Genomic DNA, 57,005 nt, shown 5'->3' with positions numbered 1-57,005 from the left:
GTAGTCGGCCTCCTCGGAGACGCTCTGGGCGCTGTTGCAGAGCATGACGCCCAGCCCGTCGGCACGCGCGACGCGCTCGGCGCCCATGGCGACGTCCACGAAGAAGGGGTTGGCCATGTCGAGGACGAGCAGGGCGATGATGCGGCTGCGTCCGGCCCGCAGTTGGCGGGCGGACTCGCTGCGCACGTAGCCGAGTTCGTTGATGGCGGCGCGGACCCGGCGGCGGGTCTCCTCGGCGACCATGTCGGGACGGTTGATGACGTTGGAGACCGTGCCCACCGACACACCGGCCCGTCGGGCGACCTCCTTGATCCCGACCGTGTGCGCCATCGTCCCCGTTCCGTTCTCTCGTCGTGCCCCGCCGGTCGCCTTTCGGCGTCCGCCGACGGGACATGGTAGGCGGCCGGGGAGCGGGAGAACACCGGGCTACCCCCGCGTCCGCCCCGGACCCGCGAATGATCGCGAACGGACACCCCTGACCGTTGGAACCCGATCGGAAGGGTTGGTATCGGTTCGTTCGCGTGGCCGCCCGGATCGATCACCGCCGGCCCCGGGCCCCGAATGGTCAGTCCAGGTGGAAGATCTCGGTGAGCGGGCGCATCGCCTCGTCGGGGCCCACCCCGTCGAGGTCCTCGAAGAACCCGGCCATCTCCGCCTGCCAGCGGGCGTTGACCTCCGTGCGGGACATCGCCTCCCGGGCGGCCTCGAAGTCCTCGGTCTCGAGGTAGCCCACCAGCAGGCCGTCCTCGCGCAGGAAGAGGGAGTAGTTGTGCCACCCGGACTCGCCCAACGCCCGGCGCATCTCCGGCCAGACCTCGGCGTGGCGCTCCCGGTACTCCTCCAGCCGGTCCGCGCGGACCTTGAGCAGAAAGCAGATCCGCCGCATGACGCCGCTCCTTCGTGAAAGGTTTCATTCGCCGGGGACGCAAGCTAGCCGGGCCATCACAGCGCGTCAAGATCGGCTGCTCATGAGGGCTCCGCGGATCGCCCTCCATCACTTTCCGACCGATGCCGGCCGTCATCTTGACACGACTCCCCACCCCCTCTTAGCGTCAGCTCAGTGAAACGATTCACAGCGGTGTCCAGCCACCCGGGAGTCCTGATCGCATGACCGCCTCCTCCGCCGTCAAGGCGGCCCTCGCCACCCAGGCCATCGAGACCCCCTCGTGGGCCTATGGAAACTCCGGCACCCGGTTCAAGGTGTTCGCGCAGGAGGGGGTTCCCCGCACCCCCCGGGAGAAGCTGGAGGACGCCGCCCGGGTGCACGAGTTCACCGGTGCGGCCCCCTCGGTGGCCCTGCACATCCCCTGGGACCGGGTCGACGACTACGGCGCGCTGGCGACCTTCGCCAAGGACCTGGGCCTGCGATTGGGAACGATCAACTCCAACGTCTTCCAGGACGACGACTACCGGCTGGGCAGCGTCTGCCACCCCGACCCCCGGGTGCGCCGCAAGGCCCTGGACCACCTGCTCGAGTGCGTGGACATCATGGACGCCACCGGCTCGCGCGACCTGAAGCTGTGGTTCGCCGACGGCACCAACTATCCGGGGCAGGACGACATCCGCGCCCGCCAGGACCGTCTCGCCGAAGCCCTGGCCGCCGTCTACGAGCGTCTGGGCGCCGATCAGCGGATGCTGCTGGAGTACAAGTTCTTCGAGCCCGCCTTCTACGCCACCGACGTGCCGGACTGGGGCACCGCCCATGCCCACTGCCTGCGGCTGGGCGAGCGGGCCCGGGTCGTGGTGGACACCGGGCACCACGCGCCGGGCACCAACATCGAGTTCATCGTCGCGGTCCTGCTGCGCGAGGGCAGGCTCGGCGGCTTCGACTTCAACTCCCGCTTCTACGCCGACGACGACCTGATGGTCGGTGCCGCCGACCCCTTCCAACTGTTCCGCATCATGCACGAGGTCATCGGGGGCGGCGGCTTCGCGCCCGACATCGCCTTCATGCTGGACCAGTGCCACAACATCGAGCCCAAGATCCCCGCGATCATCCGTTCGGTGATGAACGTCCAGGAGGCCACCGCCAAGGCCCTGCTGGTGGACCGGGAGGCGCTGGGCGCCGCCCAGCTCTCCGGTGACGTGCTCGGCGCGAACGCGGTCCTGATGGACGCCTACAACACCGATGTGCGACCGCTGCTGGCCGAACTGCGCGAGGAGCGGGGTATGGACCCCGACCCCATCGCCGCCTACCGGCGCTCCGGATGGGCCGAGCGCATCGTCGCCGATCGGCGGGGCGGCGAGCAGGCGGGCTGGGGCGCCTGACCACACCGGGCCCGCCACGGGCCCGCCCACACGCGTTGGGCGATCGGCCCGGACGCGCCCACGCCCGCACCGCAGTACAGGAAAGCCCAGGAAGCAGGGAGAAGATGACGGACGCCACCCCCCGGCCGGTCGTCGAGCTGTTGGAGCGCTCGCACCGCCTCGGAGCCGACCCCCGCAACACCAACTACGCGGGCGGCAACACCTCCGCCAAGGGCACCGCCGCGGACCCGGTCACCGGGACCGACATCGAGCTGATGTGGGTCAAGGGTTCCGGGGGCGACCTGGGCACCCTCACCGAGGGCGGCCTGGCCGCCCTGCGGTTGGACCGCCTGCGCGCCCTGACCGGGGTCTACCCGGGCGTGGAGCGCGAGGACGAGATGGTCGCCGCCTTCGACTACTGCCTGCACGGCAAGGGGGGCGCCGCCCCCTCCATCGACACCGCCATGCACGGACTGGTGGACGCCGCGCACGTGGATCACCTGCACCCCGACTCCGGCATCGCACTGGCCTGCGCCGCCGATGGGGAGAAGTTGACCGGGGAGTGCTTCGGGGACCGCGTGGTCTGGGTGCCCTGGCGCCGTCCCGGCTTCCGGCTCGGCCTGGACATCGCCGCCGTCAAGGAGGCCAACCCGCAGGCGATCGGCTGCGTGCTGGGCGGTCACGGCATCACCGCCTGGGGTGACACCTCCGAGGAGTGCGAGCGCAACTCCCTGGACATCATCCGCACCGCCGAGCGTTTCATCGCCGAGCGGGGCCGGCCCGAGCCCTTCGGGGCGGTGCGCCCGGGATGGGAGCCGCTGCCGGAGGAGGAGCGGCGCGCCCGCGCCGCGGCGCTGGCCCCCGTGATCCGGGGTCTGGCCTCCACCGACCGTCCCCAACTGGGCCACTTCACCGACAGCGAGACGGTGCTGGACTTCCTCTCCCGCGACGAGCACCCCCGGCTGGCGGCCCTGGGCACCTCGTGCCCCGACCACTTCCTGCGCACCAAGGTCCGCCCCCTGGTGCTCGACCTGCCGGCCGACGCCCCGTTGGAGCGAGCCGTGGAGCGGCTGCGCGAGCTGCACGCGAAGTACCGCGAGGAGTACCGCGCCTACTACGAGCGGCACGCGAACCCCGATTCCCCCGCCATGCGCGGCGCGGACCCGGCCATCGTGCTGGTGCCGGGTATCGGGATGTTCTCCTTCGGCAAGGACAAGCAGACCGCCCGGGTCGCCGGTGAGTTCTACGTCAACGCCGTCAACGTGATGCGCGGGGCCGAGGCGATCTCCCGGTACGCCCCCATCGAGGAGTCCGAGAAGTTCCGGATCGAGTACTGGGAGCTGGAGGAGGCCAAGCTGCGGCGGATGCCGAAGCCCAAGCCGCTGGCGACCCGGGTGGCGCTGGTCACCGGCGCGGCCTCCGGCATCGGCCTGGCCACCGCCCGCCGGCTCGTCGCCGAGGGCGCCTGCGTGGTGGTCGCCGATCTGGACGCCGAGCGCTCCGCGGAGGTGGCGAAGGAGTTGGGCGGCCCGGACCGGGCGGTGGCGGTGGCCGCCGACGTGACCTCCGAGGAGGCGATCGCCGAGGCCTTCGCCGTCGGCGCACTGGCCTTCGGCGGGATCGACCTGGTGGTGAACAACGCCGGGATCTCCATCTCCAAGCCGCTGACCGAGACCACCGCGGCCGACTGGGACCTGCAGCACCGGATCATGGCGCGCGGCTCGTTCCTGGTCTCCCGTGAGGCGGCCCGGATGATGATCGCCCAGGACATGGGCGGCGACATCGTCTACATCGTCTCCAAGAACGGCGTCTTCGCCGGCCCCAACAACATCGCCTACGGCGCAACGAAGGCCGACCAGGCCCACCAGGTGCGGCTGCTGGCCGCCGAACTCGGCGGGCACGGCATCCGGGTCAACGGCGTCAACCCCGACGGCGTGGTGCGCGGTTCCGGGATCTTCGCCGCCGGCTGGGGTGCCAAGCGGGCCGCGGTGTACGGCGTGGAGGAGGAGAAGCTGGGCGAGTTCTACGCGCAGCGGACCCTGCTCAAGCGCGAGGTGCTGCCGGAGCACGTGGCGGCGGCGGTGTACACCCTGACCGCCGGCGACCTGTCGCACACCACCGGTCTGCACATCCCGGTCGACGCGGGTGTCGCCGCGGCCTTCCTGCGATGAGCGGCACGACCGCCGGTTCCCGCCCCGGGGCGTCCCCCCGGGGCGGGGCCTTCGCCGCCGTCGACCTGGGGGCGTCCAGCGGTCGGGTGATGCTCGTGACGGTGGGGCCCGACCGACTCGATCTGCGCGAGGTGCACCGCTTCCCCAACCGACCGGTGCGGATGGGCGACACGCTGTACTGGGACATCCCGGGTCTGTACCGGGGGGTGCTGGACGGCCTGCGCGAGGCCGGACGCGCCGCCGGGGGCCGCCTGGACGGCGTGGGCATCGATTCCTGGGCCGTGGATCACGGCCTGCTGGACGCGGACGGAGTCCTGCTGGGCAACCCGGTGCACTACCGGGACGCCCGGGTGGAGGGCACGGCGGAGAAGGTGGCGGCCCTGTTGCCGCCCGAGCGGCTGTACGCGGCCACCGGCCTGCAGCACCTGCCGTTCAACACGATCTACCAGCTGACGGCGGCGCGCGGGAGCGCGGCGTGGTCGGCGGCCCGACGGGTGCTGCTGATCCCGGATCTGATCTCGTACTGGCTCACCGGCGAGGCCGGCACCGAACTGACCAACGCCTCCACCACCCAGTTGATCGATCCGCGCACCCGGGACTGGTCCCGGGAGGTCGCCGACGCCCTCGACCTCGACCCCGGCCTCTTCCCACCGCTGCGGCGGCCCGGCGACCCGGCCGGGGAACTACTGCCGCACGTCCTGGCGGAGACCGCTCTGGCCGGTCCGGTTCCGGTGATCGCGGTCGGTTCGCACGACACCGCCTCGGCGGTGGTGGGCGTCCCGGCCGCCGGCGACGGGCCGGGCTCGCGGTTCGGCTACATCGCCACCGGCACCTGGTCCCTGGCCGGGCTGGAACTGCCCGGGCCCGTGCTGTCCGAGGAGAGCCGGCTGGCGAACTTCACCAACGAACTGGGGGTCGACGGCACCGTCCGCTACCTGCGCAACATCATGGGGCTGTGGCTGCTCCAGGAGTGTCTGCGCGCCTGGGAGTCCGAGGACGGCGCCGCGCCCGACCTGGCCGGCCTGTTGGCGGACGCCGAGCGCGCCGAGCCGTTGCGCTCGGTGGTGGACGCCGGTGACGAGGGCTTCATCGCCCCCGGTGACATGCCGGCCCGGATCGCGGCGGCCTGCCGGGACACCGGATGGCCGGTGCCCCGGGACCGGGCGGAGACCGTGCGCTGCGTGCTGGACTCGCTCGCCCTGGCCCACCACCGGGCCCTGGCCGAGGCGACCCGGTTGGCGGACCGCCGGATCGAGGTCGTGCACGTGGTCGGTGGCGGCGCCCGGAACGACCTGCTGTGCCGACTGACCGCCGAGGCCTGCGGACTGCCGGTGGTCGCCGGCCCCGCCGAGGCCGCCGCCCTGGGCAACGCCCTGGTGCAGGCGCGGGCCGCCGGCGTGCTGGAGGGCGACCTCGGCGACCTGCGAGCCCTGCTGCGAACCGGGCAACCGTTGCGGCACCATGAGCCGAGGGACGGAACGGAGCCCTGGCGACGGGCGGAGGAGCGACTGCATGGCTGAGCGGATGCGGGTGGGGCTCTTCATCACCTGCGTGAACGACACCCTGTACCCCGACACCGGCCGGGCGGTGGTGACCCTGCTGGAGCGGCTGGGTGTGGAGGTGGAGTTCCCCGAGGCGCAGAGCTGCTGCGGTCAACCCCAGTTCAACACCGGCTACCGACGCGAGACCGAACCACTGGTGCGGCGGTACGCGGAGGCCTTCGCCGGGTGCGACCACATCGTGACCCCCTCGGGGTCCTGCGCGGCGATGGTCCGCGACCACCACCCGGGGTTCGCGGTGCCGGGCGCGGCGGAGGCCGCGCGCCGGACCCTGGAGCTGACGGAGTTCCTGGTGGACGTGCTGGGGGTGACGGACGTGGGGGCGTACTACCCGCACACCGTGACCTACCACCCCACCTGCCACGGCCTGCGGGCCCTGGGGCTGGGCGACCGGCCGCGCCGACTGCTGGAGAAGGTGCGCGGCCTGGAGTTGGTGGAACTCCCCGGGGCCGAGGAGTGCTGCGGTTTCGGCGGTACCTTCGCCATGAAGAACGCGGCGGTCTCCACCGCGATGGGACGGGACAAGGCCCGGGCCGTCGTCGCCACCGGCGCCTCGGCGGTCTGCACGGTGGACAACTCCTGTCTGATGCACATCGGCGGGGTACTGCGGCGCGCCGGCTCCCCGGTCCGTCCGGTGCACCTGGCGGAGATCCTCGCCTCCACCGGGGGGAACGCCGACGCGACGGCGCACGGTTCGGGGACGAGGGGGGCGACGCGGTGAGCGGCACCTTCCTCGGCATGCCCGGCCGCGCGGCCGGTGGCACCCGCCCCGCGACCCCGCGCGATTTCCCCACGGCCGCGGAAGCAGCCGGTCGGAACGCCACGCTGCTCGGCAACCTGCGGCACGCCACCCACACCATCCGCGACAAGCGGGCCCGCGCGGTCGCCGAACTCTCCGATTGGCCGGAGCTGCGCGCCGCCGGCGCCGCGATCAAGGACGACGTGCTGCTGCGGCTGGACAGCCACCTGGAGCGGCTGGAGGAGGCGGTGACGGCGGCCGGCGGCACCGTGCACTGGGCCGCCGACGCCGCGGAGGCCAACCGGATCGTCACCGAGCTGGTGCACGCCACCGGTGAGACCGAGGCGATCAAGGTCAAGTCGATGGCCACCCAGGAGATCGGCCTCAACGAGGCGCTGGCCGACGCCGGCATCACCGCCTACGAGACCGACCTCGCCGAGCTGATCGTGCAGCTGGGCGACGACCTGCCCTCGCACATCCTGGTGCCGGCGATCCACCGCAACCGGGGCGAGATCCGGGACATCTTCCGCGAGCGGATGGCCGACTGGGGTCGGGCGGCCCCCGAGGGGCTCAGCGACCGACCGGCGGAACTCGCCGAGGCCGCGCGCCTGCACCTGCGGGAGAAGTTCCTGCGGGCGAGGGTGGGGATCTCCGGCGCCAACTTCATGGTCGCCGAGACCGGCACCCTGGTGGTCGTGGAGTCCGAGGGCAACGGGCGGATGTGCCTGACCCTGCCGGAGACCCTGATCTCGGTGGTGGGCATCGAGAAGGTGGTGCCGACCTGGCGGGATCTGGAGGTCTTCCTGCAGCTGTTGCCGCGCTCCTCCACCGCCGAGCGGATGAATCCGTACACCACGATGTGGACCGGCACCACCGACGGCGACGGTCCCCGCGAGTTCCATCTGGTGCTGCTGGACAACGGCCGCACCGACGTGTTGGCCGACACCGTGGGCCGTCAGGCGCTGCGCTGCATCCGCTGCTCGGCGTGCCTGAACGTCTGCCCGGTCTACGAGCGGGCCGGCGGCCACGCCTACGGCTCGGCCTATCCCGGGCCGATCGGGGCGATCCTCACCCCCCAGCTGCGGGGCACCGACAGCGCGCTGGACGCCTCACTGCCGTACGCCTCCTCGCTGTGCGGGGCGTGTTACGAGGTCTGTCCGGTGGCCATCGACATCCCCCGGGTCCTGGTGCACCTGCGCGAACGGGTGGTCGAGGGCGGGGAGGTGACGGTGCGCGGCAGCCGGGTGCGGCTGAAACCGGCGCGCGGGCACGCCGCCGAGCGGGCCCTGATGCGCGCCGCCCGCTGGGCGTTGGACCACCCGGGCGTGGTGCGCGCCGGACAGCGGGTGGCCGGACGCACCCGCCGGCTGCACCCGCGCCGGCTGCCCGGGCCGGGGGCGGCGTGGACCGCGAGCCGGGACCTGCCGACGGTGCCCGCCGAGTCCTTCCGGGACTGGTGGCGCCGCACCCGGGAAGCGGACGGCGGGAACGGGAACAGTGACGACCACGGGGTCGGGGACGGATACCGGGAGGAGCGGTCGTGACCGGATGCGCGCGCGGGACGGGGACGGGTCACGGCAGCCGCGAGGTGGTGCTCGGCCGGGTTCGGCGCGCCCTGCGGGGCACCGGGACCGGGCCGGCCGAACCGGCCGGGCCGCGGGCGGTGACGCCGGTGCCCCGGGAGTACCTGGTCTCCCACCTTCCGGAGGCCCCGGATCGACCGGCCGCCCTGACGGACCTGCTGGCGGAGAACCTGGCCGACTACCGGGCGCTGGTGCACCGGGTGGACCCCGACGGCCTGCCGGCGCTGATCGCCCGGCTGCTGACGGAGCGCGGTGCGCGGAGCGTGGTCGCCCCGCCCGGGGTTCCCGACGCCTGGCTGCCGGAGGGCGTCGTCCGGGTCCCGGACGATCCCGCCGGCACCGCCGCCGAACTGGACGCCGTGGACGCGGTGGTCACCGGGTGCGCGCTGGCGATCGCGGAGACCGGCACCATCGTGCTGGACGGCTCCCCCGACCAGGGAAGACGACGGATCACCCTGATCCCGGACCACCACCTGTGCGTGGTTCGGGTCCCCGAGCAGGTGGTGTCATCGGTACCGGAGGCGCTGCCCCGACTGGTGCCGCACCGGCCGCAGACCTGGATCTCGGGACCCTCGGCCACCAGCGACATCGAGCTGGACCGGGTGGAGGGGGTACACGGCCCCCGGGTACTGGAGGTGCTGCTGGTCGGCCCGCTCCCCGGGCCCGCGGCTCCGGACGCCCCGGGGCCGGCGGGGTCCTGAGCCGGAGGGGCGCCGAGGCGTCGGGGCCCCGGGCGGTGGGAGCGGTCCGAGCCTTCCCCTCCCACCGGGAGTGGGGCGGGAAGACGCGGACCGGGGGCGGGATCACTCCAGCAGTTCCGCGCCCATGATCCGATCGATCTCGGCGAGCTCGCCGAAGGTGAGCGGCCCGGACTCGATCGCCGCGAGGTTCTGGTCGAGCTGGGTCACGCTGCCGGCCCCGATCAGCACCGAGACCACCCGCGGGTCCCGCAGCACCCACGCCAGGGCGAGCTGCGCGAGGGTCTGCCCCCGCCCCCGGGCGAAACCGTCGAGCTCGCGCAGCATCTCCAGTCGGCTGTCGGTCAACGCCTCGGGACGCAGGAAGCGGGCCTGCGCCATCCGCGAGTCGGCGGGCACCTCGCCGCCGAGGTAGCGGTCGGTCAGCAGCCCCTGGGCCAACGGGGAGTAGGCGACCAGCGCGGTGCCGGTGTCCCCGACGGCGTCCAGGACCTCGTCCTCCAGCCGACGGTCGATCATGTTGTAGGGCGACTGGTGGACCAGCAGCGGGGTGCCCATCGAGCGCAGGATCTGCACCGCGCGCCGGTGCTGGTCGGCGGGATAGTTGGAGATGCCGACATACAGCGCCTTGCCCTGTCGCACGGCGGTGTCCAGTGCCCCGAGGGTCTCCTCGAGCGGGGTGTCGGGGTCGAAGCGGTGGGAGTAGAAGACGTCCACGTACTCCAGACCCATCCGCTTCAGCGACCGGTCGAGGCTCGCCAGGAGGTACTTCCGCGAGCCCCATTCGCCGTAGGGGCCGGGCCACATGTCGTAACCGGCCTTGGTGGCGATGAACAGTTCGTCGCGGTACGGGCGGAGGTCCTGCGCGAAGAGGGTTCCGAAGTTGGCCTCGGCCGAGCCGTACGGCGGGCCGTAGTTGTTGGCCAGGTCGATGTGGGTGACGCCGCGGTCGAAGGCGCGTCGCAGCACGGCGCGCTGGGTCTCCAGCGGGGTGGCGTCCCCGAAGTTGTGCCACAGCCCCAGGGAGACGGCGGGCAACAGGACACCGCTGCGACCGCACCGGCGGTACTGCATGGTGGAGTAGCGGTCCTCGGCGGCGGTGTATCGGCTCACCCGTGGTCTCCTCGACGTGCGTGCGATGGGGCGCGGAACGGCGGGGCCGGCCCCCGGGCATCGTCTCACGCCGTGCGCCGCCCCTCCCCCGCTCCCGACCCCGGGAGCGGGGTCAGGGCGTGTCGGCGCCGCCGGCCCAGCGCACCCCGCCCAGCACGTGGGCGCGGAAGAGCGGGTCCCGCCAGCACTCCACCGTGTGGCCGAGGGCCGTGTAGAAGGAACGACCGCCGGTGTTCTCGTGGCACCACACCAGGGGGCGGTCCGCGCCGGGGGTGCCGCCGCGGAAGGTGCTCCCGTCGGCGGAGGCGAGCATTCGGACCCGGTCGCGCGGATCGTGGTCGAAGGCGTACCACTCGTCGGTGAACTCCCAGCGGGCCGGGAGGTGGGCGGTGGCCGGGTGGTCGCGGTCCTCCACGACCACCACCCCGGGCTGGAGGTCGGGGTGCTCGGTGAAGCGGGCGCCGACCAACCGTCCGTACCAGGGGCGGCCGTACTCGGTGCAGCTCGCGGCGTGGACGCCGACGAAGCCGCCCCCGGCCTCCTGGTGGGCGCGCAGGGCGGTCGAGGCGGCGTCGGTGAGAACGTCCCCGCTGGTGGAGAGGAAGACCACCACGGGGTGGTGCGGCAGCTCCGCCGCCAACTCCCCGGGGTCCTCGGTGGCGGTGACCGGGAAGCCGTGTTCGGCGCCGAGCTCACGGAGCGCCGCCACGCCGTACGGGATCGACTCGTGCCGGTAGTCGGCGGTGCGGGAGTAGACCAGGACCGGACCGGGGCCGGTGGCTCGGGGAGACATGTCGTCATGCTAGGGCCCGGCCGGCGCCCGGCGCCGGTGGGGCCCGCGGCGTCCCGTGCGCCCGGGGAGCGGATCGGTGACGTGTCGCCGGGACCCGGCTCCGACACCGCGGCGGCCCGCGGGGAGGCGTGTCCGCCCCGAAACCCGACCCCACCGGTCCCGGCATGATCCACTCGGCACGGGGTACGGGGCACGCGACCGATCAAGGGGCGGAACGACGCGACGGAGGCGGGATGAGCGCGGACCAACGGGGCGATTCCCCGGCCACTTTCCGGGACCTCACCCTGGAGGCCCTGAACCACCAACGACTGGCCGAGTGGTGGTGCGATGCCCTGGGGTACCGGCGCCGGGGAACATGGGCGGGCGAGGCGGAGCCGCGCCCGGCGGAGTGGCCGGTGGCCATCCACGACCCGGAGGGCGAGGGCCCCACGATCTGGATCACCCCGGTCGGGGAACGCCGGACGAGCCGCAACCCCGTCCGGCTGGACGTGTGGGGCGACACCGAGCGGCTGCTGGCGATGGGCGCGACCATGGTCACGGAGCGCTCGGGCACCCGGGACTGGGACGTGCTGGCCGATCCGGAGGGCAACGAGTTCCTGGTCTTCCCGCCGCCGGGCGACGAGCCGCCCGTCCACCCGGGTGTGCGCTGAAGGTCCCGCCCGCGCCCGCGCGACCTCCTGTTCGGTCTCACCCGTCGTACCAGATCCGGCGGTCGCGGGCGAGGTCGTACAACTCCTCGACCCGGTCCGGCTTGAGGACCGGGGTGCCCCCGTCCAGCACGGCCGGCGGCACCCCGGCGGGGATGCCGAGCACCAGCAGGTCGGAGGGGCGATGCCCCACCCGGATCCGTGGGGCGACCACGGCGAGGACCGGTCGCACCTCCACCGGCCCGCCGGCCGCCCGACGCAGGACGTGGGCGGCCCGGCTCGCCGCCCTTCGGCAGAGCCTCGGGTGGGGTTCGACGCGGGAGCCGATCCGGATCATGTCCGCGGTTACCCCGATATCCCCCTTCCGTCCGGGGACCCCGAGTACCACCCGTGCGCCGGCCGGATTGACGGTGTGCACCGCGAAGATCCCGCCCGGCCCGATCGTGAGGTGCGCCAGGACGGCGCGCGCCGGCAGCGGCAGGGAGTGCAGGGTGCGACGCCCGGTCGGTTCCAGCCGGTCCAGGGCGGTCCCCACCAGGATCTCGCCGGTGAGACGTCGTTCGAGTTCGTCCAGGTCCGCCCGACGGCCCAGCAGACGGCCCAGCGCACGCCGGGCGACGGATTCGGCGACGGACAGTTCGGGAAGGCCCCGCAGGTACTCGCCGGGACGGTTGGGGGCGAGGTCGTCGTCCGGGTGCAGCCACAGGGGCCCGCGGCGGGACGCGGAGGGGTCGGGCATCGCGGACATCGCTCGCACTCCCGGGGACGGGAAACGTGGCACCGCCTTCCAGCTTCGGCGGGATGTCCCGCCGGGGCAAGGGGGAGCCGGGAGGAGTTGGGCACCGACGCCGGGGCGGTGCCGGGTCGGCGGGTCCCGGCCGGCAGAATCGCCCGGTCGCCGGGCCGGCACGGACCGGTCGGCGGGTTCGGGACACACGGGAACGACGGAGAACGACGGAAGGGACCGGCCGGAATGCGCCTGATCGACACGGTGGCCTGGGTGTGCGTGGAGGAGGGCCGGATTCTGGGGACCCGAAGCCGGGGACGGACGCTGTTCTACATCCCGGGCGGCAAGCGGGAGGCCGGGGAGAACGACCTGGAGACCCTGGTGCGGGAGGTCCGCGAGGAGGTGGGCGTGGAGTTGGTGCCCGACACCGTCGAGCCGGCGGGGGTGTACGAGGCGGAGGCCGACGGCCACGGCGTGGGCGCGGTGGTGCGGATGGCCTGCTACACCGCCCGGCACCGGGGGGTGCCCCGGGCCGGTGGGGAGATCGAGGAACTGGCCTGGTTGCGCTACGCGGACCGGGATCGCACCGCGCCGGTGGATCGGGTGGTCTTCGACGATCTGCGGGACGCCGGCCTGTTGTCCTGACCGGTTCGCGCCGCGCCCCCGCCCGTCCGTCCGTCCGCCGACGGTTCACCGTTTCCCGTCGTGGCGGAGCGGGCGGGATCGGTCGCCGCCCTCCGGGACCCTCGTGCCCGGGGTCGTCCCGCCTCGGGGCCGGGGCTCCGCGCCGTCGACCGCCGCGTGCGCGTCCCGGCGCACCAGGGCGGCGTAACGGCCGCCGAGGGCGAGAAGTTCCTCGTGGGTGCCGCGCTCCACGACGCGCCCCTCGTCCAGGACGACGATCGAATCGGCGTCGCGCACGGTGGAGAGCCGGTGGGCGATGGTGATGGTGGTGCGGGTCGCCGAGAGATCGTCCAGGGCCCGCTGGACGGCACGTTCGGTACGGGTGTCCAGGGCGCTGGTCGCCTCGTCGAGGATGAGGACCGGCGGGTCCCGCAGAATGGTGCGGGCCAGGGCGAGCCGTTGCTTCTCCCCGCCGGAGAAGCGGTGGCCCCGTTCCCCCACCACGGTGTCGTATCCCTCGGGCAGGGCGGCGATGTGGTCGTGGATCTGCGCCGCCCGCGCGGCGGCCTCCAGTTCGGCGTCGTCGGCCCCGGGTCGGGCGAAGCGCAGGTTGTCGGCGATGGAGGCGTGGAAGAGGTAGGTGTCCTGGGAGACCACCCCGATGTTGCGGGCCAGGGAGGCGAAGTCCAGGTCGCGGACGTCCACGCCGTCCAGGGTGACCCGTCCGTCGGTGACGTCGTACAGGCGCGGAATCAGGGAGCCCAGGGTGCTCTTGCCGCTGCCGGTGGCGCCGACCACGGCCAGGGAACCGCCGGGCGGGACGGTGAGGTGGATGTCGCGCAGCGCCGGGGGCGCGTCGGGGGTGTGGGCGAAGGAGACGTGCTCGAACCGGATCTCGCCGCGGGCCCGCTCGATGCGTCGCGGGTTCTCCCGTTCGGTGATGTCCTCGCGCAGGTCGAGGTACTCGAAGATCCGCTGGAAGAGGGCGAGCGAGGCCTGTATGTCCACGCCCGTGGAGATCAGGGACACCGACGGCCGCAGCAGGCCCTGCTGGAGGGTGACGAAGGCGACCAGGGTCCCGATGGAGGGGGGCGTACCGCCGAGTTGGGAGACGGCTCCGGCGGACCAGTAGAGCAGGGGCGGGATGGCGCCCATGATCATGCCGATGGTGGCCATTCGCCACCGACCGGCCATGCCGGCACGGACCTCGAGTTCCACCAGGCTCCGGGATTCGCGCTCGAAGGTGTCGGTGAGGGAGTCGGCCCGCCCCATGGTGCGGCCCAGCAGGATGCCGCTGACCGAGAGGGACTCGGTGACCAGCGCCGCCATGTGGGCGAGTTGGCGCTGCCGGTGGGCGGTGATGCGCTTGCGCTCGCGGCCCACCCGGCGGGCGATCCAGACGAAGAAGGGCAGCAGGACCAGGGAGACGAGGGTCAGGCGCCAGTCGAGGGCGAGCATGGCGACGATCGTGGCCACCACCGAGGTGCCGTTGGAGACCAGTGAGGTCGCGGTGGTGGTGACGGTGGCCTGCATGCCGCCGATGTCGTTGGCGATCCGGGACTGCACCTCGCCGGTGCGGGTGCGGGTGAAGAACGCCAGCGGCATCCGCTGGAGCTTGGTGTAGACGCCGGTGCGCAGGTCGTGCATGACGCGCTGGCCCACCCGGGTGGAGATGAGGGTCTGCAGGACCCCGAAGATGCTGCTGGTCACGGCCGCGACGATCATGCCCAGGGCGAGCAGGGTGAGCAGGCCGCCCCGCTGGTCGGGCAGCGCCGTGTCGATGATCTCGCGGAGCAGGAAGGGCGAGGCCACCGCGACCAGCGAGGAGGCCCCGACCAGGAGCCCCACCACGGCGAGGCGTCCGCGGTAGGGGCGGAAGAGGGCCAGGATGCGGCGCAGCGGTACGGGGGTGGTCGGATGCGGGGACACCGGGTCGACGGCCGGCCGAACGGGTGGCGTCCGCTCGTTGACGTGAGGGCGCATGGGGTCCTTCCGCGGGGTGGGCGCCGGGGCGGCGGCGGACCGGCGCGTGTCCGGGGCCCGGCTCGCACCGATGCGGGGACGCACGCGCACCCGCTTTGATCATTATCACGTTCATCCGCTTCGCCCCCTTCGTCGCCCCGGCGGACGGAGACGGATGGGGCGCGGGTCCGGGTGGGGCGAACCCCCGCGCGCGCCGACCCGGACCGCCCCCTCCACCGTGTCCACCCACGCCCGGTTCCGCGAAACCTCCTGACCTGCGAAGACGCCGGCCGGGCACACCTCGTCGGAATTCACGGGAAAAAGTTCGGCGGAAGCGGCAACCTTCCGAACCCCTGCGGCAACCAAGGAGCAGAACGGAGCGAGACTCCTCGTCGCCCCCCTGAAGGAGCGCTCCTCCGTCGCCCCGGGCGGCACCAGCCCGCCCGGGGCCCCTTTCCGGCAGGAGGCGGGACCCGCCGGAAACGCCCCGGGCGGCTTCGGCCGCCCGGGGCGAAAACTTTGTCGGGATCCTTCCCCGGGGTCTTCCGTGCCGCCGGCGGGGAGGATCCCCCCGGCCACCCGGGGTCGGCACGGATGCGGGGGCTACCCGCGGACCGCCCGGAGGCTGCGGTCAACGGGCGGAGCCGCCGCCGGACGGCAACCGGTCGGACCGACGGAACGGCGGCCCACCGGCGGCTTGGGAGCGCTCCCATCCGACGACGGCTCCCCAATGATGCGGACATGACAGCGGTCCGTCAACCGTCCGCGCGGAGGATGGCCGGGAATCCGCGATCCCCGCGCCCCACACCCGTCGGCACGTTCGTTCACGATCGAGCATGTTCGAATAGGTTCGTCCACCCCCGAAAACCCGTTGCTTCCCGGGGCGGCACTCGGGACCCTGGATCGGTTGCCCACGCACGACACGGCCTCCACCGTGCCCGTCATCGCCGCACGGCCCCTCGCCCACCTCGCCTCCTCACCCCTCGTCCCCTTCCCGAATTCCCACCCGCACGAAATCCCGGGACGTCATGCGCCTTCGCGATCTTCCGCATCCCGACCCCGGGGAACCCGACACCCGGTCGGGTCCCCGCTTCCTCCTCTGGCTCTTCCGTCGACAACTCCGCGGTCAGGCCAAGGCCCTCTCCTGGGGGGTCCTGCACATGGGCGCCGTCGCCTGTCTGCCCGTCGCCGTGGGCGCCGCGGTGCAGGCCGCGGTGGAGGCCTCGGCCGCGGGCCTGGTACGTGCCGGGCTGCTGCTGGCCGGAATCGGCCTGATGATGGCCGTCGCCGACACCATGCTGCACCGCAGTGCGATCACCAACTGGATCACCGCGGCCACCCGGGTACAGCAGGTACTCGCCCGGCGCACCGCCCACCTCGGGGCCGCGCTCACCCGCCGGGTCGCAGCCGGCGAGGTGGTCAAGGTCTCCACCGGGGACGTGGAGAAGATCGGCTGGCTCGTCGAGTCCGCGTCGCGCTTCTCGGCGGCCGTGATCGTGGCCGGCGCCGTGTGCACCGCCCTGGTGCTCCACGAACCACGGCTGGGTCTCATCGTGCTGCTCGGCATCCTCGCGGTGATGCTCACCGTCTTCCCCCTGGTGCCCGCCGCCACCCGCCGCGCCGACCGCGAGCGCGCCCGTTCCGGACACGCCGCCGAACTGGCCTCCGACACCGTCGCCGGCCTGCGCGTCCTGCGCGGCATCGGCGGCGAGGAACTCTTCCTGGACCGCTACCGCCGGGCCTCCGAGGAGGTCCGGGCCGCCTCGGTGCACACCGCCCGCATGTGGTCGCTGATCGACGCCCTCCAGGTCCTCGTCCCCGGCGCGCTGCTGTTGGTCGTCGTGTGGCAGGGGTACCGGCTCGCGGAGACCGGGGCCATCACCCCCGGCGAGTTGGTCACCGTCTACGGGACCGTGCTCTTCCTGCTCTTCCCGCTGCGCCTGTTCCAGGAGGGCGCGATGGCCTGGGCCTTCTCCCGGCCCGCCGCCCGACGCGCCGTGCGGGTGCTGTCCATGCGCCGCGGGGACGCGCCGGCCACCGACACCCCCGCCGGTGACGACGTCGCCGGCCCGGCGGCACCCGCCCTGCACGACCCGCTCACCGGGCTGACCGCCCCCGCCGGCCTGCTCACCGCGGTGGTCTGCGGGGACACCGAGGGAGCCGAGGGCCTGGCCGCCCGGCTGGGTGGCCACCCTCCGGAGGAGGACGACGGGGTACCGACCCCTTCCGTGGAGATCGACGACCGTCCCGCCCGCGGACTGCCCCGGGCCCTGGTCCGCGCCACGGTGTTGGTCCAGGACAAGGATCCGGTGCTGCTGTCGGGCACCCTCGCCGAACTGTTGGACGTTCCCGCCTCCGGTCGGGTGACCCCGGAGGCCGCCCTGACGGCCGCTTCCTGTTCGGACGTGTTGGATTCGCTGGCCCACACCTCCCCCGAGGCCGCGCACGACCCCCTGCTGGGCCGGATCACCGAGCGCGGCCGGTCCCTGTCGGGGGGCCAACGCCAACGACTGGCCCTGGCCCGCTCGCTGCTCACCGACCCGCCCGTGCTGGTGCTGGACGAACCCACCTCCGCGGTGGACGCCCACACCGAGGCCCGGATCGGCGCCGCCCTGCGCGGGCTGCGCGCGGGCCGCACCACGGTGGTGCTGGGCTCCAGTCCGCTGCTGCTGGAACACGCCGACCGGGTGGTGCTGCTGCTCGACGGTCGGGTCGCCGCCGAGGGCACCCACGGCGACCTGTGGGGGAACACCCCGCGGTACCGGGCCGTGGTCGGTCGGGACACCGGACTCGACGCCCCCGTCCGCCCCGATGTCCGCACCGGGCCCCGCACCGGGTCCGTCCACGTCGAGGAGAACGCGTGACCCCCACCATCGGGGTGCGTCCCCCGGAACACGATCCCGGCCGGGACGAGAACCCGACGACCCTGCCGGTCGCCCGCGACGCCACCGTGCGCGCCTATGTGCGCGAACTGCTGATCCGCCACCGCCGGGCCCTGTCGATCCTGGTGGCGGTCAACTCCGTCGCCGTCCTCGCCTCGATGGTCGGCCCCTGGCTGCTGGGCGGGGTGGTGCAGGGCCTGGCCGACGAGGCCCGGGGGGTCGAGCCGGGACGGATCCTGACCGGCTTCGCCCTGGCCGTCATCGTCCAGGCCGTCTTCGTCCGGCTGGTCCGGCTGCGCGGGGCGATGCTCGGCGAGCGGATGCTGGCCGACCTGCGCGAGGACTTCCTGGTCCGCTCGGTGGCCCTGCCGCCGGGGGTGTTGGAACGGGCCGGCACCGGTGACCTGCTCGCCCGGGTCAACACCGACATCGACCGGTTGTCGCAGGCGATGCGGGAGGCGGTACCGCAACTGGCCATCGCGGTGGTGTGGGCCGCCCTGCTGCTGTGCGGCATCGTGGTGGTCGCCCCGCCGCTGGGGCTGGGCATCCTGGTCGCCCTGCCGCTGCTACTGGCGGTCTGTGTGTGGTACTTCCGGCGCGCCCCGGCCGGCTACCGGGCCGAGGCCGCCGGATACGCCGCCGTGGCCGGGGCCCTGGCCGAGACGGTGGACGCGGGCCACACCGTGGAGGCGCACCGGATGGAGCCGCGCCGGATCGCGCTCTCCGAGCGACGGATCGGCACCTGGGTCGGCTGGGAGCGATACACCCTGTGGCTGCGTTCGGTCCTGATCCCGGCGATCAACGTCTACCACGTCGTGGTGCTCGGCGGTGTACTGACGGTCGGCGGGATCTTCGTCCTGCAGGGCTGGTTGCCGGTGGGCCGGGTGGTCACCGGGGCACTGTTGGCCCAGATGCTGGTGGAGCCGGTCGGCATGATCCTGCGTTGGTTCGACGAGTTGCAGATCGCGCGGGTGTCGCTGGCCCGTCTGGTCGGCATCCGGGAGATCGGGCCGGACCGGGCCGGGGCGACCCCCGGGGACGGGGACCGGTGGGAGCCGGACGCCGACCGGCTGATGGACGCCCGGAAGGTGCGGTTCGGCTATACCGAGGGCATCGACGTGCTGCACGACGTCTCGCTGCGGGTACCGCCCGGCACCCGGGTCGCCCTGGTGGGACCCTCGGGTGCGGGGAAGTCCACGCTGGGCCGGCTCCTGGCCGGTATCCACGCCCCCCGGGCCGGATCGATCACCCTCGGCGGGACCTCGCTGGCCGCGATGCCGGCGGAGCGGGTACGCCGGCACGTGGCCCTGGTCAACCAGGAGCACCATGTCTTCGTCGGGCCGTTGCGGGACAACCTGCGGCTGGCCCGCCCGGAGGCGACGGACGAGGAACTGTGGGCGGCACTGCTCGCCGTGGACGCGGAGCGGTGGGCCGCGGGGCTGCCGGACGGCCTGGACACCGGAGTCGGATCGGGGGGCACGGCGGTCCCCCCGGCCCGGGCCCAGCAGATCGCGCTGGCCCGGCTGGTGCTGGCCGACCCGCACACCCTGGTGCTGGACGAGGCGACCTCCCTGCTCGATCCGCGATCGGCCCGGAACCTGGAGCGGTCCCTGTCCAACGTGTTGGAGGGCCGGACGGTGATCGCCATCGCCCACCGCCTGCACACCGCGCACGACGCGGACGTGATCGCCGTGGTCGAGAACGGGCGGATCACGGAGCTGGGCGGGCATCGCGAACTGGTGGCGGCCGACGGTGCCTACGCGGCGCTGTGGCGGTCCTGGCACGGCTGACGCCCCCTCGTGTCGTGATCGGCGCCCCGGTGGGCCCCGACCCGTCGGTCTCAGGCCGCCAGCATCAGGGCCGCGATGCCGCCCGCCGCCGTGGCCACCATGAAGCCGGGCATCAACACGTTGCTCTCCACCCACGCCCCGGCCCGGAAGCGCATGAACCGCGGTGTGCCCAGCGGGTACCAGCGCCGCCCCTTGATCCTCAACGGCCACAGGAAGGGACAGCCGGAGATGGTCAGCGCGTCACCGACGCAGTGCACCATGGCACCCAGCACGATGGGGATGCCGATCCACAGGTAGGGCTGACCGGGGAAGAGCCATTCCGAGCCGTTGCCCGATCTGTTCAGGATGTCGGCGAGTATCCAGGCGGCGGCCGCCCCCAGCAGCCATACCAGGATGTCGCTGGAGATCCGGGCGGCCCGCCACAGCAGGCCCTCCACCGCCAGCACCATGTGGGCGAAGAGGATGGCCAGGACCGCCCACCGTCCCCAGTGGACGGCGGCGGCGGAGAACCCCACGCCCATGAGGAGCGCCCACAGCCAGGTGTGGGTCAGGGTGCGGTGGCCTCCGGTACGACGTCGGTCCGCCGGCCCCCGGGTGGCGTTGTGGACGACGACCGACAGCTTGTCGACCAGTCCCGCGAGCCACTTCGAGGGCGGGCCGAAGGCCCGGGAGATGGTGGCCGACTTCTGGTCCAGGTCGGGGGCGAGCGCCGCTCCCGCGCAGATGAGGGTCCCGGCCACCAGTACCGGCCAGGGCATCGGATGGCCCGCCAGGGCGGTGGCCACCGCGACCCCCACCCAGGCTGCCGCTCCGGACAATGAGTGCGCCGGTCCCATCATGGTGGTGTGGCCCGCCCCTTCTCGCAACGCTCCGCGGTCCCCCGCGGCCCCCGCACCCCTGTGCGGGGGAAACCGCCGATCGGGCCGCTCCGGGCCGTCCCGTCACCGCCCGGCGGGGGACAGCGTAGCCCCTGTCGATCTTCGCTTCCCCGCCGGTTGGGTGGGTGGGCGGGCGACGGGCAAGATGGAGCGGTGACCCTCATCGACCGGCTCCCCGAGTCCAACGACCCCGACGCCCTCTTCGACGCCTTCTCCTCGTGGGCCGAGGAACGGGGGATCACGCTCTACCCGGCCCAGGAGGAGGCGCTGATCGAAGTGGTCTCGGGCGCCAACGTCATTCTGGCGACCCCCACCGGCTCGGGGAAGTCCCTGGTGGCGGCGGGGGCCCACTTCGCCGCGCTCTCCCGGGACGAGGTCACCTTCTACACGGCGCCGATCAAGGCCCTGGTGTCGGAGAAGTTCTTCGAGTTGTGCAAGCTCTTCGGGACCGAGAACGTCGGGATGCTGACCGGGGACGCCTCGGTCAACGCCGACGCCCCGGTGATCTGCTGCACCGCGGAGGTCTTGGCCTCCATCGCGCTGCGGGACGGCGCGGACGCCGACATCGGGCAGGTGGTGATGGACGAGTTCCACTTCTACGCCGAGCCCGACCGGGGTTGGGCCTGGCAGATCCCGTTGCTGGAGCTGCCGCAGGCGCAGTTCGTGCTGATGTCGGCCACGCTGGGCGATGTCGCCCGGTTCGAGGAGGACCTGACCCGGCGCACCGGCAGGTCGACCGCCGTGGTGCGCTCGGCGACCCGCCCGGTGCCGCTGTCCTACGAGTACCGCGTCACCTCCATGACGGAGACCCTGACGGAATTGCTGGAGACCCGACAGGCGCCGGTCTACATCGTGCACTTCACCCAGGCCCAGGCGGTGGAGCGGGCCCAGGCACTGACGAGCATCAACATGTGCACCCGGGCGGAGAAGGACGCGATCGCCGAACTGATCGGCAATTTCCGTTTCGCCACCGGTTTCGGTCGCAATCTCTCGCGCTGGGTGCGGCACGGGATCGGGGTCCACCACGCGGGGATGTTGCCCAAGTACCGGCGGTTGGTGGAGAAGCTGGCCCAGGCCGGGTTGCTGAAGGTGATCTGCGGTACCGACACCCTGGGCGTGGGGGTGAACGTGCCGATCCGCACGGTGCTGTTCACCGCGCTGACCAAGTACGACGGCACCCGGGTGCGGACGCTGCGCGCGCGGGAGTTCCACCAGATCGCCGGCCGGGCCGGCCGGGCCGGGTTCGACACCGCCGGGTTGGTGGTGGCCCAGGCCCCCGAGCACGTGGTCGAGAACGAGAAGTCGCTCGCCAAGGCCGGGGACGACCCGAAGAAGCGCCGCAAGGTGGTCCGCAAGAAGGCGCCGGAGGGCTTCGTCAACTGGAGCGAGGACACCTTCACCAAACTCATCGCCGCCGACCCCGAGCCGCTGACCTCCCGCTTCCGTGTCACCCATGCCATGTTGCTGGCGGTCATCGCGCGCCCGGGCAACGCCTTCGACGCCATGCGTCGACTGCTGGAGGACAACCACGAACCGCGCCGACAGCAGTTGCGGCACATCCGCCGGGCCATCGCCATCCACCGCTCACTGGTGGACGGCGGGATCGTGGAGCGGTTGCCGGAGCCGGACGCGGAGGGCCGGATCGCGCGCCTGACCGTGGACCTGCAGGCCGACTTCGCGCTCAACCAACCACTGTCCACCTTCGCGCTGGCCTCCTTCGAACTGCTGGATCCCGAGTCCGACGGCTACGCGCTGGACATGGTCTCGGTGATCGAGTCGATCCTGGACGATCCCCGGCAGATCCTGGCCGCCCAGCAGAACAAGGCGCGCGGCGAGGCGGTCGCGGCGATGAAGGCGGACGGCATCGAGTACGAGGAGCGGATGGAGCGGCTGTCCGAGGTCACACATCCGCAACCGCTCGCCGAACTGCTGTTCCACGCCTACGGGGTCTACCGCAAGAGCCACCCCTGGGTGGGTGACCATCCGCTGTCCCCCAAGTCGGTGGTGCGGGACATGTACGAGCGGGCGATGACCTTCTCCGAGTTCGTGTCGCACTACGAGCTGACCCGGACCGAGGGCATCGTCCTGCGCTATCTGGCGAGCGCCTACAAGACACTGGAGCACACCGTCCCCGACGACCTGAAGAGCGGGGAACTCCAGGACCTCATCGCCTGGCTGGGCGAGTTGGTGCGGCAGGTGGACTCCAGCCTGCTGGACGAGTGGGAGCAACTGGCCAATCCCGTCGAGGGCGAGACCGTGGAAGAGGCCCGGGACCGGGCCGAGCAGACCCGCCCGGTCACCGCGAACGCCCGGGCCTTCCGGGTGCTGGTGCGCAACGCGATGTTCCGACGGGTGGAGTTGGCGGCCCTGCACCGCATGTCGGACCTGGGGGAGCTGGACCGCGACTCCGGATGGGACGCCGCGGCCTGGGGGCGGGCGATGGAGGGGTACTGGGAGGAGTACGACCGGTTGGGGACCGGCGCGGACGCCCGGGGGCCGGCTCTGCTGGGCATCGAGGAGGTCGCCGGCGAGGGCCTGTGGCGGGTGCGGCAGACCTTCGCCGACCCGGCGGGCGACCGGGACTGGGGCATCTCGGCCGAGGTGGATCTGGCGGCCTCGGACGCGGAGGGTCGCGCGGTGGTGCGGGTGACGGACGTCGGCCGGATGTGACCCCGGCGGGAGGTCCGGGGACGGGAGCACGCCGGATACATCAGGGGCGCGCGGAGAGACCCGTGCGCCCTCGGTGCTTCGGCTTCCCCGGTGGGTGTGCCGGCGGGGAGTGCGACCGGCACGCCCACCGGCGCCGGTCGGTCCGCCGCGTCCCTCCGGGAACGCGGAAGCCCCTCCGGCGGGCATCCGGAGGGGCCTGGTGGTACGGGGTCGTGCGGGCGGTGCGGGCGGTGCGGGTGATGCCCGGATGGTGCGCGGATGTCGCCCCGCGCGCACCCGATCCTTCCCCGGAGGGGGCGCGGGCCCGGGGCGGCGGAACCGGGCTACGCCTCGCGGGCGGCCAGTGCCATGTGCTCGCCGACCTTGTTGACCAGCAGGGTCATCTCGTACCCCACCTGTCCCAGGTCCGCCTCGGGCCCGGTGAGCACGCACAGGCAGCTGCCGTCCCCGGCCGAGGTCACCATCAACACCCCGTCGTCGAACTCGATCATCGTCTGGCGAACCCCGCCGCAGGCGAAGTGGCTTCCCACTCCCCTGGCCAGGCTGTGCAGGCCGGAGGCCACCGCGGCGAGACGCTCCGCGTTACCCCGGTCCAGTGCCCGACTCGTCGAGTTGACGAGACCGTCCCCGGACAACAGCAGGACGTGGCGGACCCTGGGCAGGCGCTCCCCCAGGTCGTCCAGCAGCCAATCGAGTGTGGTGCTCAGTGCCATCCCCAGCTCCCCGTTCTCCGTAGGTGACTGCGGGACCAGCCTTCCCCGGGACGGGGCCGGGGGCAACCATCCGTGCACAGCGCATGGCGTCACGTCCGGGCGCCCCCGGCGCCGGGAGGGGGCTCAGGGGGTTCCGGAGTGGGACGAGGGCGCGTCCGGGGCGGTCAACAGCGCCTCCGGGATCAGCACGGAGACCACGAGCCCCCGATGGGGCGAGGCCTGGAAATCCACCAGGAGGCCGCGTCTGCGGGCCAACCGGCCGACCACGAACAGCCCCAGGCGGTCCCCTGCGGGCGGAAGGTCCTCCCTCGGTGTCCGCGGGCCACGAGCACGCCGGCGGGCCGCCTCGAGGTCGACCGGGGACATGCCGGGACCGGTGTCCTCGATCCGCAGCAGATGTCCCCCCGTGACCGCGCGGTCGGCGATCCGGACCCGGGTGTCCGGAGGGGAGAAGCGGGTGGCGTTCTCCAGCAATTCGGCGAGCAGGTGAACGATGTCCGTCGCCGCGTGACCCACCAGGGACGGTCGGGGCGCCCCGATCAGATCGACCCGTCGATAGTCCTCGATCTCGCCGATCGCCGCCTGCACCACGTCCGCCAGCGGGACGGTTCCGCGCCGGGTACGGATCGGAGCACCGCCCGCGAGGATGATCAGCGACTCGGCCTGTCGGCGCATCCGGGTGGAGAGGTGGTCGAGGACGAAGAGCTCCTCCAACCCCTCGGGGTCGTGGGTGCGACGCTCCATCCCGTCGATGTGGGCCAGCTGGCGGTTGACCAGGTTCCGGCTGCGGCGGGCCACGTTCACCACCGCCCGACGGATGTCCCCGGCGGGGCGGTCGCGTTCGGCGACCGGCGCCGTCCGCCTCGTCTCGGCCAGTGCCTCCCGCACCAGCGCGATCTCCCGGAGCGGGGGCGGCGGCCCCGCCCCCCGGAAAACGGTCGGGAGAGCGGGGAGGGCCGGTCGCCGGCCACCGGCGACCGGGGGCGCCGGGGAGGTGTCGGGGCCCGGCCGACCGGATCCCCCGGGGGCTTCGCCCCCCTCACCACCGAGCGGGCGATCGGCGTTCCCGCCGGTCGTCCCGCGGCCCGGGGCCGGAATGTCCGAGCGCAGATCGGCCAGGCCCCGTTCCAGGGAGGCCAGCAGCCGCCCGGTGCCCATCACGGTGAGCAGGAGCACCGGTGGAACCAGCAGGAGAACGGTCAGGACGGGCACCAGCAGGGGGCCGGGGCCGTCGTCCCGCAGCGCCGCGGGCAGGGCCGCTCCGGCGATCAGCCACAGGAGCAGCAGGGTGGCGGTGGGTGGGCCCACCACGATCAGCAGCCGCGTCCGCACGGTGTCGGGGCGGCGGCGGGCGACCGTACGGGCATGTCGTCGGGCCGCGCCCCGCTCCGGTGGGGGACCGGCCGGAGCGTGCTCCGGTTCGCGTTCGCGCGCGGAGACGTCCGTCCCGGGCTCCGGCGGGGGGAGGGCTCCCCCGGTCGGCCGCGCCGGGGGACCGCCGTGGACCGACCGCGCGGGGTCGCCTCCGGCGACGTCGTGGCACCGGGAAGCGGGCGTGGTCTCACGCGGCGACCTCCCGCCGCGGCCGGTCGTCGTGGCCGCCCGGCCCGGGTCGGGGATCGGTCCCCGGTCGGGGGTGGGCGTGATGGGGGTGGGCCATGGCCGGGAACCGTAGTGCCGTCACGGGCCGGTGGGCGCCGGGTGACATAACCTGCACCAAGGTGTACGAAGCATGCACGGATCCGTCCGGATGGGCGGATCCGTGGATCATCCCTGTTCGCGCCGTGCCCGATCCCGGCCGACCGTCCTCGGGGACGGCAGGGGGTCACGGGAGAGCGCACGGCCCCCGGCGCCCCGGGACCGTCGGACGGTCCGGTGGGGACGGGGGCCGCGGGATCAGCGGCCGAGCTCCTTGCGGGAGGTCCGACGCAGACGTCGGCGCTGGGAGGGGTCCAACAGCAGGTACGCCGCCGCGGGGACACCGAAGATCACCAGCGCGGCGATCCAGAAGTTGGTCAGCCACCACAGGAACAGTCCAGCGACCACTCCCCCGACGGCGATCTTTCCACCCGTTGACATGTCGCTCTCCTTCTCCGGTCGCCCGGGTCCGTGCTCTCGGCGGAACGGCGACGAGCCGACTCCGCCCGGGCCGGTGGGAACGCCGCCCGATACGGGGGACGCGACACCCGGTCGGGGGGTTGCCCCGTTTTCCGAGCGTATCGGGTGACGGCGTACCGCGGGGCGGGCCGCGCCACCGGGCGACGGTGGGACGGCCCGCCCCGCGGGGTGGGGGGACGGCTCAGGAGAGAGCGGCCATGACCGGGTGGTAACCACCCGACTGGCCGGCGGCGGTGGGGTGGTAGGAGTTCTCGATCGGCAGGGTGAGGCTGTGCAGCCAGGAGGCGGACGAGCAGATCTCGTGGCCGGTGAACGCCGGACGGACGTCACCGTAGGTGAAGCCGTGGTCGGCGGCGCGCTTGGAGATGACCTCGCTCAGGTTGTCGGAGGCGCCGTTGATCGCGGCCCGGGACTGCTCGCTGATGCCGACCAGGCAGGTGCCGTTGAGTTGGTACATCCGCGGGTAGCCCAGGACGACGACCCGGGCGTTGGGGGCCCGCTCGCGGATGGCGGTGTACACCGCGTCCAGGCGGGAGGGCAGGGTCTCGGTGATGTAGGCGTTGGCCCGGGCGACACGGGCCACGCAGGAGTTGGTGCCCTGGAGGACACACACGGTCATGGTGTCGGCGAAACCGGCGTCATTGCCCCCGACGGAGATGGTCACCAGGGTGGTCTCGGCGTTCAGGGGACCGAGCTGTCCGGACATCACGTCGGTGGTGCGGGCACCGGAGCAGGCGGTGAAGTGGAAGGAGGCGGGGGCGTTCGCCGCGGCCCAGAGCTCGGGGTAGGCCCTGGTGCTGCGGCGACAGTTGCCGCTGTCGGAACGGTAGCTTCCGGCACCGACGCCGGAGGAGTAGGAATCGCCCAACGCCACATAGCGCACGGGGGTGTCCTGTGCGGCGGCGGAGGCGGGGGCGGCGAGGGAGACGCCGAGCAGGGCGACCGCGGTAACGGCCGCCGACAGCAGACGACGGAGTCTCATGTGTCCTCCCGGGTGGGGGTGTGGGGGGTTACCCCAAGCTTGTTACCAGTGCGTAACGGACTTGAGAAGTGGTCACGCCAAAAACGCCGGCATCAACCCAACGAAACCCCCATGAATGCGTTACCGGTGACGCCCCATCACCACCTGCCGTACAACCGTGCGATGAAGGCGCACCGGGTGCGCTCTCCTCCGCGTCCGCCGTTCCCGGCACCCGGCACCCGGCACCCGGCCGACCCCGCGCCGGAGCACTCCGCCCGGACCACTCGCCGCGGAGCCCCTCAGCTCTCCGCCACCGGCGCGTACTCCGCCGTCTCCACCCCGAAGCTCCAGGCCACCCCCTCCGCGGCGGTGCTGGTGCGCGGGGGCACCCTGAGCCAGTAGACGCGGTGCGAACCGTCCGGCTCGGGGGTGGAGTTGACGACCTCGACCATCAGCACCGGCTCGTCGTCCGGCAGGTCGATGCGCCACAGCGTGCCCCGCTCGTCGCGGTGCACCGGCCGGGCCCCCACCTCCCGCAGGTAACGGTCGTATCCGAAGTGCTCCAGCATCACCCGGCGCAGCTCGGCGTTCTCCTCACCGGCGATCCGATCCGCCGTCAGTCCCTCCAGCCCGGCCAGGAACTCCGCCGGCACCGGCATGCCGCGCCAGGCGTGCAGGGCGAAGCCGTCCGACCAGGCCACGGCCGGGCCGTCGGCACGGTCGGGTCGCCCCGCCTCGTCCCGGTGGAGTTCGACGGGCGGCTCGGTGAGGACCACGGCATCGGTCCGGGGCCACCACCATCCGCAGGAGCCCGCCAACTCGGCGATGCCCGCGAGCTCGAGGTCCGTCCCGGCGGGGTCGAAGGCCGTCAGCCAGGCCGCGTCCCGCTGCACCGGAACCGCCTCCAACAGGACCGTGTGTGCCCGCGCCTCCTCCTCCGACGAGGGATCGGGGCCCACCATCTCCTCGACCACCCCGGCCCGCACCCGGCCCACCAGTGCCGCGGCGACATCCCACAACACCGCACCGGTGGTCCCCCAGTGCTCCGCCCAGCCACGGGGGCCCAGCCGCCTCAGGGCCCGTTCCCGTGCCGCCGCCCACGGTGCGGCGTGCACCCGCCGGAGAACCGGGGGGCCCATCGTGCCGTCGGCCGTTCCGTCCGTCACCATGCGGGCACCCGCCAACGGGGAGGCGGCCCACACCATCCGCGCCGGCGGGGTGAGCCCCGCCGCCCGGTACACCGCCCACACGCCCGCCTCGGCCCGTGCCCGGTCGGCGGGTCCGGTACGGGCGATCGCGGCCCGTCCGGTCCGCACCGCGCCCGGGACCGTTCCCACCTCCGGGCCACCGGCCCGCATCCGCACCGCCATTGCTTCTCCCCTCCATCGGTTCCGGCCGTGCCGGACCGTCGTTCCGTGGTGTCCGGCCGGCCTCCGTTCCCCCTCGGGCCGGTGGGCGGCCGGGCGTCTCCCACCCGTTCCTCGCGGTGTTCCCGCGGTGTCGGTCGGTACGGGACACCGCGCGTCCCCGTCCCTCGTCGGCGCCGACACCGCCCGACCGCACCCGACCGGTCGCATTCCCGGCCGGCCGGGCCCGCCACCTCAGTCGGCGACGATCCGCACCGCTCCCGGCACGTACTCCCGCTGCCGGATCACCCGGTACCAGCCGCGCGGCAGGGAGATGGTCCGGTGCTCCTCGTGCACCAGACGACCCCCCTCGGGCAGGTGCAGCACCGCGGCGTCCTCGGGACGGCTCCCACCGCGCAACGCGCCCGGCCCCAGCACGGCGTGGGCGTGGCCGGTCACCTCGCCCAGCGCGAGCACCATCCGCCCCCGACCGTCCCTCGGCCGGGTCGGCAGCCCCTCCGCCTCCGCGGGCGGCTCCCCCTCGGCGGTTCCCGCCCCGATCGGCACGAGCAGCACATCACCCTGTCGGTACATCCGGTCCATCCCCTCGTCGCGCCCGGGTCCCGCCCGGGCACCGGAACCGGCGGGTCGACCGGGCGGGTCGTCGAGGGGAAACGTAGAGGGGGCCACCGACAATCGGTCCGGGAAGCGCCCGGGAGCCGGGACGGACGCCCCGCCGGGGCCGTCCTGTCGGAGACGCCTGGTAGAAAGTCCTTCCGAAGATCCGGGGGTTCACATCTCCTCCGCATCCGTCGCCCGCCCCGGGGTCCCGGGCGGGCGTCCCGCACCGTTCTCCCGCTGGAGCCCCGATGCCCAACACCGAACACATCCGGTACTTCCACGGCCTGCCGGTCCACGACCACCTCGGCGGGGACGCTCCCCTCCCCGACCCGGCATCGGTCGCCTGGCGGTTGCGCGCGGACGGGAACGACGAGGACACGCCGTTCGACACGATGGTGGGGGCGTGGACGGATTTCGCCTCCCGGGTGGATCTCTCCCGGGTGCGGGCGCTCGTCATCGGCACCTGGGAGGAGTCCTGGGAGGCCGGCCCGGAGGAGGTGATCGCCGCCCTGGTGAAGGCGGCGCCCGGGCTGCCCTCACTGGAGGCGCTCTTCCTGGGGGAGATCCTCCAGGAGGAGAGCGAGCTGTCCTGGATCCAACAAGGTGACGCCACGGAACTCCTGCGGGCCCTCCCCGATCTGCGGGAGCTGCGGGTGCGCGGGGGCGAGGGTCTGGTGTGGGTGCCGGGACGGCACGAGCGGCTGGAGCGGCTCACCATCGAGGCCGCCGGGTTGGCCGGGGAGATCGGTCGGGCCGTCTGCGCCGGCGAGTACCCGGAACTGCGACACCTGGAGCTGTGGCCGGGGGTCGACGAGCGGGGCGGCGACCTCTCCCCGGACGACCTGGGGCCGGTGTTGACCGGGAGTCGCTTCCCCCTCCTGCGCTCCCTGGGGCTTCGCAACGCCGAGGCGCAGGACGAGTTCGCCGCCGCGCTCTCCTCCGCTCCGGTCGTCGCGCAGTTGGAGGAACTGGACCTGTCACTGGGGTTGTTGACCGACGCCGGTGGGCGGGCGCTGCTGGAGGGCCAGCCGCTGACACATCTGAAGCGGCTGAACCTCCACCACCATTTCCTGACCGAGCCGGTGCAGGCGGCGCTGCGCGCCGCACTGGAGCCCGCCGGCGTCGACCTGGACCTCTCCGACCCGCAGGACCCCGAGGACGAGTGGCGCTATGTCTCCATCGGTGAGTGAGGCGGGGAACCGTTCGGCTCCCGGTTCCCCGGACGTGGGAAACCTGGTCGGCTCCCCGGTGACGGCGCCCCGATTCGTCGTGGTGGGCTCGCCCGACAGCCGGCGGACGGTCGGGTTCCGGGCGGCGGCCCTCGCGGCGGGCTGTCCGGCACCCCGGGTGCTCCTTTGGTCCGACGTCCTGCGGGAGGGGAACGTCCGTTTCCTGCCCGGTGAAATCGTGCGGTTGGACTCCCCCGACGGCGACCCGGTGGTCGACCGCCTGCTGCGCGGCCCACTGGAACCGACCCGGGTGGAGGGTACGGCCCGGTGGTATCGGGGGTTGGCGGACGCCGCCAGGGACATCGGGCGGGCCGCGCGGCGCGACGGGGCCCGGATGCTCGACGATCCCGCCGAACTGGCGGTGCTGTTCGACAAGCGACTGTGTCACGGCCGCCTGACGGCGGCCGGGGTCCCGGTGCCCGCGTCACCGACCTCGGGCCCCGACGCGCCGGTCCCCGCCGACTGGGCGGGGGTTCGCGAACTGCTGCGCGACGCCGGGTTGTCGCGGGCCTTCGTCAAACCGGCGCACGGCTCCTCGGCCTCGGGCGTGCTGGCCCTGGAGATCGCGGGGGGCGGACGGGTACAGGCGACCACCTCGGTGGAACTCGCCGCCGACGGCTCGCTCCACAACTCCCTGCGGGTACGGCGCTACCGGACCGAGCGGGAGGTCGCCGCGATCGTGGACGCCCTGGCGCCCGACGGGTTGCACCTGGAGCGGTGGCTCCCCAAGGCGGGCCAGGACGGTCGGACGGCCGACCTGCGGGTGGTCGTGGTGGCCGGTCGGGCCGGACACGCGGTGGTGCGCACCTCGCGCTCGCCGATGACCAACCTCCACCTGGGCGGGGTGCGCGGGGACCTGGCCCGCGCCCTGGCCGGGATCCCCGCCGGCGGCGGGGATCCCGCGGAGCCGTGGGGGATCGCCGAGCGCGCCGCCGGGTGTTTCCCCGGCACCCTCTCGGTGGGGGTGGACGTGCTGCCCGGAACCGGATGGCGGACCTTCCGCGTGGGGGAGGTCAACGCCTTCGGCGATCTGCTGCCGGGTCTGCTCGGCGCCCCGGGCCGCGGGGCGGAGCACTCGAACACCTGGGAGACGCAGGTGGCGGCCGTCCTGGCGGGTTGCCCACCGGTGGGGATCGGTCCGGACCTCCCCGCGCCGGCACCGGTGCCCGGACGCCCGGGAGGGGCGCGATGAACGTCCTCCCCGAACCCCCCTCCGGTGGCCCGACCGACACCGACCCGGACACCGACCCCGGAGTGGAGGCGCTGCTCCCCGCCCCGGACATGAACGAGGTGGTGGGTTCCCGGGACATCCTGCTGATCACCCTCGACACCCTGCGCTGGGACATCGCCCGACGCTGCGCCCGGGAGGGCCGCACACCGCGACTGACCGCCCGGATGCCCGGTGGGCGGTGGGCCCGCCGGCACGCGCCGGGCAGCTTCACCTACGCCTCGCACCAGGCGATGTTCGCCGGTTTCCTCCCCACCCCGGAGGCTCCGGGCCCCCACCCCCGCCTGTTCGCCGCCCGCTTCCCCGGCAGCGGGACCACCGCACCGGGCACCTTCGTGTACGACGCGCCGGATCTGGTCACCGGGCTGGCGGCGCGCGGCTACCGCACGGTCTGCGTGGGCGGCGTGGGGTTCTTCACCGGTCGTGGACCACTGGGTTCGGTGCTGCCCGGACTGTTCGGCGAGAGCCGGTGGGAACCGTCCTTCGGTGTGGCCTCGCCCGACTCCACCCGCGCCCAGGTGGACCACGCCCTGGACGTGCTGGACGACACCCCCGCCGACCGGCGACTGTTCCTCTTCCTCAACGTCTCCGCGCTCCACCAGCCCAATTGGTTCCACCTTCCCGGTGGGACGCCGGGGGACGGGGACGGGCCGGAGAGCCACGCCGCGGCCCTCGCCTACGCCGACGGCCACCTGGGCCGACTGCTGGACGGTTTCGTCCGCCGGGGACGCCCCTGCTTCGCGATCGTCTGCTCCGACCACGGCACCGCCTACGGCGAGGACGGACACGTGGGCCACCGCATCGGCCACCCGGTGGTGTGGACCGTCCCCTACACGCACTTCTTTCTCGACCCACCCGAGGAGCCATGAACCGCCCGTCCCCGTTCCCCCCGCCGGCGTCCCCACCCTCCTCGCCGTCCGCCCCCGCGTCCGCCGCACGGCTCCTCCCGCTCGTCGTCCCGTCACCGGTCGTCCCCGTCCCGGACGGGGAAATGGGCGCCGAGGGGAGTCCCTACCGACAGTACGTCTACGCCTACCCGCACAAAACCGCCTACCGGCCGTTGAATCCTCCCCTGCCGCTGCGCGAGGTGTGGAACGGCGAGGAGGTCGGGGCGCTCTCCTTCTACGCCCACATCCCCTTCTGCGGGGTGCGCTGCGGATTCTGCAACCTCTTCACCCGGGTGGGCGCCCCCGAGGGGCTGACCACCGCCTATCTGGACGCCCTGGCCCGGGAGGCCGACGCGGTCCGGGAGGCCCTGGGCGACGGGGGCCGTTTCGCGACGGCCGCGATCGGTGGCGGGACGCCGACCTTCCTGACCGCCGGCGAGCTCGAGCGGCTGTTCGACATCGTGGAGCTCCGGATGGGGGTGGACACCCGGGCGGTCCCCCTGTCGGTGGAGACCTCACCCGACACCGCGACCACCGACCGGTTGCGGGTGCTCGCGGAGCGGGGCACCGACCGCGTCAGCATCGGGGTGCAGAGCTTCGTGGAGGAGGAGGCCCGGGCGGCGGTGCGCCCCCAGCGACGGGAGGTGGTGGACGCCGCCCTGGACCGGGTGCGATCGATCGGGTTCCCGGTGCTCAACATCGACCTCATCTACGGCATACCCGGCCAGACCACCGACAGTTGGCGTCACTCGCTGCGCACGGCGCTGGGATGGCGGCCCGAGGAGCTGTACCTGTACCCCCTGTACCGGCGCCCCCTGACCGGGTTGGCGCGTCACGACCCGGCGGCGGCCGGTCGGGAGTTCGACACGCACCGGATGGCACGGTACCGGGAGGCGGTGGAGTTCCTGATCGGTGAGGGGTACGAGCAGGTGTCCATGCGGATGTTCCGTCGGATCGACGCCCCGACCGACGGCGCCGGGGACTACTCCTGCCAGGCGGACGGCATGGTGGGGCTGGGATGCGGGGCCCGGTCCTACACCTCGTCGTTGCACTACTCCTTCGACTACGCGGTGGCCGCGCCCCGGGTGCGGGGGTTGATCGACGACTACGTCGCCGGTTCGCGGGCGGACTTCGCGGTGGCCCGGCACGGACGCCGGATGGACACCGACGAGAGTCGGCGCCGGTTCCTGCTGCAGTCGCTGTTGCAGGTGGAGGGGATGGAGTCGGTCGGGTACGCGGCGCGGTTCGGTGCCCCGCCCGGCGAGCACTTCCCCACCGAGATGGCGGTGCTGGGGGCACGGGGATGGTTGTCGCGGGACCCCGCGGGGTCCCGCCTGCGGCTCTCGGCCGAGGGTCTGGCGCACTCCGACGCCGTGGGTCCGCTCTTCTTCTCGCCCGCGGTACGGGCCTCGATGGAGGAGTACCTGCCCCGATGACACCGATGGATCCCGTCGGCGGTCCGGGCCCGGTGCCCGTGACGATCGGCCCGCCACCGACCGCCCCTTCCCCGACCGGCGGGGAGCCCGGCCCGCTGCCGGAGCTGACGATCCTGTACCGGGGACCGCTGGCCTCCTGCGACTACGACTGTCCCTACTGCCCCTTCGCCAAGCGGCGCGACACCCCCGGGACCCTGCGGGCCGATCGCGAGGCGCTGGGACGGTTCGTCTCCTGGGTCGCGGGGCGGACCGGCGACCGCCTCTCGGTGCTGTTCACCCCCTGGGGCGAGGGGCTGGTGCGTTCCTGGTACCGGCGGGCGATCGTGGAGCTGAGCCGGCTGCCGCAGGTGCGGCGGGTGGCGATCCAGACCAACCTGGGCGGACGGACCGGTTGGCTGGCGGAGGCCGATCGGGAGAAGGCCGCCCTGTGGTGCACCTATCACCCCGGGCAGACCGACCGGGACCGGTTCCTGGCCCGGTGCCGCGAGTTGGACGGGCTCGGGATCCGCTACAGCGTCGGCGTGGTGGGATTGCCCGATCACCTGGAGGGGGCACGCCGGCTGCGGGCCGACCTGGCCCCGGAGGTGTACCTGTGGGTGAACGCCGCCGAGGGCCGGGAGTACACCGACGCGGAGGCGGCCCGATGGTCCGCGATCGACCCGTACTTCGAGTGGAGCCGGGCGCCGCACCCCTCCGCCGGCGCGCCGTGCCGCACCGGTGAGAGCGTGATCTCGGTCTCCGGGGACGGCACGGTGCGCCGCTGCCACTTCGTGGACACACCGCTGGGGAACCTCTACGACGGCTCCTTCGCGTCGGCCCTGCGCCCGCGGGGCTGCCCGCGGGCGCTGTGCGACTGCCACATCGGCTACGTCCACCTGCGGACGCTGCCGCTGTACGCGCTCTTCGACGGCGGCGTGCCGGAGCGGATCCCGGCCGGTTGGCCGGGCCCGCCCCCCGGGGGAGCCCCCGGTCAGTTCCGGACGCCGACACCCGCGTAGGAGGCGACCGAGCGCTGCTCGGCGGGCACCTCGCCGGTGGGCCGCCAGAACGGGGTCTGGACCAGACCCGGCTCCTCGGGTTCGAACTCCCCGAAGAGCGGCAGGATCTGCTCGCGGGAGCGCAGCGAGAGCCGCGCGGTGGCCTGCCGGTAGATCGCGGCGCCCTCCTCCGATATGTCGGCACTGTGGAAGTCCGCGGTGGCGTGGCTGATGACCAGACGACTGCCGGGGGCCAGCGGCCCGGTGAGGGCGGCGATGATGCCCGCCGGGTCCGCGTCGTCGTCCACGAAGTGCATCACCGACACCAGCATCAGGGCGACGGGACGGTCGAAGTCGATCAGGTCGCGCAGTTCGGCGTGCTCGATCACGGACTCGGGGTCGCGCAGGTCGCCGAGGAAGAAGCCGGTGTCGGCGGCGTTGGTGAGCTTGGCTCCGGCGTAGACCGACACGATCGGGTCGTTGTCGACATAGGCCACCCGCGCCCCGGGGTTGATCGCCCGGGCGATCTCATGGGTGTTGGGCGAGGTGGGGATGCCGGTGCCGACGTCGATGAACTGGTCCACGCCCGCCTCGGCGAGGGAACGCACCACCCGCTGCAGGAAGGCGCGGTTGGCCCGGGCGCTGATCCGCACGTCCGGGGTGAGGGCCATCATCCGCTCGGCGGCGGCACGGTCCACCTCGTAGTTGTCCTGGCCACCCAGGTAGTAGTCGTACATGCGCGCCGGATGCGGCTTGCTGGTGTCGATCGAGTCCGGGGTGAAGCCCTGGTCGGTCACGGGGGTGTTCCTCCGTAGCGGTGAGTGTGGAACCCGATGGGTACGGCGTCCCGGTCCGGGTACGGGCCGGGACGCCGGGCGGTGGGAGCGCGGTGCCGCGCCGGCCCCGGGCGGCCGCGCCGGACGGGCGGTCCCGGGGAGGGGATCAGACGGTGTGCGGGAGCAGGAAATCGGCCTCGCCGGACTTGACGCCCTCGATGAAGGTCTCGATCTCGTGGCGGGTGTAGATGAGGGCGGGGCCGTCCGGGTCGGTGGACTGGCGCAGGGCCACCCGTCCGTCCCGCAGCCGCAGGGCCTCGACACAGCTGCCGCCGTTGCCCCCGCTCCAGGGCTTGCGCCACCCCTCCACTCCGAGCAGACGGGCGGGCATGCCGTTGTAGATGCGATCCATGGTTCAGATCTCCTTGCGAATGGCGCCGAGGAAGGCCTCGGTGCGGTGCACTGGCGCGGCCTGCGCGCACATCCGGTCCAGCGCTTCCCGAAAGGTCGACACGTCGTCGCGCTGATCGAAGTAGGCGGCGCCCACCAGGCTCTCCGCACAGGCGACGTCGGAGAGTTCGGGGACGGGGAACCGGAACAGATGGAAGGGGCCGTACATGGCCGGGTGCAGCCCGGCGGCGAAGGGCATGACCTGCAGGCGCACCCGGGGGTGGGAGGCCACCTCGAGGAGGTGCCCCACCTGCTCGCGCATGACATTGGGTCGGCCGAGGGGACGGCGCAGCACCGTCTCGTCCATCACGACCCACAGCAGCGGTGGGTCCTTGCGCTCCAGCAGTTCCTGCCGGGACACGCGCAGGGCCACCAGGCGCTCGATCTCCTCGCGGGGGGCGTGCGGCATGCCCGCGCGCAGGACGGCGGTGGCGTAACCCTCCGTCTGCAGCAGGCCGGGTACGTAGTGCGGCTCGTAGGCCCGGATCTGGTCGGCCTCGGCCTCCAGACTGACGAAGGCGCTGAACCAGTCGGGGAGCACGTCGCGGTAGCGGTGCCACCAGCCGGGACGGTTGGCCTCCCGGGCCAGTCCCAGGAAGGCGTCGATCTCCTGCGGGTCCTGCACGCCGTACAACCGCAGGAGCTTCTCGACGTAGGGGACCTTCAGGCCCACCTGCGCCTTCTCCATGCGGCGGATCGTCGCGTGGGTGACGTCCAGCGCTCGGGCGGCGTCCTCATAGGTGAGGCCGGCCTGTTCCCGGAGATCGTGGAGGCGTCGTCCCAGCACCAGGCGCAGCGCCGTGGGCGCACCCGCTCCGGTCTGCCCGCCCGGCACTACCGCCTGCCTTCAACTGCCGTCATGGGAAAGAAGTTTGCCATGACGGCCGACGAACCGACAGAGTGACAGGAACGATTCTGTAATTTACAGACTGGCCTCTTGCCGGATGCGAGGAACAACCAGCACAGTAGGCACGTGGCTTTCTCCCCGCGGGCTCAGCCCTTAGAGCACATCGACACGCCGTTCCCACCCCTGTCCGGCACGCGGCACCGTTTCCGCCTGCCCGCGGTGGGCAGCGCGGCGGCCGAGGCCCGCAGGCTGGTCCGGACGCAGCTGACGGAGTGGCACACCTCCGGGGAGACCCGCGACAACGCCCAGCTCATCGTCTCCGAGCTGGTCACCAACGCCCTCAGGCACACCGGGGGGCACTTCATCGGATGCGAGTTGCGCCTGTTGGGCGCCGCCCTGCGGGTGGCCGTGTCCGGTGAGGGGTGTGGCCCCACCCGCGCCCCCGCGCTCCCGGACGACGACGACGAGAGCGGACGCGGACTGGTGCTGGTCGTCGCGCTGTCGAGTTCATGGGGGGTTCGTCCCGGCGAGTCGGGCTACGGCCACGTGGTGTGGGCCGACCTGCCGCTGCGCCCCGTGGGGCCGGTCGGACTACCCGGCTGAGGCGGTCGCCCATCCGTGACACCGGCGCCCGGGGGCGGTCACCCCCGCCCCCGGGGGCGCGACACCGGGCGCGTCCGACCCCGACCGTCTCCGACGGGAGCCGGTCGCACCCCTGCCGGGGTGTGATGTCCCATGGCACCATGCCCGGTGAACCGAACGCCGTCCGGGATGTCGAACACATTCGACGATCCCGGGTCCCGGTGAGCGGTTCGTCCGCCGTCCCGTCGAGAGATTGCCAGGACCCGATGCCGCCCGTGCCCCCCGCCCCGTCCGCAGCGGCCCCCGAGGACGCCCCGCACCTGTTGTGGTATCCCGCCCCCGCCGACGAGTGGTTGCGCGCCCTGCCCATCGGCAACGGCCGGCTCGGGGCGATGGTCCACGGCGGCGTCGAGGAGGAGGAACTCCAACTCAACGAGGACACCCTGTGGGCCGGTGGTCCGCACGTCTTCGACAATCCGCGGGCCGCCGCCGCGCTGCCGGAGGTCCGCCGCCTGATCCTGTCCGGGGAATGGGACGCGGCGCAGCGCGTCGTGGACGAGGATCTGATGGGGGTACCGGTTCGGCAGCCGCCCTACCAGACCGCCGGCAGCCTGCGGCTGGCCCTGCCCGGCGGCGGTCCGGTGGAGGGGTACCGTCGCTTCCTCGATCCCCGCAGCGCGCTGCACACCGTGGAGTACGCGCGCGACGGCGTGCGGTACCGCCGGGAGACCTTCGCCTCCGCCCCCGACGGGGTGATCGTGATGCGGCTGACCGCCGACCGCCCCGGCGCGATCTCCCTGACCGCCCGCGCCGACGGTCCGCTCACCACCGGGGTCTGCTCCCCCGCCCCGGACACCATCGCCCTGGACGGCCGGGGCGGGGACGCCGAGGGCGTTCCCGGCCGGGTGCGGTTCCGGGTGCTGGCGCGGGCCCTGACCGAGGGCGGGTCGACGGAGTCCGCCGGCGGGGTGCTGCGGATCGTCGGCGCGGACGCGGCGACCCTCCTGGTCACCGTTCGGACGGGGTACCGCTCCTGGCGGGACGCGGACGGCGATCCGACGGCCGCCGCGGAGGAGGATCTGCGGGCCGCGGCCCAACGGTCCCACGAGGACCTGCGGGAGCGTCACCTCGCCGATCACCGCGCCCTCTTCGGACGGGTGGCGTTCGAGCTGCCGGTCTCCCCCGCCGGTCTGCTGCCGACCGACGAACGGGTGGCACGGTTCGCCGAGGGCGGGGATCCGCAGCTGGCCGCCCTGTATTTCGACTACGGCCGCTACCTGCTGATCGCCTGCTCCCGACCCGGCTGCCAGCCGGCCAACCTGCAAGGGCTGTGGAACGACCTGACCGACCCCCCGTGGGGCTGCAAGTACACCATCAACATCAACACCGAGATGAACTACTGGCCGGCCGGACCGGCCAACCTCATCGAGTGCTGGGAGCCGTTGTTCGACCTGCTGGCCGACCTGTCGGTGACCGGCGCCCGTACCGCCCGGGAGACCTACGGGGCGCGTGGCTGGGTGGCGCACCACAACGTCGACGCGTGGCGCGGCACCGCCCCCGTGGACGGCGCGTTCTGGGGCATGTGGCCCACCGGGGGCGCCTGGTTGGCACTGTCCATCCGGGAGCACCACCGCTTCACCGGGGACACCGGGGCCCTGCGCCGGCGCTTCCCGGTACTCGCCGGCGCGGCCCGCTTCTTCCTCGACTCCCTGGTCACCGATCCGACGACCGGGGAGTTGGTGACCTGTCCCTCGATCTCGCCGGAGAACGCCCACCACCCGGGCCCCGGCGGCTCACTGTGCGCGGGCCCCACCATGGACAACCAGATCCTCGCCGATCTCTTCGACGCGGTGGTGGAGTGCGGGGAGCTGCTGGACGAGGAGCCGGGACTGCGGGCGGAGGCGATCGCGGCCCGCGGGCGACTGGCCCCGATGCGGGTGGGCTCCGACGGTCGGTTGCGGGAGTGGCGGGAGGACTGGGATGCCCTCGCCCCGGAGCAGGACCACCGCCACGTCTCCCACCTGTACGGCCTCCACCCGGGGGCGCGGATCACCCGCCGGACCCCGGAGTTGCTGGCCGCCGCCCGACGCACCCTGGAGGGCCGGGGGGACGCCGGCACCGGCTGGTCGCTCGCCTGGAAGATCAACTTCTGGGCCCGGCTGGGCGAGGGGGCCCGTTCCTGGAAGTTGTTGGGCGACCAGCTCACCCCGGAACGCACCGCGCCCAACCTGTTCGACCTGCACCCGCCGTTCCAGATCGACGGCAACTTCGGAGCGGTGGCGGGCATCACCGAGTGGCTGGTCCGGTCGCACGAGGGCGAGGTGCACCTGTTGCCGGCTCTGCCGCCCGCCCTGCCCTCGGGTCGGGTGCGCGGGCTGCTGGCGCGCGGTGGCTTCGAGGTGTCGGTGGAGTGGGAGGCCGGGCGCCTCGTGCGGGCCCGGATCGTCTCCCGGCTCGGCGGCACGCTGCGGGTCCGCTGGGCCGGTGCCCTGCGGCCGGCCCCCGGGGACGCCGGGAGCGCCGCCGACCGCGTCGGGGCCGCCCGGGTCGGCGCCCCGGAGGAGGACGGCACGGTGGTGACCGTGGTGGCGACCGGGATCGGCGACGTGGTGGATCTGCGACCGGCCGAATGATTCCCGCCTCGTCCCCGGACGCCCGACGCCGGGGCGACCCTTCCGTGACGTGTGTCCGTTACGGTGGCGGGAATACGCACGACACGACGGGTGGGAACGGCCCGCGATCGGCGGTGCCCGCGCCCGACGACCCCGGAACCGGGGGTCGCCCCGGGCGTTCAACCGGTGACGGTGCCGCACACCGGAGCTGACGGGAGGCAGGTCATGGGGACGGAGCCACACGGCGAGGAGCGGGGCCGCCGGGACGAGTGGGACGAGTTGGTCCTGGACGAGAGTTTCGTCAAGGAGGCCCGGGTGAACGAGCCGACGGCCCGCACCCGGATGCTCTCCGAGCGCTGGCGGGAGAACGCCCCCGACCCCCAGCCATGGCGTTCCGACGAGCCGCCGGCCGGATGGATCCACAGCACCGCCCCGGGTCGCGGGAAGAAGGCGAAGAAGGCGAAGAAGGAGCGCGAACCGCGCAAGCCCCGCCGCGGCATCGCCGGTTGGTTCCGGCGTCGACGCGGGGACGCCGGGAAGTGACGCGCGCCGGCGTCCCCCGCGACCGCCGGCCACCCCGGTCCCCCGGACGGCGCGGCGGCGCGGGCGGATGAAGCGGATCGGCGGCGCGGGCCGGGGAGGCCCCGGCGGCGCCCCGTGGTCGGACCGGATCGGTCCGCCCCGAGGACCCCACCGGGGCCCGGACGGCGGAACGATCGCCGTCCGGGCCCCGGTTCGCGCACCCGTGTCGCGGGTTCAGCCGGCGGCGCCCAGCAGGTGGTCCATCGCCAGCTGGTCGAGCTGCTCGAAGGCCATCCCGCGACGGGCGGCGGCCTCCGGGTCGAACTCCTCGAACGCGGAGCGGTCGGCGAGCAGCTCGGCGGCGGTCTCCCCCTCGTTCAGGGTGGGGCGGGCCAGTTCGTCCAGGCGCGAGACGGCCAGGGCCTCGACGACGCGCGGGTCGGCGCGGAAGGCGGCGGCCCGCTCCTTGAGGATCAGGTAGTTGCGCATGCCGCCGGCGGCCGAGGCCCAGACGCCGTCCATGTCCTCGGTGCGCGGCGGCTTGAAGTCGAAGTGGCGGGGGCCCTCGTAGCCGGCCGTCTCCAGCAGGTCCACCAGCCAGAACGCGGAGCGCAGGTCACCGGCGCCGAATCGCAGGTCCTGGTCGTACTTGATGCCGTTCTGACCGTTGAGGTCGATGTGGAAGAGCTTGCCGGCCCACAGCGCCTGCGCGATGCCGTGCGGGAAGTTGAGCCCGGCCATCTGCTCGTGGCCCACCTCGGGGTTGACACCGAACAGTTCGGGGCGCTCGAGCCGCTCGATGAAGGCCAGGGCGTGACCGACGGTGGGCAGCAGGATGTCGCCGCGCGGCTCGTTGGGCTTGGGCTCCAGCGCGAAGCGCATGTCGTAGCCCTGCTCGGTGACGTGATCGGCGAGCAGGTCGAAGGCCTCCTTGAGCCGGTCCAGGGCGGCCCGCACGTCCTTGGCCGCACCGGACTCGGCGCCCTCCCGGCCGCCCCAGGCCACGTAGGTGCTCGCGCCCAGCTCGGCGGCGAGGTCGATGTTGCGCATCATCTTGCGCAGCGCGTAACGCCGCACGTCGCGGTCGTTGGCGGTGAAGGCGCCGTCCTTGAAGACGGGGTGGGTGAAGAGGTTGGTGGTCGCCATCGGGACCACCATGCCGGTGGAGTCCAGAGCCTGGCGGAAGCGCTTGATCCGGGCCTCGCGCTCGGCGGTGGGAGCCCCGAAGGGGATGAGGTCGTCGTCGTGGAAGGTGACGCCCCAGGCGCCGAGTTCGGCCAGGCGCTCCACGCTCTCGACCGGGTCGAGATCGGCCCGGGTGGCGTCTCCGAAGGGGTCGCGACCCGTCCAGCCGACGGTCCACAGACCGAAGGTGAACTTGTCCGCGGGGGTGGGCTGGTACGACATGGCGGCTCCTCGCTGGTGCTGGCGGCGCGGGACGTGTCCCGGCCCGCCGGGTCGGGACACGCGGACGGGAACGCCGGAACAACGCTCCGGCTATTTCGTCATCGCTGTTTACAAATTAGTATGCGAAACGCCGTGACGGAAGACCCGAAGCGCTCGGAGCCGCCGTGGCGCCGGCTTCCGCACCCCGTCGGAGAGGACGAGTTCATGACCACCGCACCGGAGGGTCCCGTCGTCATCGGCGTGGACAGCTCGACCCAGTCCACGAAGGTGCTCGCGGTGGATTCCGCGACCGGGCGGGTACTGGCCCGCGGGCGGGCCGCGCACGTCGTGACCCCCGAACGGGACAGCGATCCCGAACAGTGGTGGGACGCCCTGGTGGATGCGTTGCGGGCCTGTGGCCCGGTGGTGGAACGGGCCGCGGCGATCGCCGTCGCAGGCCAGCAGCACGGCCTGGTCACCCTGGACACCGACGGCCGCCCCGTGCGCAACGCCCTGCTGTGGAACGACACCCGCTCGGCCCCGCAGCGCGACCGGCTGGTGAAGGAACTGGGCGGCCCGGCCGCGTGGGCGGAGCGCACCGGCAGCGTCCCCGCCGCCTCCTTCACCGTCACCAAGTGGGCCTGGCTGCGCGAGCACGAGCCCGAGCACGCCGCCGCCACCCGCGCGGTCCGACTGCCCCACGACTACCTCACCGGCCGGCTCGCCGGCCACGGCATCGCCGAGGGCACCACCGACCGGGGCGACGCCTCCGGGACCGGCTGGTGGTCCTCCGCCACCGGTGACTGGGACACCGAACTCGCCGCCCTTTCCGACCTGGACCCCGCCCTCCTGCCCCGGGTGGTCCCCGCCGGAGAGGCCGCGGGCGCCACCCGCTCCGGCCTGCCGGTGCCCGCCGGGATCCCGGTGGCCGCCGGTACCGGCGACAACATGGCCGGCGCGCTGGGGCTGGGACTGGAACCGGGTCGGCCGGCCCTCAGCCTGGGAACCTCCGGCACCGTCTACGCCGTCACCTCCCGCCGTCCCGTGGACCCCACCGGCACCGTGGCCGGCTTCGCCGACGCCGGCCGCGACTGGCTGCCGCTGGCCTGCACCCTCAACTGCACCCTCGCCGTCGACCGGGTCGCCGCCCTCTTGGGCCTGGACCGCGAGGCCGTCGAACCGGCCGCCCCCGGCACGACCTCCGGACCGGTGCTGCTGCCCTTCCTGGACGGCGAGCGCACCCCGGACCTGCCACTGGCCTCCGGTCTGCTGTACGGCCTGCGCCACGACACCACCGGCGGCCAGGTCCTCCAGGCCGCCTACGACGGCGCGGTCTACGCACTGCTCCGCGCCCTGGATCTGGTCCTGGACGGGGAGGACCGGACGCGGGGGGACGCCTCCGAACCGATCCTGCTGCTGGGTGGCGGCGCCCGGGGCACCGCCTGGCGCGAGACGGTCCGCCGGTTGTCCGGACGGCCGGTCCAGGTGCCCCGGGCGGAGGAGTTGGTGGCACTGGGAGCGGCGGCCCAGGCCGCCGGGCTGCTGGAGGGCCGGGACGCCGCCGAGGTGGCCCGGGACTGGGGCACCGCCGAGGGGCCGGCCTGGCCCGCGGTCGAGCGGGACGAGGCCGCCACCACGCGCATCGCGGCCGTATTGGAGGGCGCCGACGGCCTGCTGCGGCGTTCCTGATCGAACCCCGCCGGCCCGCCGGGGACACCCCCGGCGGGCCGGCGGATGAACGGCCGCGCGACCGCGCCGACCGAAGGAAAACCGGAAACAGGAGGTGGGGCGTGGCCCAGCCCGTGCCGCAGACCCAGGCCGAGCTGCGCCTGCGCAATCTCTCGCGGGTGCTCCACCTCCTGGCCGACGACGGCCCGCTCTCCCGGGCGGAGGTGGCCGGCCGCACCGGGTTGACCCGGGCGGCGATCTCCAGCCTCGTGGACGAACTGCTGCGTGCCGAACTGGTTGTCGAGACCTCACGCGGCCGATCGGGTTCGGTCGGCCGGCCGGGAACCGCGCTGGAACCCGCCGACCACGGGCCCTGCGGCATCGGCGCGGAGATCGGCGTGGACCAGTTGGCGGTCTGCGCCATGGACCTGCGCGGCGCGGTGCGGCTGCGGCTGGACTCGCCGATGACCATCGGGGACACCCGTCCCGCCCGCGTCCTGGCCGCGCTGGCGGAACTCCTGGAGGATCTGGTGGGGCGGTGCGGGGGGTTGGGACTGCGACCGGCCGGGGTGACGGTCGCCGTCCCCGGGGTCGTGGCGCGGAACTCCACCACCGTGGTGCGGGCCCCCAACCTCGGCTGGGAGGGCGTGGACCCCGCTCCCCTACTGCCGACCGGCCACGGTCCGCTGCGGGTGGAGAACGAGGCGAACCTCGGAGCCGTCGCCGAACGGGCCGCCGCGCCGGCCGGAACGGGCCGGGACCTGTTGTACGTGTCGGCCGGCATCGGTATCGGCGCGGCCCTCCTGGTCGACGGCGAACTCCTGCGCGGCGCTCGCGGTTTCGCCGGGGAACTGGGGCACGTCCCGGTCGCGCCGGACGGTCCCCCGTGCCGCTGCGGGAGCACCGGTTGCGCCGAGACCCTGGCGGGTGAGGAGGCGGTGCTGCGGGCGGCCGGCACGGAGCCCGGGGAGGGACCCCGCGCCCCCCTGCTGGAGGAGGTGCGGGCGCGCTGCGAGCGGGGCGAGGGGCGGGCCCTGGCCGCCGTCGAGCGGGCCGGGCGGGCGCTGGGGGTGGCGCTCTCGGCCGCGGTGAACCTGTTGGACCCGGCCGAGGTGGTCATCGGCGGCCCGCTGGCCCGGCTCGGTGACCGCCTGCTGCCTGCGGTCGAACACGAGGTGGCACTGCGCACCGCCGTCGCGGGCCACGATCGGCCCGCGCTCCCGCTGCGCCTGTCCCGCCTGGGGCCCGACGGGCCGTTGCTGGGCGCCGCGCGCACCGCGATGCGCGGCGTCCTCGACGACCCGGGACGGGCCCGGGCCGTCTGATCGGGTGATCCGGGGGACCCGTGATCACTCGATCGCCGTTCGATCGCTTTTCCCCTGATCGGGCGAATCAGCCGCTTTCCCCTCCTGCCGGGGCCGACCGGCGCGCACCATCGTGGCGTGAGACGAGAATCCCGCGGGCGCCGGGCGACGCGCGCCGCCGCCGTGTCCGCCGCGGCCCTCGCGCTGTGGGCCACGGGCGCGCCCGTGGCCGCCGGTCTTCCGCCCGTACCGCCCGGTCCCGGCGACACCGCGGACGGTCCGGCGACCCCGGCGCGCACCCCCGGCGCGGACTCACCGTTCCACGCGCCTCCCGCCGGGAACGGTCCGGCCCGGGTGGAGTTCCGGCCCGACGGGGTGCGGGTGACCTCGCCCGGCGGTGCCACCGTCGAGGTGGGCCCCGGGGGCGTGGTGGCCCGGGACGGGGACGTCGGCGCCCGGGTGGAGCGCCGTCCGGGGTGCCCGCCCTCGGTGACGGCGGGCGGGCCCGCCGGCCGGGTGGAGGTGGGTGGCCCCTGCCCGCCGCCCCCTCCGCCTCCGGCACCACAGCCACCACCACCGCCCACACCACCACCGGGGCCTCCGCCCCCGTCCGTGACCGAACCGGTTCCCGAACCGAGCCCGGAGCCGGTCGCCCCCACCCCGGAGCCGGTCGCCCCCACCCCGGAGCCGGAACCACCGGCCCCGACGCCCGTGCCCCCGCCCCGGGCCGCCCCCGTCCCGGCGCCCGCCCCCGCCGGGGAACCCGTTCGCGTCGTCGCGACCCCGCCGCCGACGGAGCCGTCTCCCTCCCCCGCTCCCCCGACCCCGCCGGCACGGGAGGAGGACGGGGAACCGGTCGGGTCGGCGGCGGAACCGGAGCTCATGGAGCCGGTGAGGATGCCGCCGGTGGAGCGCCAACCACCGGCCTCGAACACCCCCCTGGTGGGACGGGCGCTGCTGGTGGTCGCCCCCGCCGTGCTGGCCGCCGCCGCGCTGCGGCCCGGTGGCTCGGGCGGTTCCCGTTCCCGCGAAGTCGGCTGACGGTTCCTCTCCCGGCCCCCGCCCCACGTCCCTTTCCCCGCTTGTCCCCGGTCCCCGGGTTCCCGTCCCGTTCGACAGCGCCGTGCTTCGGCGTGCCCCGCCCCGAGGAGATTCGTTGTCCCCCTGGTTGGTGTTGTCCCTCGCCGTCGCCGCCACCTGCGGCCTGGTCCTGTTGGTCGGCTGGTGGCACGGTCGGCGCGAGGGGGACGAGGAGCCCTTCGAGGCCCCGGCCGTGATCGACTACATGATCATGATGATCGGGGTGGTGTACGCGATCGTCCTCGGTCTGGCGATCGCCGGCGTCTGGGAGGAGCGCAGTGCCGCCGAGGACTGGGTGCGGCAGGAGGCCCAGGCCCTGCACGAGGTCGGGGTGCGCGCCGCGGTCCTCCCCGACGACGTCCGGGATCGGGTGCGCGGGGATGTCGACGCCTACGTGCGGCACACCGTGGAGGTGGAGTGGCCGCGCATGGTCGAGGAGGAGGAGTTGACCGAGCGGGGCGAGATCCTGTTGGAGCGCCTGCGGGAGGGGGTCCTGGGGTACACCCCCGAAAGCCCGGTCGTCTCGCAGGAGCGGGCCGCGATGATGGATCGCCTCGCCGCGGTCTCCGAGGCCCGCACGGCGCGGGCGCAGAGCGCCGAGTCGACCATGCCCGGCGTGGTGTGGGTCGGCCTGCTGGTCGGGGGGCTGGTGGTGGTGGGACTGATCTTCACGCTGCGGATCCGGCGTTCGGCACGGGAGTTGCTGCTGTCGGCCCTCTTCAGTGCCCTGATCGGTTTCCTGCTGTACCTCATCTGGCACTTCGACTCGCCGTTCGCGCGCGGCCTCACCGACTCCACCGAGGCATTCGAACTGCTCTTCCCACACGTTCTGGGAGACGACTGACCGCGGGCCGGTGGACCCGGGACGGTGGCGCGCCGGCTCGACCCGTTACCCGCCGACCGCCCCCGGGGGCGGGGCCCGGGAGGCGTCATCGGGCCGGGGTCACCGGCTCCGCCACGTCGGGGAACTCCTCCACCCGGTCGCACCAGTACCGCAGCAGGACCCGGTCGTGGCCGACCGCGAGCAGGGCCGCCCCGCTCTCCGCGCGGTAGCGCTCCACCACCCCCACCAGGGAGGCGGTGGTGGAGGCGTCGAGCATGGCGGTCATCTCGTCGCAGACCAGCAGGCGGGGACGGGGCGCCAGCGCCCGGGCCAGACAGGCGCGCTGCAACTGGCCGTCGCTGACCTCGTGCGGGCGACGGGTGAGCAGTTCCCCGCCCAGTCCGACCAGCTCGGCGAGTTCCCCGGTGCGCTCGGTGACCTCGGCCCGGGAGCGACGGGCGGCCCGCAGCGGCTCGGCGATCGCGTCGCGCAGTGTCAGACGGGGGTCGGAGGCCATTCTGGGCTGCTGGAAGACGAAGCCGACCAGGGTCCGGCGTTCACGCGGCGCCCGGTGGCGGAAGGCCGTGGCCCGCTCTCCGGCCAGCCACACCTCCCCCTCCTCCGGGCGGTGGAGCAGCGCCGCCACCCTGGCCAGGGTGGACTTCCCGCACCCGCTGGGGCCCTGGAGACCGACCGATTCGCCGTCCTCGACGCGTAGCGAGGCGCCCCGCACGACCGGGGTTCCCCGGACATAGCCGGCGGTGATCCCGCGGAGTTCAAGCACGGGGTTCCTCCCGAAGACGGGCCCGGGAAACGGGGTGGTGACAGGCCAGGCCGCCGACGAGGGCGGGGCGTTCCCCGCACCGGTCGTCGGCACGGAAACAGCGGGGCGCGAAAGCGCACCCCCCGGGCAGGGCGTCCAGTTCGGGGGGCATCCCCGGGATGGGGGTGAAGCCCCGTTCGGGCAGCGCGTCCAGCAGACCGCGCGCGTAGGGGTGGGCCGGTCCCGGGTCGCCGAAGAAGTCGGCGGCCGGGCCGGTCTCCACGACCCGTCCCGCGTACATCACCGCGACCCGGTCGGCGATCCGCTCCGCCGCGGCCAGGTCGTGGGTGATCACCAGTAGTCCCCGGCCCTCGTCGGCGTGCCGGCGCAGTTCGTCCACCGTGCGGTCCACCAGGTCGCGGTCCAGCCCGGTGGTGGGTTCGTCGGCCAGCAGCACCGGGGCGTCGCCGACCAGGGCCAGTGCGGTGGCGGCTCGTTGGGCGAGCCCCCCGGAGAGTTCGTGGGGGTGGCGGTCCAGATGGTCCGCGGGAAAGGCGGCGCGGGCGGCGACGTCCTCGGCGAACCGACGTGCCGCCGCACCCCGCAGCCCGGTGATCTCCCGGACCGTCTCCTCCAGTTGGGAGCGGACGGTGCGCACGGGCGTCAGGTGGGCGGCGGGGCTCTGCGGGATGAGACCGAGGCGCCGACCGCGCACCCGTCGGGCGAGGACGCGTTCGTCGGCGGTGATCAGATCGATGCCGTCCAGGTGGGCGGTGCCGTCCACCACTGCGTTGCCCGGCAGCAGTCCCAACAGCGCCGAGGCCAGTACGGACTTCCCGCAGCCGCTCTCCCCGATCAGCGCCAGGCACTCGCCGGCCCGCAGGTCGAGGGAGACCTCGTCGACGGCGGCCACCCGGCGCCCGCCGCGCATCAGGAACCGCACCGACAGGTCGCGGACCGTCAGCAGCGGGGCCGCCCCCGGAGGGGCGTCGGAGGGGGGTGCCGGGGTGCCCGGGGTCGGCTCGGCGGCGGTCCCGGTGGCGGTCCCCGGTGCGATCGGGACGGCGCCGCCGGGTGCGGAGGACGCGGAAGAGGCGGAAGAGGCGGTCACAGCATCAGCTCCGAGCGACGGCGGGGGTTGAGGCGTTCGCGCCACAACCCGGCCAGACCGGCGATGGCGAGGGTGGTGACGATGATGAACAGGCCGGGGAAGAGGGTGGGCCACCACTCGCCCGTGAGCAGCGACCCCCGGCCGTCGTTGATCATCGATCCCAGGCTCGCCCGGTGGGCCGGGATGCCCAGCCCCAGGAAGGAGAGCGCGGACTCGTGCCAGACGGCGTGCGGCACCATCAGCACCGCCGCCAACCCGGCCTGCGGGAGCACTCCCGGCACCAGGTGCCGGGTGACCACCCGAAGTCGGGAGGCCCCACCGGAGACGGCGGCGTCCACGTAGGGACGCGAGCGCAGGGAGAGGATCTCGGCCCGCACGATACGGGCGGTGGAGACCCAGTGCGTCAGGCCCACCGAGAGGACCACCGGCCACACCCCCGGGCGGAACATCGCCACGATGAACACGCCCATCAGCAGGTGCGGCACGGAGGTGAAGACCTCCACCAGGCGCATCACCACACGATCGACGGCGCCGCCGAAGGCCCCCGCCAGGCCGCCGATGAGCAGCCCCAGGACAGCCGCGACGGCCGCCGCCACGAGGCCCACCAGCAGCGACACCCGCAGGCCGTAGACGCAGCGCAGCAACAGGTCGCGCCCCAGCGCGTCGGTGCCGAAGGGGTGGGTGAAGGAGGGTGGGAGGTGTTTGGCGCCCAGGTCCACGGCCTGCTGGTCGAGGGGGACGAGCAGCGGGACGAGCAGGACCGCGAGGACCGCCGTCGCGGTGATGCCGACGGACAGCACCAGCCGCGCGGTGCGGGTACCGCGACCGGCCGGGCCGCGGGCGGGGCGGGCGGAACCGGCGACCGGATCCGCGCCGGGCGGCGCGGGGTCGGTTCCGGCGGGTGGGACACCGCCGGGGACGGTGGAGGAGGCCATGATGGGGTCACATCCGTTCGTGGCCGGTGATCACATGCGGTCGTGGTCGACCCGGGGGTCGGCCAGGCCGTAGAGCAGGTCGGCCAGCAGGTTGCCGGCCAGGACGGCGAGCGCGCCGAGGACGGTGAGGGCGGCCAGCAGGGGGAAGTCCAGCGCGGTGGCGGCCCGCACCGTGGCCGAGGCGATGCCGGGCCAGGAGAAGACCGTCTCGATGAGCAGGGCACCGGTGATCAGTTCCGGTACCCGGGTCCCGATGAGGGTGAGCACCGGCAGCAGCCCGGAGCGCAGCGCGTGGCCCAGCAGCACGGTGCGCTCCCCCAGGCCGCGGGCGCGCGCGGCCCGTACGGGGTCCTCGTGCAGGGCGTCGGCCACCCCCTGGCGGGTGTAGAGGAAGAACCAGGGCAGCTGGGAGAGGGCCAGCACCAGCGCGGGCAGCGTCAGGTGGCGCAGCAGTCCGGAGGCGGTGACGGTCTCCTCGCCGGGAGTGGTGAGCCCACCGGCCGGGAGCATTCCCCACTGCACGGCGAACAGCCACATGAACAGCAGACCCGTCCAGAACGGCGGGGATGCCTCCAGGGCGTAGGCCAGGGGGGTGACGCAACGGTCCACGAGCCCGCCGACGCGCCGGGCGGCGAGCACGCCGAGGGAGACGCCGAGGAGCAGCGCGAGGACGAAAGCCGTACCGCAGAGCACGAGCGACCAGACCATGCGCTCGGCGATGGCCTGCGAGACGGGTTGGCGCAGCGTCTGCGAATGACCGAGTTCCCCGACCGCGACACTGCGCAACCAGGCCCACCACTGCTCGACGAAGGTGCCGCCGACGGCGAGGTTGGCCCGCAACTGGTCGAGGGTCTGCTGGGAGGCACCCATCGCGTCCCCACCGGCGTAGGCGTTGACGGGGTCGAAGGGGGAGGCGGCGGCGACGGCGAAGATCCCGAGGGTGACGGCGGCCAGCACCGGGACCGCGGCCAGCAGTCGGCGCAGCACCAGGCGGCCCATGGCGGCCAGGGGGAGGCGACGGCCGGCACGGGGACCGGGGCGCCCCGCCCCACCGGCCGCCGCGCCCCCGCCGGCGCGCGGCGGGGAGGGCGGGGCGGGCACGGCCCGGTCGGGTGGCGCGGGGGGTGCGGGGGGTCTCACGAGCGGGGCTGCCAGTCCTCGATGTTCCACCAGGGGCCGGCGCCCAGACCGTGGTCGTGCGGCTCCAGTTGGGTGGTGACGTTCTCCCACTCGTCGTTCATCACGTAGACGTGGTCGATGTGGGTGAGGAAGGTGTAGCCGGGGTTCTCCCGCAGTTCGCGCTGCACGGCGTCGTATGCCTCGCGGCGCTCCTGCGCGTCGGCGGTGCGGCGACCGATCTCCAGCTGCTCGTCGACGGCGGGGTTGGCGTAGCGGGCCATGTTGTTCCAGCCGTCACCGGCCAGTTCGGAGTGGAGCAGCCCGTACAGGTCGAAGTCCGGGTCGGTGGGGTTGCCGCCGCCGTTGAGGACCGCGTGGTCGTCCATCGCCGGGGCGATGACCTCCCAGCTCGCGGACTCGGCCGTGATGTCGATGCCGATCCCCCGGGCGTCGGAGACGTAGGCCAGGGCGTGCTCCTGGCGCAGGCGGTCGCCGGAGGGATAGTGGAGGGTGAAGGCGGCGCGCAGGCCGTCGCGTTCGCGGATGCCGTCGTCGCCGACCTCCCAGCCGGCCCCGTCGAGGATGCGGGCGGCCTCCTCCGGGTCGTGGGGCCGTTCGGTGCCCTCGGCGAACCAGGGGCTCGCGGTGGGCACCGGGCCGTGGGCGACCGCGCCGGCGCCGTCCAGCACGGCCTCGACGATCGCCTCCCGGTCCACCGCGACGTCCAGCGCGCGGCGGATCGCGATGTCACCGGTGACGGGGTGGTCGGTGGGCAGGGTCACGGCGCGGAAGTCCGCGCTCTCCGCGTTGATCACCACGCGACCGGGGTCGTCGGCGAAGCCGGCCGCCAGGCGCGGTGGGAGGACCGCCGCGTCCAGTTCACCCGCCCGCAGCCGGGTGGCCCGCGCGTCGTCGTCGGGGACGATCGCCATGGTCAGGCGCTCGACGGCGGGCGCGCCGCCCCAGTGGTCGGGGTTGGCCTCGAGCACGATCTGTTCGCCCCGGCTCCAGGAGGAGAGGGTGTAGGGGCCGGTGCCGATCGGTTCGGTGTTGTAGGGGCCGGTGTTGACGTCCTGGTCGCCGAACGCCTCCTCGGAGGCGATGGGCAGCACGGTGCGCTCGGCGAAGGGCGCGTAGGGATGGGAGAGGGTGAAGACGACCGTGTGGTCGTCGGCGGCCTCCACGCCCTCCAGGACGGCGAGTTCGTCCCGGGCGGCGTTGTTGGTGTCGGGGTCGAGGATCGTCTCGTACGTGAAGACGACATCGGTGGCGGTGAAGGGCGAGCCGTCGGAGAAGGTGACGTCCTCACGCAGGGTGTAGGTCCAGGTGAGGCCGTCCTCGCTCACCACGGGGAGGTCCACGGCGAGGGCGGGTACCAGTTCGAGGTTCTCGTCCCGGCTCAACAGGCCGTCGAAGAGCTTGGAGTTGCCGTCCCTGCCGTACCCCAGGAGCGGGCTGAGGGTCTCGGGTTCGGTCGCGATGCCGACCACGAGGGACCCTCCCACCCCACCGTCGTCCCCGGTGGCGCCGTTCCCCGAGGGGGCGGAGCAGGCGGTGACGGTGAGCGCCCCGACCAGCAGCGCGGTGATCGCTCCACGCGTCATTCGGATCTTCATCCGATCGTCCCTGTTCATGATCGACCACTATTGCAAGTCGCACGCAGGTACACAAGCCCTTACCGGAGCGCCGGGAATCGCCCCCGCGCCGGAAGGCGCAGGTCACCACCGGTTACCCTCGTGACAGCCCGTACAGGTCCATACCAATTGGTATGGACCTGATCGACTTCCCCTTCCTCCGCCATCGGGAGCGATCTTGAAGAACACCGCACGTCACACCCTCGGCAGAACCGCATGCCTGCTCACCACCGGTGCCCTGCTCGCCGGTTGCGGCGCCCTCCCCGGGGGGAACGGGGATGTCCGCACCCTCGAGGTCTGGATGATGAACCACAGCGCGGGCGAGGAGTTCATCGACCGCGTGGTGAGCGAGTTCGAATCGGAACACGAGGGAGTGGAGGTCGAGGTCACCATCCAGGAGTGGGGTGGCATCGGGGAGAAGGTGACCGAAGCCCTGCTGAGCGGCGAGGGCCCCGACATCATCGAGGTCGGCAACACCCAGGTCGCCCAGTACGTGGACATCGGCGGGGTACGGGACCTCACCAACCAGGTGGTCGACCTCGACGGCGACGACTGGGTGCCCGGCCTCGCCGAACCCGGCCGGGTGTACGGCCACCAGTACGGCATCCCCTTCTACGCCGCCAACCGCGTGGTGATACACCGCACCGACCTCTTCGATGAGGCCGGGATCACCGAACCACCCGCCGACCGCGAGGAGTGGCTGGAGGCGACCCGCCTCCTGGACGAGCCGAGCGGGCAACAGGGCATCTACCTGCCGGGCCAGAACTGGTACGTGCTGGCCGGCTTCGTATGGGACGAGGGCGGTGAACTCGCCGTGGAGAGCGGCGGGCAGTGGCAGGGCACCCTGGACACCCCGGAGGCCGCCCGCGCCATGGAGTTCTACGCCGAACTGCAGGACCTGGGCGAGGGCCCGCGCGACACCGACGAGGCCAACCCGCCGCACGAGGAGGTGTTCGCCTCCGGACGGGTGGCGCAGATCATCTCCACCCCCGGCTCCGCCCGCACCATCCTGGAGGCCAATCCGGCCCTGGAGGGGAAGATCGGCTTCTTCCCCGTCCCCGGGCCCGGGGCCGACTCCCCGGGAGCTGTCTTCACCGGTGGGTCGAACCTCATCATCAGCGAGGCGTCGGATCACGGCCGACTGGCCTACGACTTCGTCAAGTCCCTGGCCGGGGACCGCTGGCAGACCGAACTGGCGCGGAGCATGAGCCTGGTGCCCAACCGCACCACCCTGGCCGGGGCGGTGAGCGAGGACCCGGGCACCGCCGCCATGACCGAGGGCGCGCGCAACGGTCGGGCCACCCCGCAGTCCCCGCGCTGGGGCATGGTCGAGGCGGACAATCCGATCAAGACCTACCAGAGCGCGGTACTCGGCGGCGCCGACCCCGTCGTCGCCGGCCGGGAGGCCTCCGAGCGGATCACCGAGATGCTCAGCGGCGTCCGGACCGACGGAACCGGCTGACACCCGGTCGGTTCCCCGTATGACGGACTCCGGTCCCGGGAACGTTCCCGGGACCGGAGTCCGTCATACGGGACATCGGGTGGTACCCCCTTCCCTCAGGTGAGGGTGAGTTCGGCGCACCCGTCCGCCGCGAGGGCCCGGACCGTCGCCTCCGGGTCCAGGACATCCGCGGCGAAGGAGACCCCGGGCCGCACCGAGCCCTCGAGCACCCGCAGGGCGGCCTCGGCCGCGAGGAAGGCGCTCAACTCGTAGGAATCCTCCGCCCGCAGCACCGCGGACCGCGAGGGCGACCCCTCGGCGGGGCCCTCCCACAGCCGGAACTCCTGGCCGTACCAGGACCCCAGGCGCGCGACATCCTCCGCGGCCGCGGCGATGAGCGGGGCGGTGTCGGTGCCCTCCAGCGCCCGGGTCAGAGCCAACTCCTCCGCCAGGCGTTCGCCACCGAAGACGGTGTACCAGTTCACCTCCTCCAGCCCGGTGGCCCGGGCGAGGCGGACCGCCTCCGTGGACAGGAAGGGAAAGGCGCCGACCGGCCGGGGGAACGCCTCCAACCCGATGCCCCGCAGGGGTGGCAGCACGCGCTCGCACACCTCGCCCCCGCGCCAGGCGGCGGACGGCACCCCGTGCTCCGGGCCGTGGCTCAACAGGACGTCCCCGGCGGCGGCCGGGGTCAGCGGGGCGACCCCGCCCAGGTGGGCGTCCAGGCGTACCGGCCGCTCCGCCCGGGCGACGAGCACGCGCGGGATCAGCCCGGAGAGGCCGGGCAGAGCACCGGCCGACAGCACCAGGATCCGGCCGTCCTCCCGTCCGGCGTGTTCCTCCCCGACATCGCGCAGTCGCGCCGCGGCGGGGTCGTCCCCCGCCGCGTCCACGTAGTCGGCCCCGGCCCGCAGCGCGGCGCGGGCCACGGTGTCCAGGACCCGGTAGGACGGACCCGCGCAATTGACCACCAGGCGGCACCGGTCGGCGAACGCGCCGAGTGAGTCGGGATCATCCAGGTCGGTGCGCAGCACCTCGACCTCCGCGTCGTTCGCCCCCGTCCGACGGGCCGGCTCCCGCGCCCGGGCCGGGTCGCGACCGGCCACCAGGATCGGTCCCGCGCCGGCCGCCAGGAGACGCCGCACCACGGCGGCTCCCACCGCCCCGTATCCACCGAGCACACCGATCGCCGACTCCCGCCGCATACGCGGGTCCCCTTTCTCCGGGCGCCCGGGACGCACGCCATATGAAAATGATATGCATTCTCACATGGCGTGCGGAGGCGCGCTTGGACGAACCCCGGAAGGGTGACGACGGATGTACGACGTGATCGTGGTGGGAGGGGGACCGGCCGGCCTGAACGCCGCTCTGGTCTCCGGTCGGCAGCGGCGACGGGTGCTGCTGGTGGACGGTGGGGAACCCCGCAACGCACCCGCGACCGAGACCCACATGTTCCTCACCCGGGACGGCACCCCGCCCGGTGAGCTGCGCCGCATCGGACGCGAGCAGCTGCGGCCCTACGACGTGGAGGTGCGGGACGTCGTCGTCGCCACGGCGGCCCGCGAGGAGCGCGGCTTCGTCCTCGGCCTGGCCGCCGGTGAGGAGGTCCGGACGCGGAAGCTGGTGCTGGCCACCGGTCAGCGGGACGTGGTGGACACCGTGCCGGGGCTGTCCGACCTCTTCGGACGCGGCGTCTACCACTGCCCCTTCTGTCACGGCTGGGAGACCCGGGGCATGACGCTGGCCGTGCTCGGCCACGAACCGCCCCAGGTCATGCAGGCCCTGTACGTCGCCGACCGCTTCGGCGAGGACGTGGTGGTGTGCACCGACGGCAGGCCGGTGCCCGAACAGGCCGCCGGGCCACTGGAGAAGGCGGGGATACCGGTGGACGAGCGCCCCGTGGCCCGGCTCGAGGGCGACGGGGACGGGGTGCGCATCGTCTTCGGGGACGGTGGAGTACTGGAACGGCAGGCCGTCTACCACCGCGCGCCCACCCGACAGCGCTCCCCCCTGGCCGAGCAGTTGGGCGCCGAGTTGCTGCCCGACGGCCTGGTGCGGGTGGACGAGTTCCAGCGCACCTCCGTGCCGGGCCTGTTCGCCGCCGGGGACACCGCCCGCCTCGCGGCGCTGCCGGACGCGCTGACCTTCGTGGTGACCGGTGCGGCGGACGGGGCGCGCGCCGCCGTGTGGCTGGACCAGGAACTCTTCCGGGAGGACGCCGGTCTCGGCGGCTGACCCGCCGGGAAACCGGGTCGGGCGGCGAGGCGGAGACCCCGCCCCGCCGCCCCTCCGCGGGCCTCAGCCGGCGGCCGACTCCGTCAGCGCGCCGGCCAGCGCGGCCGGAGTGGGCCGCTCCAGGAAACGCCGGGGTGTCACCCGGCCCACGCCGTCCCGTGCCAGCGCCGCGAGCATGCGCACGGCCAGCAGCGAGTCACCGCCCAGCGCGAAGAAGTCGGCGGCCCGATCCGTCACCGGCCGGTCCAGCAGTTCGCTCCAGCGGGCGGCCACCTCCTTCTCCAGGGCACCCCGGGGGACGCCCGGCTCCTCCGTCCCCTCCCCCGCCGCGGCCGGGGTCGGGACCGACAGTCGGGAGGGCGCGTCCGGCCCCCCCTCGTGCGGCGCCTCCGTCGCCTCCGGCAGGGGAACCTCCGCGGTCCAGCCGTCCCCGGTCGCCAGGGACCCGATGAGCTCGGTCACGTCCGCGAAGAGCGCGTCCACGTCCTTGGCGTCGAACAGTTCCTCCACCAGGGAGAAGACCACGACCAGCTCTCCCCGCAGCTCGAACAGTCGCAGTTCCAGGGCGACCTGGGGGGTGCGCAGCTGCTGGTGGTGGCTCGCGAGATCGATGTCGCCCAGGGGCCCGGCCTCCCCGGGGAGCTCGCTGCCGAGGGCCGCGTCCACCCCGAGCGTGGACTGGAACACCACGGGCGCCACCGGCCGTCGGGTGCCGCGCCGCCGCCCCAGCTCACGGGAGACCTCGACCCCGGTCACCAGATTGTGGGCCATCGCCTCGCCCATGTCCCGCTGCGCGGTCCGCGCCAGATCGGCGAAGAGCGGGGCGGCGGGCAGGTCCACCGGCACGAGTGTCGTGGAGGAGAAGGCCCCCACCAGGCGCGGCACGTCGGGGTGCAGCGGCAGCCGGTTCAGCTGCAGGGTGTTCAACAGGAATCGCCGGTGGCCGCAGGCCCGGGAGATCGCGACCCCGAACGCGGCGAACATCGCGACGGAAGGGGTGACGCCGTGGGCCGCGCAGTGCTCTCGCAGGGCGGCCCAACGCCCCGGGTCTAGGGTGGTCTGTCGGGTGCCCATCAGGATCGGGGCGACCTCGGCGGGATCGGCCACCAGGGGAAGGG

Annotated in this window: 50 protein-coding genes (1 of these 50 running past the window's edge); 26 read left to right on the top strand and 24 right to left on the bottom strand. The window is 73.6% G+C overall.

Annotation, left to right across the window (positions count from 1 at the left end; translation table 11 throughout):
* On the bottom strand, positions 1 to 330 hold the 5' portion of the coding sequence (locus LZF96_RS03755; RefSeq protein WP_233865591.1) for a LacI family DNA-binding transcriptional regulator. It extends 702 nt beyond the left edge of the window; the window shows 330 of its 1,032 coding nt (coding positions 1-330); the start codon lies at positions 328 to 330; its stop codon lies off the left edge, out of view.
* Positions 331 to 565: 235 nt separating this feature from the next.
* A complete protein-coding gene (locus LZF96_RS03750; RefSeq protein ID WP_233865589.1) occupies positions 566 to 886 on the bottom strand; it encodes an L-rhamnose mutarotase in 321 nt (106 codons plus the stop codon).
* Positions 887 to 1,107: 221 nt separating this feature from the next.
* On the opposite strand from LZF96_RS03750, the gene rhaI reads away from it, so the two are divergent.
* The 6 genes from rhaI (at position 1,108) to LZF96_RS03720 (ending at position 9,000) form a co-directional block, all read left to right on the top strand.
* Positions 1,108 to 2,268, top strand: a complete 1,161-nt coding sequence (gene rhaI, locus LZF96_RS03745) for an L-rhamnose isomerase (protein ID WP_233865588.1) — start codon at positions 1,108 to 1,110, stop codon at positions 2,266 to 2,268.
* 104 nt (positions 2,269 to 2,372) lie between these two features.
* Positions 2,373 to 4,418 carry a bifunctional aldolase/short-chain dehydrogenase gene (locus LZF96_RS03740; RefSeq protein WP_233865587.1) on the top strand — a complete coding sequence of 682 codons (2,046 nt, stop codon included), beginning with the start codon at positions 2,373 to 2,375 and terminating at the stop codon, positions 4,416 to 4,418.
* Positions 4,415 to 5,938, top strand: a complete 1,524-nt coding sequence (locus LZF96_RS03735) for a rhamnulokinase family protein (protein ID WP_233865586.1) — start codon at positions 4,415 to 4,417, stop codon at positions 5,936 to 5,938. The genes LZF96_RS03740 and LZF96_RS03735 overlap by 4 nt, the downstream gene beginning before the upstream one ends.
* Before the next feature lie 4 nt (positions 5,939 to 5,942).
* Positions 5,943 to 6,698: a (Fe-S)-binding protein gene (locus LZF96_RS03730; RefSeq protein ID WP_233865768.1), complete on the top strand. Its 756-nt coding sequence runs from the start codon at positions 5,943 to 5,945 to the stop codon at positions 6,696 to 6,698.
* Positions 6,695 to 8,260, top strand: a complete 1,566-nt coding sequence (locus LZF96_RS03725; protein ID WP_374203083.1) for a lactate utilization protein B — start codon at positions 6,695 to 6,697, stop codon at positions 8,258 to 8,260. Before LZF96_RS03730 ends, LZF96_RS03725 begins: the two co-directional genes overlap by 4 nt.
* Complete coding sequence (locus LZF96_RS03720; protein ID WP_233865585.1) at positions 8,257 to 9,000, top strand: LUD domain-containing protein; 744 nt, start codon at positions 8,257 to 8,259, stop codon at positions 8,998 to 9,000. The genes LZF96_RS03725 and LZF96_RS03720 overlap by 4 nt, the downstream gene beginning before the upstream one ends.
* A 102-nt stretch (positions 9,001 to 9,102) precedes the next feature.
* Here LZF96_RS03720 and LZF96_RS03715 read toward each other — a convergent pair whose 3' ends face one another.
* Positions 9,103 to 10,071: an aldo/keto reductase gene (locus LZF96_RS03715; protein WP_233865766.1), complete on the bottom strand. Its 969-nt coding sequence runs from the start codon at positions 10,069 to 10,071 to the stop codon at positions 9,103 to 9,105.
* Between the two features lie 151 nt (positions 10,072 to 10,222).
* Positions 10,223 to 10,903, bottom strand: coding sequence for a ThuA domain-containing protein (locus tag LZF96_RS03710; RefSeq protein WP_233865584.1), 681 nt, complete (start codon positions 10,901 to 10,903; stop codon positions 10,223 to 10,225).
* A 233-nt stretch (positions 10,904 to 11,136) separates the two neighbouring features.
* On the opposite strand from LZF96_RS03710, the gene LZF96_RS03705 reads away from it, so the two are divergent.
* On the top strand, positions 11,137 to 11,553 hold the full coding sequence (locus LZF96_RS03705; RefSeq protein WP_233865583.1) for a VOC family protein: 417 nt from the start codon (positions 11,137 to 11,139) through the stop codon (positions 11,551 to 11,553).
* A gap of 37 nt (positions 11,554 to 11,590) precedes the next feature.
* Here the strand turns inward: LZF96_RS03705 and LZF96_RS03700 are convergent, their stop codons facing one another.
* Complete coding sequence (locus LZF96_RS03700) at positions 11,591 to 12,298, bottom strand: NERD domain-containing protein (protein WP_233865582.1); 708 nt, start codon at positions 12,296 to 12,298, stop codon at positions 11,591 to 11,593.
* Positions 12,299 to 12,523: 225 nt separating this feature from the next.
* On the opposite strand from LZF96_RS03700, the gene LZF96_RS03695 reads away from it, so the two are divergent.
* Positions 12,524 to 12,922 carry an NUDIX domain-containing protein gene (locus tag LZF96_RS03695; protein WP_233865581.1) on the top strand — a complete coding sequence of 133 codons (399 nt, stop codon included), beginning with the start codon at positions 12,524 to 12,526 and terminating at the stop codon, positions 12,920 to 12,922.
* 45 nt (positions 12,923 to 12,967) lie between these two features.
* Here LZF96_RS03695 and LZF96_RS03690 read toward each other — a convergent pair whose 3' ends face one another.
* Positions 12,968 to 14,884 carry an ABC transporter ATP-binding protein gene (locus LZF96_RS03690; RefSeq protein ID WP_233865579.1) on the bottom strand — a complete coding sequence of 639 codons (1,917 nt, stop codon included), beginning with the start codon at positions 14,882 to 14,884 and terminating at the stop codon, positions 12,968 to 12,970.
* 1,007 nt (positions 14,885 to 15,891) lie between these two features.
* Here LZF96_RS03690 and LZF96_RS03685 point away from each other — a divergent pair.
* Together LZF96_RS03685 and LZF96_RS03680 are read left to right on the top strand one after the other, a co-directional pair.
* Positions 15,892 to 17,727, top strand: coding sequence for an ABC transporter ATP-binding protein (locus LZF96_RS03685; protein ID WP_233865577.1), 1,836 nt, complete (start codon positions 15,892 to 15,894; stop codon positions 17,725 to 17,727).
* Positions 17,724 to 19,535, top strand: coding sequence for an ABC transporter ATP-binding protein (locus LZF96_RS03680; protein ID WP_374203082.1), 1,812 nt, complete (start codon positions 17,724 to 17,726; stop codon positions 19,533 to 19,535). Before LZF96_RS03685 ends, LZF96_RS03680 begins: the two co-directional genes overlap by 4 nt.
* Positions 19,536 to 19,585: 50 nt before the next feature.
* Here the strand turns inward: LZF96_RS03680 and LZF96_RS03675 are convergent, their stop codons facing one another.
* The gene (locus LZF96_RS03675) at positions 19,586 to 20,374 is read right to left on the bottom strand and encodes a metal-dependent hydrolase (protein WP_233865764.1); all 789 of its coding nucleotides are present in this window, start codon (positions 20,372 to 20,374) and stop codon (positions 19,586 to 19,588) included.
* A gap of 192 nt (positions 20,375 to 20,566) precedes the next feature.
* Between LZF96_RS03675 and LZF96_RS03670 the strand changes: the two genes are divergently transcribed.
* Positions 20,567 to 23,083, top strand: a complete 2,517-nt coding sequence (locus LZF96_RS03670; protein ID WP_233865575.1) for an RNA helicase — start codon at positions 20,567 to 20,569, stop codon at positions 23,081 to 23,083.
* 323 nt (positions 23,084 to 23,406) lie between these two features.
* On the opposite strand, the gene LZF96_RS03665 is transcribed toward LZF96_RS03670, so the two are convergent.
* The 6 genes from LZF96_RS03665 to LZF96_RS03640 all read right to left on the bottom strand — a co-directional run bounded on the left by LZF96_RS03665 (position 23,407) and on the right by LZF96_RS03640 (position 28,815).
* Positions 23,407 to 23,796, bottom strand: a complete 390-nt coding sequence (locus LZF96_RS03665) for a roadblock/LC7 domain-containing protein (RefSeq protein ID WP_233865573.1) — start codon at positions 23,794 to 23,796, stop codon at positions 23,407 to 23,409.
* Between the two features lie 123 nt (positions 23,797 to 23,919).
* On the bottom strand, positions 23,920 to 25,128 hold the full coding sequence (locus LZF96_RS26885; protein WP_233865571.1) for a sensor histidine kinase KdpD: 1,209 nt from the start codon (positions 25,126 to 25,128) through the stop codon (positions 23,920 to 23,922).
* A gap of 564 nt (positions 25,129 to 25,692) precedes the next feature.
* Complete coding sequence (locus tag LZF96_RS03655; protein ID WP_233865570.1) at positions 25,693 to 25,875, bottom strand: hypothetical protein; 183 nt, start codon at positions 25,873 to 25,875, stop codon at positions 25,693 to 25,695.
* A 220-nt stretch (positions 25,876 to 26,095) separates the two neighbouring features.
* Entirely contained in the window at positions 26,096 to 26,896 is an 801-nt protein-coding gene (locus LZF96_RS03650; RefSeq protein WP_233865569.1) for an SGNH/GDSL hydrolase family protein, read from the bottom strand.
* A gap of 278 nt (positions 26,897 to 27,174) precedes the next feature.
* Positions 27,175 to 28,245, bottom strand: a complete 1,071-nt coding sequence (locus LZF96_RS03645) for a DUF6745 domain-containing protein (protein ID WP_233865568.1) — start codon at positions 28,243 to 28,245, stop codon at positions 27,175 to 27,177.
* 231 nt (positions 28,246 to 28,476) lie between these two features.
* The gene (locus LZF96_RS03640) at positions 28,477 to 28,815 is read right to left on the bottom strand and encodes a hypothetical protein (protein ID WP_233865567.1); all 339 of its coding nucleotides are present in this window, start codon (positions 28,813 to 28,815) and stop codon (positions 28,477 to 28,479) included.
* A gap of 275 nt (positions 28,816 to 29,090) precedes the next feature.
* On the opposite strand from LZF96_RS03640, the gene LZF96_RS03635 reads away from it, so the two are divergent.
* The 5 genes from LZF96_RS03635 (at position 29,091) to LZF96_RS03615 (ending at position 34,620) form a co-directional block, all read left to right on the top strand.
* Positions 29,091 to 30,032, top strand: a complete 942-nt coding sequence (locus LZF96_RS03635) for an STM4015 family protein (protein WP_233865562.1) — start codon at positions 29,091 to 29,093, stop codon at positions 30,030 to 30,032.
* The gene (locus LZF96_RS03630; RefSeq protein WP_374203081.1) at positions 30,025 to 31,263 is read left to right on the top strand and encodes an STM4014 family protein; all 1,239 of its coding nucleotides are present in this window, start codon (positions 30,025 to 30,027) and stop codon (positions 31,261 to 31,263) included. Before LZF96_RS03635 ends, LZF96_RS03630 begins: the two co-directional genes overlap by 8 nt.
* Before the next feature lie 89 nt (positions 31,264 to 31,352).
* Positions 31,353 to 32,168, top strand: coding sequence for an STM4013/SEN3800 family hydrolase (locus tag LZF96_RS03625; protein WP_233865761.1), 816 nt, complete (start codon positions 31,353 to 31,355; stop codon positions 32,166 to 32,168).
* A gap of 122 nt (positions 32,169 to 32,290) precedes the next feature.
* Positions 32,291 to 33,622, top strand: coding sequence for an STM4012 family radical SAM protein (locus tag LZF96_RS03620; protein WP_233865560.1), 1,332 nt, complete (start codon positions 32,291 to 32,293; stop codon positions 33,620 to 33,622).
* Positions 33,619 to 34,620: an STM4011 family radical SAM protein gene (locus tag LZF96_RS03615; RefSeq protein WP_233865558.1), complete on the top strand. Its 1,002-nt coding sequence runs from the start codon at positions 33,619 to 33,621 to the stop codon at positions 34,618 to 34,620. Before LZF96_RS03620 ends, LZF96_RS03615 begins: the two co-directional genes overlap by 4 nt.
* On the opposite strand, the gene LZF96_RS03610 is transcribed toward LZF96_RS03615, so the two are convergent.
* The 3 genes from LZF96_RS03610 to LZF96_RS03600 form a co-directional block, all read right to left on the bottom strand.
* The gene (locus LZF96_RS03610) at positions 34,593 to 35,396 is read right to left on the bottom strand and encodes an SAM-dependent methyltransferase (protein ID WP_233865556.1); all 804 of its coding nucleotides are present in this window, start codon (positions 35,394 to 35,396) and stop codon (positions 34,593 to 34,595) included. The genes LZF96_RS03615 and LZF96_RS03610 overlap by 28 nt on opposite strands.
* A gap of 145 nt (positions 35,397 to 35,541) precedes the next feature.
* A complete protein-coding gene (locus LZF96_RS03605) occupies positions 35,542 to 35,787 on the bottom strand; it encodes a DUF397 domain-containing protein (RefSeq protein ID WP_233865554.1) in 246 nt (81 codons plus the stop codon).
* A gap of 3 nt (positions 35,788 to 35,790) precedes the next feature.
* Positions 35,791 to 36,615: a helix-turn-helix transcriptional regulator gene (locus LZF96_RS03600; protein ID WP_233865760.1), complete on the bottom strand. Its 825-nt coding sequence runs from the start codon at positions 36,613 to 36,615 to the stop codon at positions 35,791 to 35,793.
* On the opposite strand from LZF96_RS03600, the gene LZF96_RS03595 reads away from it, so the two are divergent.
* From LZF96_RS03595 to LZF96_RS03580, 4 genes are all read left to right on the top strand, one after another.
* Positions 36,529 to 36,729, top strand: coding sequence for a hypothetical protein (locus LZF96_RS03595; protein WP_233865789.1), 201 nt, complete (start codon positions 36,529 to 36,531; stop codon positions 36,727 to 36,729). The two genes, LZF96_RS03600 and LZF96_RS03595, sit on opposite strands and share 87 nt — an antisense overlap.
* Before the next feature lie 69 nt (positions 36,730 to 36,798).
* Complete coding sequence (locus LZF96_RS03590) at positions 36,799 to 37,275, top strand: ATP-binding protein (protein WP_233865546.1); 477 nt, start codon at positions 36,799 to 36,801, stop codon at positions 37,273 to 37,275.
* Between the two features lie 245 nt (positions 37,276 to 37,520).
* Positions 37,521 to 39,887 carry a glycoside hydrolase N-terminal domain-containing protein gene (locus LZF96_RS03585; RefSeq protein ID WP_233865545.1) on the top strand — a complete coding sequence of 789 codons (2,367 nt, stop codon included), beginning with the start codon at positions 37,521 to 37,523 and terminating at the stop codon, positions 39,885 to 39,887.
* A 204-nt stretch (positions 39,888 to 40,091) separates the two neighbouring features.
* Positions 40,092 to 40,409 carry a hypothetical protein gene (locus LZF96_RS03580; protein WP_233865544.1) on the top strand — a complete coding sequence of 106 codons (318 nt, stop codon included), beginning with the start codon at positions 40,092 to 40,094 and terminating at the stop codon, positions 40,407 to 40,409.
* Positions 40,410 to 40,622: 213 nt separating this feature from the next.
* Here the strand turns inward: LZF96_RS03580 and xylA are convergent, their stop codons facing one another.
* Positions 40,623 to 41,795 (bottom strand): xylose isomerase, encoded by a 1,173-nt coding sequence (gene xylA, locus LZF96_RS03575; protein ID WP_233865543.1) that lies wholly within the window; start codon positions 41,793 to 41,795, stop codon positions 40,623 to 40,625.
* Positions 41,796 to 41,999: 204 nt separating this feature from the next.
* Here xylA and xylB point away from each other — a divergent pair, with 204 nt between their 5' ends.
* From xylB to LZF96_RS03555, 4 genes are all read left to right on the top strand, one after another.
* Positions 42,000 to 43,463 (top strand): xylulokinase, encoded by a 1,464-nt coding sequence (gene xylB, locus LZF96_RS03570; protein ID WP_233865540.1) that lies wholly within the window; start codon positions 42,000 to 42,002, stop codon positions 43,461 to 43,463.
* 101 nt (positions 43,464 to 43,564) lie between these two features.
* Positions 43,565 to 44,767: an ROK family transcriptional regulator gene (locus LZF96_RS03565; protein WP_233865539.1), complete on the top strand. Its 1,203-nt coding sequence runs from the start codon at positions 43,565 to 43,567 to the stop codon at positions 44,765 to 44,767.
* A gap of 870 nt (positions 44,768 to 45,637) precedes the next feature.
* Complete coding sequence (locus LZF96_RS03560) at positions 45,638 to 45,787, top strand: hypothetical protein (protein ID WP_233865538.1); 150 nt, start codon at positions 45,638 to 45,640, stop codon at positions 45,785 to 45,787.
* A 115-nt stretch (positions 45,788 to 45,902) separates the two neighbouring features.
* Positions 45,903 to 46,670 (top strand): DUF4239 domain-containing protein, encoded by a 768-nt coding sequence (locus LZF96_RS03555; RefSeq protein WP_233865535.1) that lies wholly within the window; start codon positions 45,903 to 45,905, stop codon positions 46,668 to 46,670.
* Positions 46,671 to 46,755: 85 nt separating this feature from the next.
* Here the strand turns inward: LZF96_RS03555 and LZF96_RS03550 are convergent, their stop codons facing one another.
* From LZF96_RS03550 to LZF96_RS03530, 5 genes are all read right to left on the bottom strand, one after another.
* The gene (locus LZF96_RS03550; RefSeq protein ID WP_233865533.1) at positions 46,756 to 47,433 is read right to left on the bottom strand and encodes an ABC transporter ATP-binding protein; all 678 of its coding nucleotides are present in this window, start codon (positions 47,431 to 47,433) and stop codon (positions 46,756 to 46,758) included.
* Entirely contained in the window at positions 47,426 to 48,469 is a 1,044-nt protein-coding gene (locus LZF96_RS03545; RefSeq protein WP_374203090.1) for an ABC transporter ATP-binding protein, read from the bottom strand. Before LZF96_RS03545 ends, LZF96_RS03550 begins: the two co-directional genes overlap by 8 nt.
* A 50-nt stretch (positions 48,470 to 48,519) precedes the next feature.
* A complete protein-coding gene (locus tag LZF96_RS03540; RefSeq protein ID WP_233865521.1) occupies positions 48,520 to 49,458 on the bottom strand; it encodes an ABC transporter permease in 939 nt (312 codons plus the stop codon).
* A 30-nt stretch (positions 49,459 to 49,488) separates the two neighbouring features.
* Positions 49,489 to 50,457 carry an ABC transporter permease gene (locus tag LZF96_RS03535; protein ID WP_233865759.1) on the bottom strand — a complete coding sequence of 323 codons (969 nt, stop codon included), beginning with the start codon at positions 50,455 to 50,457 and terminating at the stop codon, positions 49,489 to 49,491.
* 137 nt (positions 50,458 to 50,594) lie between these two features.
* The gene (locus tag LZF96_RS03530) at positions 50,595 to 52,193 is read right to left on the bottom strand and encodes an ABC transporter substrate-binding protein (protein ID WP_233865758.1); all 1,599 of its coding nucleotides are present in this window, start codon (positions 52,191 to 52,193) and stop codon (positions 50,595 to 50,597) included.
* 196 nt (positions 52,194 to 52,389) lie between these two features.
* Between LZF96_RS03530 and LZF96_RS03525 the strand changes: the two genes are divergently transcribed.
* Positions 52,390 to 53,673, top strand: a complete 1,284-nt coding sequence (locus LZF96_RS03525; RefSeq protein WP_374203080.1) for an extracellular solute-binding protein — start codon at positions 52,390 to 52,392, stop codon at positions 53,671 to 53,673.
* A 95-nt stretch (positions 53,674 to 53,768) separates the two neighbouring features.
* Here the strand turns inward: LZF96_RS03525 and LZF96_RS03520 are convergent, their stop codons facing one another.
* On the bottom strand, positions 53,769 to 54,857 hold the full coding sequence (locus LZF96_RS03520; RefSeq protein ID WP_233865520.1) for a saccharopine dehydrogenase NADP-binding domain-containing protein: 1,089 nt from the start codon (positions 54,855 to 54,857) through the stop codon (positions 53,769 to 53,771).
* Between the two features lie 112 nt (positions 54,858 to 54,969).
* Between LZF96_RS03520 and LZF96_RS03515 the strand changes: the two genes are divergently transcribed.
* The gene (locus LZF96_RS03515; protein WP_233865512.1) at positions 54,970 to 55,887 is read left to right on the top strand and encodes an NAD(P)/FAD-dependent oxidoreductase; all 918 of its coding nucleotides are present in this window, start codon (positions 54,970 to 54,972) and stop codon (positions 55,885 to 55,887) included.
* 63 nt (positions 55,888 to 55,950) lie between these two features.
* On the opposite strand, the gene LZF96_RS03510 is transcribed toward LZF96_RS03515, so the two are convergent.
* Positions 55,951 to 57,005: condensation domain-containing protein (locus LZF96_RS03510; RefSeq protein ID WP_233865510.1), on the bottom strand; the 1,055-nt coding region annotated here is incomplete at its 5' end.

Origin of the sequence: Streptomyces sp. ST2-7A, from assembly GCF_021390475.1 — a bacterium.
GTDB lineage: Bacteria > Actinomycetota > Actinomycetes > Streptomycetales > Streptomycetaceae > Streptomyces.
Note: the sequence above shows the minus strand (reverse complement) of the source record. Positions and strands in the feature narration are given on the sequence as shown.

What these genes read in the sequence shown, in the direction of transcription:
- LZF96_RS03750 (WP_233865589.1), bottom strand. Translation starts at nt 886, where the DNA reads ATGCGGCGGATCTGCTTTCTGCTCAAGGTCCGCGCGGACCGGCTGGAG.
- rhaI (WP_233865588.1), top strand. Translation starts at nt 1,108, where the DNA reads ATGACCGCCTCCTCCGCCGTCAAGGCGGCCCTCGCCACCCAGGCCATC.
- LZF96_RS03740 (WP_233865587.1), top strand. Translation starts at nt 2,373, where the DNA reads ATGACGGACGCCACCCCCCGGCCGGTCGTCGAGCTGTTGGAGCGCTCG.
- LZF96_RS03735 (WP_233865586.1), top strand. Translation starts at nt 4,415, where the DNA reads ATGAGCGGCACGACCGCCGGTTCCCGCCCCGGGGCGTCCCCCCGGGGC.
- LZF96_RS03730 (WP_233865768.1), top strand. Translation starts at nt 5,943, where the DNA reads ATGCGGGTGGGGCTCTTCATCACCTGCGTGAACGACACCCTGTACCCC.
- LZF96_RS03715 (WP_233865766.1), bottom strand. Translation starts at nt 10,071, where the DNA reads ATGCAGTACCGCCGGTGCGGTCGCAGCGGTGTCCTGTTGCCCGCCGTC.
- LZF96_RS03710 (WP_233865584.1), bottom strand. Translation starts at nt 10,903, where the DNA reads ATGTCTCCCCGAGCCACCGGCCCCGGTCCGGTCCTGGTCTACTCCCGC.
- LZF96_RS03705 (WP_233865583.1), top strand. Translation starts at nt 11,137, where the DNA reads ATGAGCGCGGACCAACGGGGCGATTCCCCGGCCACTTTCCGGGACCTC.
- LZF96_RS03700 (WP_233865582.1), bottom strand. Translation starts at nt 12,298, where the DNA reads ATGTCCGCGATGCCCGACCCCTCCGCGTCCCGCCGCGGGCCCCTGTGG.
- LZF96_RS03695 (WP_233865581.1), top strand. Translation starts at nt 12,524, where the DNA reads ATGCGCCTGATCGACACGGTGGCCTGGGTGTGCGTGGAGGAGGGCCGG.
- LZF96_RS03690 (WP_233865579.1), bottom strand. Translation starts at nt 14,884, where the DNA reads ATGCGCCCTCACGTCAACGAGCGGACGCCACCCGTTCGGCCGGCCGTC.
- LZF96_RS03685 (WP_233865577.1), top strand. Translation starts at nt 15,892, where the DNA reads ATGCGCCTTCGCGATCTTCCGCATCCCGACCCCGGGGAACCCGACACC.
- LZF96_RS03675 (WP_233865764.1), bottom strand. Translation starts at nt 20,374, where the DNA reads ATGATGGGACCGGCGCACTCATTGTCCGGAGCGGCAGCCTGGGTGGGG.
- LZF96_RS03665 (WP_233865573.1), bottom strand. Translation starts at nt 23,796, where the DNA reads ATGGCACTGAGCACCACACTCGATTGGCTGCTGGACGACCTGGGGGAG.
- LZF96_RS03655 (WP_233865570.1), bottom strand. Translation starts at nt 25,875, where the DNA reads ATGTCAACGGGTGGAAAGATCGCCGTCGGGGGAGTGGTCGCTGGACTG.
- LZF96_RS03650 (WP_233865569.1), bottom strand. Translation starts at nt 26,896, where the DNA reads ATGAGACTCCGTCGTCTGCTGTCGGCGGCCGTTACCGCGGTCGCCCTG.
- LZF96_RS03645 (WP_233865568.1), bottom strand. Translation starts at nt 28,245, where the DNA reads ATGGCGGTGCGGATGCGGGCCGGTGGCCCGGAGGTGGGAACGGTCCCG.
- LZF96_RS03640 (WP_233865567.1), bottom strand. Translation starts at nt 28,815, where the DNA reads ATGTACCGACAGGGTGATGTGCTGCTCGTGCCGATCGGGGCGGGAACC.
- LZF96_RS03635 (WP_233865562.1), top strand. Translation starts at nt 29,091, where the DNA reads ATGCCCAACACCGAACACATCCGGTACTTCCACGGCCTGCCGGTCCAC.
- LZF96_RS03625 (WP_233865761.1), top strand. Translation starts at nt 31,353, where the DNA reads ATGAACGAGGTGGTGGGTTCCCGGGACATCCTGCTGATCACCCTCGAC.
- LZF96_RS03620 (WP_233865560.1), top strand. Translation starts at nt 32,291, where the DNA reads ATGGGCGCCGAGGGGAGTCCCTACCGACAGTACGTCTACGCCTACCCG.
- LZF96_RS03615 (WP_233865558.1), top strand. Translation starts at nt 33,619, where the DNA reads ATGACACCGATGGATCCCGTCGGCGGTCCGGGCCCGGTGCCCGTGACG.
- LZF96_RS03605 (WP_233865554.1), bottom strand. Translation starts at nt 35,787, where the DNA reads ATGGATCGCATCTACAACGGCATGCCCGCCCGTCTGCTCGGAGTGGAG.
- LZF96_RS03585 (WP_233865545.1), top strand. Translation starts at nt 37,521, where the DNA reads ATGCCGCCCGTGCCCCCCGCCCCGTCCGCAGCGGCCCCCGAGGACGCC.
- LZF96_RS03580 (WP_233865544.1), top strand. Translation starts at nt 40,092, where the DNA reads ATGGGGACGGAGCCACACGGCGAGGAGCGGGGCCGCCGGGACGAGTGG.
- xylA (WP_233865543.1), bottom strand. Translation starts at nt 41,795, where the DNA reads ATGTCGTACCAGCCCACCCCCGCGGACAAGTTCACCTTCGGTCTGTGG.
- xylB (WP_233865540.1), top strand. Translation starts at nt 42,000, where the DNA reads ATGACCACCGCACCGGAGGGTCCCGTCGTCATCGGCGTGGACAGCTCG.
- LZF96_RS03540 (WP_233865521.1), bottom strand. Translation starts at nt 49,458, where the DNA reads ATGGCCTCCTCCACCGTCCCCGGCGGTGTCCCACCCGCCGGAACCGAC.
- LZF96_RS03535 (WP_233865759.1), bottom strand. Translation starts at nt 50,457, where the DNA reads ATGGGCCGCCTGGTGCTGCGCCGACTGCTGGCCGCGGTCCCGGTGCTG.
- LZF96_RS03530 (WP_233865758.1), bottom strand. Translation starts at nt 52,193, where the DNA reads ATGAAGATCCGAATGACGCGTGGAGCGATCACCGCGCTGCTGGTCGGG.
- LZF96_RS03520 (WP_233865520.1), bottom strand. Translation starts at nt 54,857, where the DNA reads ATGCGGCGGGAGTCGGCGATCGGTGTGCTCGGTGGATACGGGGCGGTG.
- LZF96_RS03515 (WP_233865512.1), top strand. Translation starts at nt 54,970, where the DNA reads ATGTACGACGTGATCGTGGTGGGAGGGGGACCGGCCGGCCTGAACGCC.